Annotated in this window: 30 protein-coding genes and 3 pseudogenes (1 of these 33 only partly in view); 18 read left to right on the plus strand and 15 right to left on the minus strand. The window is 64.9% G+C overall.

Features of this window, described 5'->3' with window-relative positions; genetic code table 11:
* Nucleotides 1–986, plus strand: partial view of an HsdM family class I SAM-dependent methyltransferase gene (locus ACFQI8_RS17960; RefSeq protein ID WP_390247227.1) — the final stretch only. It extends 1552 nt beyond the left edge of the window; 986 of the gene's 2538 nt are visible here — the last part of the coding sequence; the start codon falls outside the window, past its left edge; it ends in the stop codon at nucleotides 984–986.
* A gap of 2 nt (nucleotides 987–988) precedes the next feature.
* Here ACFQI8_RS17960 and ACFQI8_RS17965 read toward each other — a convergent pair whose 3' ends face one another.
* The gene (locus ACFQI8_RS17965; RefSeq protein ID WP_390247229.1) at nucleotides 989–1297 is read right to left on the minus strand and encodes a tyrosyl-DNA phosphodiesterase; all 309 of its coding nucleotides are present in this window, start codon (nucleotides 1295–1297) and stop codon (nucleotides 989–991) included.
* A 143-nt stretch (nucleotides 1298–1440) separates the two neighbouring features.
* Nucleotides 1441–2440: pseudogene (locus tag ACFQI8_RS17970) on the minus strand (IS630 family transposase).
* Nucleotides 2441–3026: 586 nt separating this feature from the next.
* Between ACFQI8_RS17970 and ACFQI8_RS17975 the strand changes: the two are divergent.
* The 5 genes and pseudogenes from ACFQI8_RS17975 to aceB all read left to right on the plus strand — a co-directional run.
* Nucleotides 3027–4733: pseudogene (locus tag ACFQI8_RS17975) on the plus strand (glycoside hydrolase family 2 protein); the annotation flags it as partial.
* Between the two features lie 238 nt (nucleotides 4734–4971).
* Nucleotides 4972–5460 (plus strand): LamG-like jellyroll fold domain-containing protein, encoded by a 489-nt coding sequence (locus tag ACFQI8_RS17980; RefSeq protein WP_390247231.1) that lies wholly within the window; start codon nucleotides 4972–4974, stop codon nucleotides 5458–5460.
* Nucleotides 5457–6821, plus strand: a complete 1365-nt coding sequence (locus ACFQI8_RS17985; protein WP_390247233.1) for a beta-galactosidase domain 4-containing protein — start codon at nucleotides 5457–5459, stop codon at nucleotides 6819–6821. Before ACFQI8_RS17980 ends, ACFQI8_RS17985 begins: the two co-directional genes overlap by 4 nt.
* A gap of 93 nt (nucleotides 6822–6914) precedes the next feature.
* Nucleotides 6915–7652 carry a beta-galactosidase small subunit-related protein gene (locus ACFQI8_RS17990; protein WP_390247236.1) on the plus strand — a complete coding sequence of 246 codons (738 nt, stop codon included), beginning with the start codon at nucleotides 6915–6917 and terminating at the stop codon, nucleotides 7650–7652.
* 458 nt (nucleotides 7653–8110) lie between these two features.
* A complete protein-coding gene (aceB, locus tag ACFQI8_RS17995; protein WP_390247238.1) occupies nucleotides 8111–9421 on the plus strand; it encodes a malate synthase AceB in 1311 nt (436 codons plus the stop codon).
* An 84-nt stretch (nucleotides 9422–9505) separates the two neighbouring features.
* On the opposite strand, the gene ACFQI8_RS18000 is transcribed toward aceB, so the two are convergent.
* Nucleotides 9506–10270 carry an IclR family transcriptional regulator gene (locus tag ACFQI8_RS18000; protein ID WP_390247240.1) on the minus strand — a complete coding sequence of 255 codons (765 nt, stop codon included), beginning with the start codon at nucleotides 10268–10270 and terminating at the stop codon, nucleotides 9506–9508.
* Between the two features lie 253 nt (nucleotides 10271–10523).
* Nucleotides 10524–11405, minus strand: a complete 882-nt coding sequence (locus tag ACFQI8_RS18005; RefSeq protein ID WP_390247288.1) for a GAF domain-containing protein — start codon at nucleotides 11403–11405, stop codon at nucleotides 10524–10526.
* A gap of 154 nt (nucleotides 11406–11559) precedes the next feature.
* Between ACFQI8_RS18005 and ACFQI8_RS18010 the strand changes: the two genes are divergently transcribed.
* Together ACFQI8_RS18010 and ACFQI8_RS18015 are read left to right on the plus strand one after the other, a co-directional pair.
* A complete protein-coding gene (locus ACFQI8_RS18010) occupies nucleotides 11560–14586 on the plus strand; it encodes an FAD-binding and (Fe-S)-binding domain-containing protein (protein ID WP_390247242.1) in 3027 nt (1008 codons plus the stop codon).
* Nucleotides 14587–14779: 193 nt separating this feature from the next.
* Nucleotides 14780–15385 (plus strand): YqaA family protein, encoded by a 606-nt coding sequence (locus ACFQI8_RS18015; RefSeq protein ID WP_390247244.1) that lies wholly within the window; start codon nucleotides 14780–14782, stop codon nucleotides 15383–15385.
* Nucleotides 15386–15396: 11 nt separating this feature from the next.
* Here ACFQI8_RS18015 and ACFQI8_RS18020 read toward each other — a convergent pair whose 3' ends face one another.
* From ACFQI8_RS18020 to ACFQI8_RS18045, 6 genes are all read right to left on the minus strand, one after another.
* Nucleotides 15397–17055 carry a multicopper oxidase family protein gene (locus tag ACFQI8_RS18020; protein ID WP_390247290.1) on the minus strand — a complete coding sequence of 553 codons (1659 nt, stop codon included), beginning with the start codon at nucleotides 17053–17055 and terminating at the stop codon, nucleotides 15397–15399.
* A 246-nt stretch (nucleotides 17056–17301) separates the two neighbouring features.
* Nucleotides 17302–19683, minus strand: coding sequence for a PGF-CTERM sorting domain-containing protein (locus tag ACFQI8_RS18025; protein ID WP_390247246.1), 2382 nt, complete (start codon nucleotides 19681–19683; stop codon nucleotides 17302–17304).
* Between the two features lie 329 nt (nucleotides 19684–20012).
* A complete protein-coding gene (locus ACFQI8_RS18030) occupies nucleotides 20013–20864 on the minus strand; it encodes a sugar phosphate isomerase/epimerase family protein (RefSeq protein ID WP_390247248.1) in 852 nt (283 codons plus the stop codon).
* Nucleotides 20865–20959: 95 nt separating this feature from the next.
* Complete coding sequence (locus tag ACFQI8_RS18035) at nucleotides 20960–21922, minus strand: UbiA family prenyltransferase (protein WP_390247250.1); 963 nt, start codon at nucleotides 21920–21922, stop codon at nucleotides 20960–20962.
* A 45-nt stretch (nucleotides 21923–21967) separates the two neighbouring features.
* Nucleotides 21968–22843 carry a sugar phosphate isomerase/epimerase family protein gene (locus ACFQI8_RS18040; protein WP_390247252.1) on the minus strand — a complete coding sequence of 292 codons (876 nt, stop codon included), beginning with the start codon at nucleotides 22841–22843 and terminating at the stop codon, nucleotides 21968–21970.
* 3 nt (nucleotides 22844–22846) lie between these two features.
* Nucleotides 22847–23626, minus strand: a complete 780-nt coding sequence (locus tag ACFQI8_RS18045; RefSeq protein ID WP_390247292.1) for a TatD family hydrolase — start codon at nucleotides 23624–23626, stop codon at nucleotides 22847–22849.
* 184 nt (nucleotides 23627–23810) lie between these two features.
* Between ACFQI8_RS18045 and ACFQI8_RS18050 the strand changes: the two genes are divergently transcribed.
* The 3 genes from ACFQI8_RS18050 to ACFQI8_RS18060 all read left to right on the plus strand — a co-directional run bounded on the left by ACFQI8_RS18050 (nucleotide 23811) and on the right by ACFQI8_RS18060 (nucleotide 26693).
* Nucleotides 23811–24020, plus strand: a complete 210-nt coding sequence (locus ACFQI8_RS18050) for a hydrogenase expression protein HypA/HybF (RefSeq protein ID WP_390247254.1) — start codon at nucleotides 23811–23813, stop codon at nucleotides 24018–24020.
* A 79-nt stretch (nucleotides 24021–24099) separates the two neighbouring features.
* A complete protein-coding gene (locus ACFQI8_RS18055) occupies nucleotides 24100–25296 on the plus strand; it encodes an inositol-3-phosphate synthase (RefSeq protein WP_390247256.1) in 1197 nt (398 codons plus the stop codon).
* Entirely contained in the window at nucleotides 25293–26693 is a 1401-nt protein-coding gene (locus ACFQI8_RS18060) for an alkaline phosphatase family protein (protein ID WP_390247258.1), read from the plus strand. The genes ACFQI8_RS18055 and ACFQI8_RS18060 overlap by 4 nt, the downstream gene beginning before the upstream one ends.
* Nucleotides 26694–26824: 131 nt before the next feature.
* On the opposite strand, the gene ACFQI8_RS18065 is transcribed toward ACFQI8_RS18060, so the two are convergent.
* Nucleotides 26825–32038 (minus strand): PVC-type heme-binding CxxCH protein, encoded by a 5214-nt coding sequence (locus ACFQI8_RS18065; RefSeq protein ID WP_390247260.1) that lies wholly within the window; start codon nucleotides 32036–32038, stop codon nucleotides 26825–26827.
* 451 nt (nucleotides 32039–32489) lie between these two features.
* Between ACFQI8_RS18065 and ACFQI8_RS18070 the strand changes: the two genes are divergently transcribed.
* From ACFQI8_RS18070 to ACFQI8_RS18100, 7 genes are all read left to right on the plus strand, one after another.
* On the plus strand, nucleotides 32490–33701 hold the full coding sequence (locus tag ACFQI8_RS18070; RefSeq protein WP_390247262.1) for a Tm-1-like ATP-binding domain-containing protein: 1212 nt from the start codon (nucleotides 32490–32492) through the stop codon (nucleotides 33699–33701).
* Nucleotides 33702–33879: 178 nt separating this feature from the next.
* Nucleotides 33880–35301 carry a substrate-binding protein gene (locus ACFQI8_RS18075; protein ID WP_390247264.1) on the plus strand — a complete coding sequence of 474 codons (1422 nt, stop codon included), beginning with the start codon at nucleotides 33880–33882 and terminating at the stop codon, nucleotides 35299–35301.
* A 277-nt stretch (nucleotides 35302–35578) separates the two neighbouring features.
* The gene (locus ACFQI8_RS18080) at nucleotides 35579–36520 is read left to right on the plus strand and encodes a branched-chain amino acid ABC transporter permease (RefSeq protein ID WP_390247266.1); all 942 of its coding nucleotides are present in this window, start codon (nucleotides 35579–35581) and stop codon (nucleotides 36518–36520) included.
* Nucleotides 36517–37671, plus strand: a complete 1155-nt coding sequence (locus ACFQI8_RS18085) for a branched-chain amino acid ABC transporter permease (RefSeq protein WP_390247268.1) — start codon at nucleotides 36517–36519, stop codon at nucleotides 37669–37671. The genes ACFQI8_RS18080 and ACFQI8_RS18085 overlap by 4 nt, the downstream gene beginning before the upstream one ends.
* Nucleotides 37671–38429, plus strand: coding sequence for an ABC transporter ATP-binding protein (locus tag ACFQI8_RS18090; protein ID WP_390247270.1), 759 nt, complete (start codon nucleotides 37671–37673; stop codon nucleotides 38427–38429). The genes ACFQI8_RS18085 and ACFQI8_RS18090 overlap by 1 nt, the downstream gene beginning before the upstream one ends.
* Nucleotides 38426–39169 (plus strand): ABC transporter ATP-binding protein, encoded by a 744-nt coding sequence (locus ACFQI8_RS18095; protein WP_390247272.1) that lies wholly within the window; start codon nucleotides 38426–38428, stop codon nucleotides 39167–39169. The genes ACFQI8_RS18090 and ACFQI8_RS18095 overlap by 4 nt, the downstream gene beginning before the upstream one ends.
* 225 nt (nucleotides 39170–39394) lie before the next feature.
* Nucleotides 39395–40654, plus strand: coding sequence for an outer membrane protein assembly factor BamB family protein (locus ACFQI8_RS18100; RefSeq protein WP_390247274.1), 1260 nt, complete (start codon nucleotides 39395–39397; stop codon nucleotides 40652–40654).
* 61 nt (nucleotides 40655–40715) lie between these two features.
* Here ACFQI8_RS18100 and ACFQI8_RS18105 read toward each other — a convergent pair whose 3' ends face one another.
* From ACFQI8_RS18105 to ACFQI8_RS18120, 4 genes and pseudogenes are all read right to left on the minus strand, one after another.
* Nucleotides 40716–41549: a phosphoenolpyruvate hydrolase family protein gene (locus ACFQI8_RS18105; protein ID WP_390247276.1), complete on the minus strand. Its 834-nt coding sequence runs from the start codon at nucleotides 41547–41549 to the stop codon at nucleotides 40716–40718.
* A 118-nt stretch (nucleotides 41550–41667) separates the two neighbouring features.
* Complete coding sequence (locus ACFQI8_RS18110) at nucleotides 41668–42078, minus strand: cupin domain-containing protein (protein WP_390247278.1); 411 nt, start codon at nucleotides 42076–42078, stop codon at nucleotides 41668–41670.
* Nucleotides 42079–43025: 947 nt separating this feature from the next.
* Nucleotides 43026–43979, minus strand: coding sequence for an AEC family transporter (locus ACFQI8_RS18115; protein ID WP_390247280.1), 954 nt, complete (start codon nucleotides 43977–43979; stop codon nucleotides 43026–43028).
* Between the two features lie 700 nt (nucleotides 43980–44679).
* Nucleotides 44680–44924: pseudogene (locus tag ACFQI8_RS18120) on the minus strand (UDP-glucose 4-epimerase); the annotation flags it as partial.

Below are 44924 nucleotides of genomic sequence, written 5' to 3' on the forward strand. Positions count from 1 at the left end.
GTGTGTTCGAGAATCCAGACCTGGTTATACCTAAGATTTTCGATAACCCGCGTTGTTACAGGGTTGAGATTGAGGATGCGTTGTTTGATACTGCTATGATCGGATTGCAGGCAGAGACCGATGAGATACGGGATTCTCTGGCTCGGCTATTGAATTCGCCGTTGTATAAGGAATTCTTCCAGACGTATGCCGATCCGATAGACTTGGACTGGTACCGGCTCAATTTTGGATCTCTACGAGATATCCCCGTTATCAAGGGTGCCCTGAGCCAGGACCTGTTCAACCGTATGGAGTCGTTCTTCCCTCCCGAGGATGACGGAGACCTGGTCAGTTTGAACCAGCTCTTGATAGAGAGCTGTGAGAGTGATAGTGAGAAGGAATCAATCCGCCGGTACCTTGCGTCCAGAGATGATTTCGCATGGTCCTGGTTTATGACTCCATCTGAGTTTGAAGAGTTTCAACAGTTACTGGAGTCAGATGAGGAAGCAGCCCGTGAGTTCATTGTTGAACGGTTTGAGGAAGAGCTTCTCGACAAGGCTCGGAATACATTCGAGAATATCGGGTTCTTTGAGGATCGGAGTGAGTTGTTGAACGACTTATTGATGGAGTTTGAGCAGGGGCATTACAGAGGTTTTCTTGCTGGTATTGTTCTCCAATTTGAGGGGGTGCTGGGAGATTTAGTGGAAGAAACAGGCGGGGAGATTATCGAGAAGGATCATGAGACGAAATTCAAGATGCCGGGAAGAGGCCGGACCCAGACGAAGAATCTGGGTAGTCTGATATCGCACTTCTTTGATGGCGTATTCAGCACTTTCTTAGATGAGACTGTAAGGCAGAGACGTAACAAGATCGCCCACGGCGACATTATAGAGAACAGCCGCGAGCTCTCGATCTACTTCTTCATATCATTCTATGCACTCTGCAACGCTTCTCTGAACGAATACGTGCGGCTAGCTGAGGAAGATCAAATCGGAGTATCCGCCTGATATCATCCGAGCTGAACTATCCGTGACAGGAGACCCTTGCTTTGGTTGATGTTGAAGGGGAACCAGTTTTGGAGTGTTTCGTCGGCTTTGATTTGGATGTGGTTGCCGTCTTGTGTTGCGCGTGCTTCGCTGGGTAGTGTGCGGGCGTATTTTCTGACGCTGCTGTAGACGCCGAGTGAGTCGTCGAATTTGGCGATGAGGTTGCGGTTCCGTCTTTTGAATTCGTCGAAGCCAGTTTCGTAGATGTCTCTGGTTGCCATCGTTCTCACCGTGTTCAGGGAACTCGCCAGTACAGCGAGCCCCTCACCCATTGAGGGGCAAATAAACGCTATCGAGTACGGAATTCGGTTCAGCTGGATAGGGACTTAGACGATATTTGATGATTCCGACCGGCGGTCAGTATTTTTTGAAGGCAACGCTAATCGGTTAGCAAAAGCGGTCGCTATAGTAGTCGTTAGAAATAGTTACTCACTTTTGGGACCGAAAGTTGCTCGAGAGCAGTGTCAATTGCTGTCGTTAACTCGTCAAGTGAGTCGAAGAACGGTTGCTAAGAGCCGCTTGAAGCTGTCTCCAACACTCTTCGACCGGGTTCAGCTCCGGCGAATACGATGGAAGCGTCACGAAGGCGAGGTCGTCACGGGCCGCCAGGTCCGTGACGGCCGACGCCTGAAAGTACGGCGCTCCGTCCAGCACTACGAGCAAGTCATCTTCAAATTCTTCACATAGTGCTAAAATGAACTGTTTTGCGTGATCGGCAGTAACGTACTCTTCGAATCGCGAGAAGAAGCGATCACCGTCCTCGGTGATCGCGCCTAACAGACACGTCCAATCACGTTGGCCAGAGAGTTCGACAGAGGGCCGCGTGCCGCAGGGAAACCACGCGGAATGCGGCTCAACTTGCACGGATTTCTTGGTTTGATCGATACAGACTACGGTGGCGTCCATCTCCCGCCGCTTTTTTTGAGCTCATCGTGGAACTGTTCTTGCTCGTCTTCGTCGGCTTCGGCGGCTTTCCGGCGTGGTTTCTGATAGCTCAATCCCGCTTCTTTCAGTAACCGCCGACAACTCGGGATTGAATACTCGACGCCGTAGGTTTCTTCGAGAAAGTCTTGGACGAGCGCCGGCGTCCACGCCGGCGCGCCGACCCCGACCTCTTCAGGAGGTTCGTGAACGGTTTCTTCAAATTCTTTTTGCTGTGTTTCTGAGAGTTTTCGTTTTCTTCCGGTTCGCTTATCGTCAGACACGGCCCGCTCAAGCGACTCGTCTGTGTCGAGTCGCTTGAGCCAACTGTAGATTGTCCGCCGCTGAACGCCGTACCACTCGGCTAGCTCGGTCTGTGTCACCCCATTCTGGTACGCGATAGCTGCTAAGAGCCGTTGTGTCGGCTTCTTTCCGTCCACGTTGTCGAGGGCGTCTTGCAATTCCTCGACGGTGATCTCGTCGAGATGCTTCACTATCTCTCACAACAGTCGTTGTGCAAAAAGTTCTAACGGTTACTATAGACAGCGCCGTTTTTGCTGATAGTTACTGGACTCTTCGCTCGCGTCGACAGGCGATGCGCGGACGCGGAATACACAGAAGACGAGTCCCGTCTTCACGCTCGCAGAGCATAGTGTGTACACGAGTTGTAATCTTGGCGAAGGCCGAAAGTGAGCGACGACTATCCGCAAGGATTCAACAGTCGTTCCCGGTATACACTCATGAATACACAGAGAGAAATCCTCTAGCAGACATAAACGTGGGCTGACTCGGCGATTGCGTGGTAAGAAATCAGAAACCTGATACTATCTTGCTCCGACTCTATTAGCTCTATGTAAAGGGCCATTAGGATTAAGTTAATTGTATATAATTACAAATCGGTGACCGTAGTTTCTCAACTGCGCGTCAGGAACGCGGTGGACGACTGCCCTGGACCTCCGACCGCGCACTCGAAGCATTATGACACACTCAAATCGGCGGAAGACACGAACCGAACAGTCACCCGATAGTCGGCTCACACCGACGCGACGGCAGTTCTTGCAGGCGACCGCAATGGCTGCAATGGCCGTGGGAGTCAGTTCACAGTCCGGTGCCGCGGCAGCGACGAATGCGCCAAGCGCCCCGGGTCGAATCTCGAATCTCGCGGCGTATCTCGAAGACCCCGAGAGAGTCGCGGAGAACGTCGAGCCGACTCACGTGACGAGCGCCGTTACCTACGAGTCCGTGCACGCGGCTCGAACGGCGGACGAGCCGTTTACGGAAATCGAATCGCGATTCGCGGAGTCGGAGTACGTTCAGCTACTCAACGGCGAATGGCAGTTCGCGTTTCACGAGAAGCCGAGCGAACTTCCCGACTCGTACGACGGCCTCGCGGGCGACGAGTGGGGCTCGATAGACGTCCCCGGTGTCTGGCAGACGCAGGGGTACGGCGAGCGGATTTACGCGAACAACGCCATCACGTGGGAGGTCTACGAACCGAATCAGGACGGCGATTTGGTTCCCAACGAGGACGGGACCGTCGACGTTCCGGGCGTCGACGACGACGACTTCAACCCCGTCGGCACGTACCGGCGGTCGTTCGCAGTTCCAGAGACGTGGGACGGGCGTGAGACGTTCCTCCACTTCGAAGGCGTCAAACAGGCCTTCTTCGCGTGGGTCGACGGCGAGTACGTCGGCTTCAGGACGGGGTCGATGACGCCCGCCGAGTTCGACGTCAGCGACCACGTCGAGGCCGGCGGAGACCACCAAGTCACAGTGCAGGTGTACCACTGGTCCGACAGCGAGACGCTGGAGACCATCGACATGTTCCGGTACGCCGGCATCTTCCGGAGTGTCTACTTGTTCGCGACGCCGGCGGTACACCTCAGGGACTTCTACGCGCGCACCGACCTCGATGACGACTACGAGGACGGCGAACTTCGTATCGACGCCGAGATAGCGAACTACGGCGATGCTCCGGCCGGCGAGTACGTGGTTCGTGCGCACCTCTACGAGACCGCCCGCACGAAACCGGGCCGCGGACCACCGCGCGGAAACGGTGCGAGCGCGGCAGGCGGAAACGGCGGGAAGGAAAAGGGGAACGAGGCATCGCAGAGCCGCGGCCCGCCGGACAACGCCGGTCCCGACGGCCGGCCGCCCCGCGGGCGTAAGGTCACGACCCTCTCGTCGACCGCGACCGTGGACGAAAACGGTGCGGTGGTCTCGCTCGATGCCGACGTACCGAACCCCGCGAAGTGGTCGGCCGAACAGCCGAACCTCTACCAGCTCGTGTTGGAACTCGTACCCGCGGGCGGCACGCCAACGGAGGCGATGCTGGAGAAGGTCGGTTTCCGGAGCTACGAGACCACTCGCGGACAACAGGGGGCCGAGGTTCTGGTCAACGGTGAGTCGGTCGATATTCAGGGCGTGAACCGCCACGAGACCGACCCGGACTTCGGTCGGACGGTCCCGATAGAGCGCGTTCGGGAGGACATCGAGACGATGCGGCAGTTCAACATCAACGCGGTCCGGACGTCCCACTACCCGAACGACCCGTCGCTGTACCGACTCGCGGACGAGTACGGGCTCTACCTGCAGGACGAAGTCTGCGTCGAGTCCCACTGGTGGCAGGGACTGCTCGCCAACACCGAAGTCTACCACGACCAGGCGGTCGCGCAGTTCCGCCGAATGGTGCTTCGAGACCGCAACCACGCCTCGGTCTTCAGTTGGTCGACCGGCAACGAGGCGGGGACCGGTGCCGAGCACATCGAAATGGCGTCGCTCGCGGCCGACTCTGACGAGTTCATCCCCGGGGATACCGCCGATGTCAGCGGCGTCGAGACCGTCGAGTCGTTCGACGGGGACGTAGAGGGGGTCGCCCCTGACCGCATCCTCTATCACCAGCCGAACGGCGGCGGCTGGAACGTCGAGTACAGCGACATGCTCGGGCCTCGGTACGCCGATATCGGGACCCTGCTGTCGGTCGGTGACGGCTCGTACATCGGCGACGGACTCCGAGAACCCCGGCGTGCTCGTCGGTTCGCCGACTGTCGTCCCCGGGCCGGACGCCGCACCGGGCGGCAACACCGACGGAGCCATCGAACTCGTCGCGGGCGACGCGATCGAGATTCGAGGCGACGCCGAACTCGAACACGCCGGCGAGTTCACGGTCGGCGCGACGATTTCAGTCGACGAGAGAATCGGAATGGACGCCGACGTACCAATCGTCGTCGACGAGGGCAGGTTCGAGCTGGCGCTTTCGGACGGCGAAATCCAGTTCTCGGTCGGCGGCGGTGAGGGAACGGTCTCAGCTCCGGTCCCCGACAGCGGCCTCGACGGCTGGACGACCGTCGTCGGCGTTGCCGGGTCCACCGAGCTCGCAATCTACGTCGACGGCGCGCTCGCGGGCGAGTCGAGTCACTCCGTCTCGGGCCTTCGCGCCGGGGAGGAGCGATTCGAATCGGCGGCGAGGCCGACCTCGCGGTCGACGGTCTCGGCATCTACGACCGCGCCGTGAACTCCGACGAGACGAGCGATGCCGATGGCGAACTGACGGACGGCGCAACCGTCGCGTACGACTTCGCCGACCTGCTGCGAGACAAGAGTCTCGTCGGCGGGTTCATCTGGGACTGGGTCAACCAGGACCTGAACGACACCACGGCGGACGGCGAGGCGTTCCAGTTCTACCATAGCGACGGCCCCGACGGGGCGTTCTGTCTCAACGGACTGGTCTGGTCCGACCGAGACCCACAGCCCGAACTGTGGGAACTCAAACACTGCCACCAGCCGGTCGGTGTCGCCGACGCCGACGTCGCGGCGGGAGAGGTGTACATCTCGAACCGCTACAACTTCACGTCGCTCGACGGCGTCGAGGGGCGGTGGGAACTGACCGCCGACGGCGAACCGCTCCGCTCCGGCGACTTCGGTGTCGACATCAGTCCGGGAGAGACCCGCCGCGTTAGCCTTCCCGTCGAAGCGCCGTCCAGTCCCGGGGCCGGCGTCGAGTACCGACTGACGGTGCGGTTCACGCTGGCGGAAAGCACCACGTACGCCGATGCCGGCCACGAAATCGCGTTCGAGCAGTTAGCGGTCCCCGTCGACGCGCCCGAACCGGAGATCGCGACACTCGATTCGATGGGGCCGCTCTCGGTCGACGAAGGCGGTGATATCACTATCTCCGGTGACGGCTTCGAGTACGTCGTTGCTGAAGACGCGGGGACGCTGTCGTCGATGGCGTACGAGGGAACCGACTTACTCGACCGCGGCCCGCTGTTCAATTCGTGGCGGGCCCCGGTCATGAACGAGATTCAACAGTGGGGGAGCGCCCCCGCGCTCTCATGGTACGAGGCGGGGCTCGACGAACTGACGCACTCCGTCGAGTCGGTCGGCGCCGAGCGCCGCGACGAGTCGCTCGTCGAGGTCGCAGTCGAGGGCTTCGCCGAAGGCGCTGAGCCGGCCCGTCGGCTGGCGACCCCGGACCGCTCCGAACACGACAACGACGGCGTGCTCACGGGTGAGGCCGGAATCGTCACCGGTGCCTCCGGGCAGGCCGTCGAGTTCACCGACGACGGCTCGCTCTCGCTGGGACAGTCCGAAAGCCTCGACGTCACCGACCCGGGACTGACAATCGAGTTCTGGGTCCACCCCGGCGAGCCGCAGGAGGGTGGTGCGGCGCAGGTCTACGTCTCGAAGGGCGGACGACAGTATCTCCTCAAGCGCCGTGAGCGCGGCCGCGACGGGTATCTGGAGTTCGTGTTCAACGCCGACGGCTGGCACGTCGCAGACGGGCCAGTGCCGGACGACTGGACCGAGGGTTGGCACCACGTCGCTGGCGTCTGGGACGGCAGCGAGATTACGCTGTTCGTCGACGGGGAATGACTCGGAACCGGGTCCTACGAGGGGACGCTTCAGCACGTCGACGCGCCGACGCAGGTCGGGTCGAGCGTCGCCGACGGGACCGCGCTGGACGAGGTGCGAATCTACGACCGCGCGCTCGCCGAAGACGAACTCGGTGCGCTCGCCGCGGACACGCCGCTCGACGGCGCTGTGGCGTGGTCGCCGCTCGATGAGTTCAACAGTGTGGGTGATGCGAACGGGCCGGGGTTCGCCACCAGCTACCACTACCGCGTCTACGGGAGCGGCGACGTGGCAATCGACGTCGAGGCCCGCCCCAACGAGGGGCTTCGCGAGACGGTCGACGGCTGGCTCCCAAAAGCTGGCGTCCAGCTCGAACTCCCCGAGCGATTCGACGACTTCGAGTGGTACGGACGCGGCGAACTGGAGACTTACCCCGACCGGAAGTGGGGCGTCCCAATCGGGCGCTACGCTGGCTCCGTCGACGAACAGTACGTCCCGTACCTCTCCCCGACCGACAACGGGAACAAGGCCCAGACACGGTGGGCGACGCTCTCGGGCGGCGACATTTCCCTCCTCGGAATGTTCGGCGAGGGGGACGCCAACGTCAGCCTCGAACAGTGGGCGAATCTCGCGGAGGCAGAACACCAGTACGAACTGGAGGACCGCGGGTCCGTCGAGTTCAACCTCGACCACCGCGTGACCGGCCTCGGCGGAACGCCGACAGAACCGATTGATCGGTATCAGGTTCCGGTCGAATCGACCGCGTTCGGCGTCGTCCTTCGGCCGTTCGGCCCCGACGACGACGATCCGATGGCGCTGGCGAACCGACGGCTCCCCGACCCGCAGGAGTAGCCTTCGAACCGACGTCTCTAATTTTTCATCTGCGAGGCTCCCCCCTTTTTCGCGATTTCCTCTCCCGAGGCCGACCCCGTCTGACGACCGGAACTGTCGCGCGAGCGTCCGTGGTTCCGAGAGCCCCAAACCGAATCTGAGAGGCTAGGGACCCTTTTCATAATCCGAACGACGGTCGTTCTCACGACGGTATCGAGATCTGATTTACAGAACTATGGGTGTAATTATAGTTGGTCGAACTCCCTATATCTGTTTAATGTAAACACATAGCATTGTACGCGTTTACATAATGTAAGATGATGATTGACTGACGTACAGCGCGAACGACAGGCTACTCATCGGTGCAATCGTCGGTCGAGTCGCGGAAGTCAGTTCCCGGCGGAGCGTCGAGTCGCGAGTTCCGATTGGGCGAGTCTAAATGTTTAATATGTTTCGCAAGAGACGTTTCGACTGTCGATATGAGTAGCGACAGAAACTACGAACGAGAGTTCGTACGCACGTTCTTCACCTCGCCGACGGCGGTCGGCGGCGAGAACTCGGCGAAGATGTTGCAGAGCGCGGCACAACTGCGGGGAATGCAGGCCCCCGACACGTGGATTCCGGACAACGAAGACGCCACGGCACCGTCGATGCGCGACGAGGGCGTCCAGAACCTCGTCGAGGTCGTCTCCGAGCACGGCGCGTCGTTCCCCGGCGAGATTCACCCCCGCGTCGTGTGGCACCGCGACGACCCCACGACCCGGTACGAGGGCTTCAAGCAGATGCTCGAAATCACCGACCCCGAAAACGGTGCGGTCGAGCACATCGACGGCTTCGTCATTCCCGAGGTCGGCGACCTCGACGACTGGAAGAAGGCCGACGAGTTCCTCACCATCATCGAGAACGAACACGGTCTCGAAGAGGGACGCCTCTCGATGTCGGTCATCATCGAGAGCGGCGAGGCCGAACTCGCGATGAGCGACCTCCGCGCGGAGAAGGGCAAGCCGTCCAACAACCTCGAACGGCTGTTCCTCCTCGTCGACGGGCAGGTCGACTACACGAAAGACATGCGCGCCATGACGCCGACCGGCGAGCTTCCGGCGTGGCCCGAACTCCGGCACAACACCTCTCGCGGAGCCAGCGCCGCCAACTGCATCGCCGTCGACGGCCCCTACGACGACATCCGCGACGTGGAGGGCTACCGCGAGCGCATGGTCGAGAACCGCGCCATGGGGATGACGGGTATCTGGGCGCTCACGCCCGGACAGGTCGTCACCGCCAACGAGGCACCCCTGCCGCCGAAGACCGGCAGTTGGCTCCTCGAACTCGACGACGACGAAATCGAACTCGACGACGAGGACGGCCGACAGGTGTACGACGGCGACGAACTCTCGCTCGAACAGGTCGGCGACGACAGCTACGTGCTCCGCGTCGACGGCGAGGAACTGGAGTGCGACGGCGAGGAACTCCACGAGGAACTCCTCGACCTGACCACCTACGTCCCGAGCATGGACGACATCGTCGACTCCATGGAGGAGTTCGAGGCGGCCAAGGAGGCCGGCAAGGGCGCGATTGCGATGACGCAGGCGACGACGCTGGTCATCGACGACGTCGAAGTCGACATCGCCAAGGACCGCATGTGGGACGAGGCGACGTATCAAGCCGCGATGACGCCGGTCGCCCTGTTCCAAGACGTGTACGAGCACCGCCCGGACCAACACGACGCGCTCGAAGAGATGTACGGCGCGGACATCGTCGAGCGCGCGATGGCAGTCGGGACAGACGACTAACGCAGCCAGCCAGTCAGCCGACACGTGTAACCAACCCGCGTCTGTCCTTTTGGCGTACGACGCACTCGAAACGACAGCGCCTGGTTACGAGAGCTCCGCTTCTAACGACTCGACCGCGCTCAGCAGTTCGTCGGCGAACTCGCGTTCGAGCCGCGTCATGTCAACCTGATACTTCGGCCCGCCGACGCTGAGGCCGCCGACGATGCGCCCGTCGCCGTCGTGGACCGGCGCGCCGACGGCGATGAGGTTCGGCGCGAACTCCTCGTCGACGACGGCGTACTCCTGGGTGGCGATGTCGTCGAGCGCGTCGAACAGTCGGTCGGGGCTCGTAATCGTCCCCTCGGACTCCCTCGGCAGGCCCCAGTAGTCGATAATCGACTCGACCTCGTCGCGGTCCAGTTCCGCGAGGATGGCCTTCCCCGCGGCCGTGTTGTGCAGGTGATACTCCGACCGGTATCGGATACCGTTCGCGTCCCGTCCCTCGTCGGTCGACGAGCCGTAACACATGAGCAGCCGACCGTGTTCAAAGACGGTGAAGTTCGCCTCTTGACCGGTCGCGCGGGCCAGTTCGTCCACGACGCGTTCGACGACCTCGTCGCTCGGATACCGGTGTCTCGCGCGCTCGCCCAACAGCGCCACCCGGAAGCTGACGTGGTAGACGCCGTCGCGTTTGACCAGATACCGACTCTCCAAGAGCGTGTTGAGGTGGCTGCAGATAGAACTCTTCGAACTGTCGACCATGGAGTCCAGTTCGGCGAGCGTGAGACCGTCGTGTTCGAGAATGAGGCTGAGAATCTCCAACGAGGCCTGGGTCGTCTTGAGCCGTCGCCCGGTCACGTTCTCGATCATACATCGACTATTATCATGATGGTTGATAACTGTTGCCAAAATGTAAATCAACTGAACTGGCCAGCCAGACCTGCTAATTCGGGCATGTTTCTCCACGATTTCTTCGGGAACAAACGGAACACCACGACGAACGCGGACGCCGATAACATTCAGTCGGACAGTCCGGGCGTGAGTAAATCGAGGGGCGGCCCCGTCGTCGCGCTTCAATGATGCGAGCGCGTTCAGTGTCCCGTCGTGACCGCTCGTTCGCGCGTCAAATCGCCCGTGACCGTTTCACCCAACCGATGCGCGTGATGGCCTCCGCGCCGAGCTGTCCGAGGAGGCTCGCGGCTTCGAGGTCGTGTTCCTCGAACGCGTTGACGACCACGTCGCCGGCGCTGAGCACGCCGTGGCTCCCGATGGGGACGTACAGCCCCGATTGGAGCGCGCCTCGACTGTGGTCGTCTTCGGTGTGCTCGTGGTTCGCGTGAATGACCGGTTCGCCCGTCCGGTACGTCTGCGCGGCCGGCGTGTCTTCGCTAACCGAGTAGTTCGGGCGGTCGCCGGCGCGTTCCAGACACTCCTCGGTCGCTTCGATAGTTTGGAGCATGTTCCGGTTCTCGTCGACCAACCGGACGGTCGTGTTGACGAGACCGAGGACGTTCTTCGCCGCGTCGGCGAGTATCTCGGCGACTTCCGCCTTCGAACTCGCGTTTCGTAGCTCCTGGCTCGTCCGCCGGAGAATCTCGATGCGTTGTTCCTGCCGCTTCGTGTCGGTCACGTCCTGCACGACGCCGTGGAGGGTGACCGTCTGACCGTCCTCTACCAGCGGTTCGCACGAAAGCCGTATCGACCGCTCGGTCGTTCGCTCGCTCGCGTACCGCACGTCAATAGAGAAGGACTCGCCGTGTTCGATAGCGTCGGCGAGGCGACCCATCACGCCGTCGCGGTCGGCCTCGGCGTACTGGTCGACGACGTCCGAGACGGTCGGCGTCGCCGACGCGTCGAACCCGTGTATCTGTTTTGCCTCGTCGCTCCACCACAGCTCGTCGCTCGACACGTCGTACGTCCACACGCCGATGCCGGTCAGTCGCTGGAGGCTCGCGAGTAGTTGGTCGACCTCCGTTTCGGACGCTGCCGGGACAGCGCGTGCCACGTCAGTTTGGTTCCAGTTCGGTGACCTGACCATGAATGTGGTTACGTACCAAGGACGTGAACATAAATCCCCACCTCGGTCGTTGCGGGCAGTTTGGGGGACGAGAACGCGTCGCAACACCAGAGGATTTAATCCGTGTGTATGTGTATCATTGATGATGGCAGTTGAAGACGTTCTCGACTCCCCACGGGGAGGAGAGACATCGGCGACGGCACTAGACTTGGACCGGCCGGACGTGGCGGCGTACTCCGCGTTGGCGTCGGAGTTACGGGACCGCGTCGACGGCGACGTGAAGTTCGACGAGTACGCACAGGTGCTGTACGCGACTGACGGCAGTATCTATCAGGCGCGACCCGCGGGAGTCGTCCTGCCGAGGGACGCCGACGACGTGCGCGCCGCCGTCGAGACGGCGACGAATCACGGCGTCCCCGTTCTGCCACGCGGAACGGGCTCCTCGCTGGGCGGCCAGACCGTCGGCCGGGGGTGTGTCGTCATCGATTTCACGAAGTACATGGACGACATCGTGGATATCGACCCGGAGGCGAAGCGCGCGACCGTCCAGCCGGGGTGCGTCCAAGACCACCTCGACGCCGCGCTCGCCGACCACGGACTGAAGTTCGCGCCGGACCCCGCCTCGTCGAACCGCTCGACCGTGGGCGGCGGTATCGGCAACAACTCGACCGGGGCGCATTCGGTCCGCTACGGCATCACCGACGCCTACACCGAGGAACTGGAGGTGATTCTGGCCGACGGGTCGCGGATTCACACCCGCGAGGTCGTCCTCGACGGCGAGGAGTACGAGTCGATTCTCGCCCAGGGCGACTTGGAGGCGGACATCTACCGGACGGTTCGGGACCTCGTCGAGAACCACGAGTCAGAAATAGAGAACAAGTATCCGTCGCTCAAGCGCTCGGTGTCGGGGTACAACCTTCAGAAGGTCATCTACGAGAACGACGACGGCGAGGAGGTCATCAACCTCTCGAAGCTGTTCGTCGGCGCGGAGGGCACTCTCGGCGTCATCGTCGAGGCCACCGTCTCGCTCGTCACCAAACCGGACGAGACGGCGCTCGCGCTGTACTGCTTCGACGACCTCGTGGATGCGATGGAGGCCGTTCCCGAAGCCCTCGAATTCCCCGTCAGCGCCGTCGAACTCATGGACGACGAGGTGTTCCGCCTCGCCCGCGAGTCTGAGGGCTACGCCGAGTACGCCGAACCCATTCCGGAGGGGGCGAAGGCGGCGCTGATGCTGGAGTGGGACGACGAACTCGTCGACGACTTCGAGGCCGCGGTCGCCGACACGAACGCCCACTTCGTCGACTCCGGCGCGGCGTTCGACGTGCTCGAAGCCTACTCCGAGGAGAGCCAAGGCCGACTGTGGAAGCTCCGCAAAGCCGCGATTCCGCTGTTGATGAGCCTCGAAGGCGACCCGAAGCCGTACCCGTTCATCGAGGACGCGACCGTCCCGCCCGAGGAACTCGCGGAGTACGTCCAGAAGTTCGAAGACGTGCTGGAGGACCACGACACGTCGGCCGCGTACTTCGCCCACGCCGGGTCGGGGACGCTCCACATCCGCCCCATTCTGAATCTCAAAGAGAACGAGGGCATCGAGAAGATGCACTCCATCACCGACGACGTGACCGACCTCGTCGTCCAACACCACGGAGCCTTCTCGGGCGAACACGGCGACGGGATGGCCCGGACCGAGTTCAACCCGAAGATGTACGGGCCCGAACTCTGGGGCGCGTTCAAGGAACTGAAGACGGCGTTCGACCCCGACTGGGTGTTCAACCCCGGCAACGTCGTCTACCGTGACGGACCCTCGGACCCCGGACCGGACAGCGACCGCGGCGTCGGCGCGGACATGCGCGAGAACCTCCGGTACGGTCCGGACTACCAGTCCGTCGAGCCCCAGACCGACCTCGACTTCTCCGACGAAGGCGGCTTCTCGCACCTCGTCGAGCTCTGTAACGGCTGTGGCACCTGCCGACAGACCGACTCGAACACCATGTGCCCGACCTACCGCGCGTCGAAGGAGGAAGTCCAGACGACTCGCGGCCGCGCGAACATGCTTCGGGCCGCCATCTCGGGCGAACTCCCCGAGGACGAACTGTACTCCGAGCGCTTCCAGACCGAGGTGCTGGACCTCTGTGTCGGCTGTAAGGGCTGTCAGAGCGACTGCCCGACCGGCGTCGACATGGCGAAGCTGAAATCCGAGGTGAAACACCAGTACCACCAGAAAGAGGGCACCAGCCTCCGCTCGCGGGTGTTCGGCAATATCGACACGCTGTCGGAACTCGGGAGCAAACTGGCCCCGCTTTCGAACGTCGCCGCGGAGCTTCCGGGGAGCCGCCTCCTGATGGAGAAGGTCCTCGGCATCTCAAGCGAGCGCGAACTGCCGACCTTCAGCAGCGAGTCGCTGGAGGAGTGGTTCGAGGCCCGCGGCGGGTCGACCGTGCCGCCCGCCGAGGCCCGGGGGAAGGTGCTTCTGTTCCCCGACACCTACACCAACTACAACTACCCCGAACCCGGCAAGGCCGCCGTCGAGGTGCTCGAAGCCGCGAACGTCCACGTTCGGATTCCGAGCGACCTCGAATCGAGCGGTCGCGCCGCGTTCTCGATGGGGATGCTCGACACGGCCCGCGACCGAGCGCGACACAACGTCGGGCGGCTCCGTCCCTCCGTCGACGACGGCTGGAGCGTCGTCTTCGTCGAGCCCTCGGACGCGGTGATGTTCCAAGACGAGTACCTCGACCTCCTCGACGGGACGGCCGTCGAACTCGTCTCGGGGTCGGCCTACGGCATCATGGAGTACCTCGACGTGGTGCGCGCCGACGACCGCCTCGACTTCGACGCCCCCGCCGAGACGCTGACGTACCACGGCCACTGCAACCAGAAGGCGACGAACAAGGACCACCACGCCGTGGGCGTCCTTCGTCGCTCCGGCTACGCCGTCGACCCGCTCGACTCCAGTTGCTGCGGGATGGCCGGGTCGTTCGGCTACGAGGAAGAGCACTACGAACTCTCGAAGGGTATCGGCGAAATCCTGTTCGGGCAGGTCGACGACAGCCCCGGCGACGTCGTCACGGCACCCGGCGCGTCGTGTCGCTCCCAACTCGGCGACAGACCCGGCGAGTCCCGCCCGCCGCATCCCATCGAGAAGATGGCCGAAGCCCTCGACTGACCACGTCACCGACAGCCGATAGCCTGACGCACTCCCCCGCGAACCACAACGCCCGACGCGACTCACGAACCAGCACCGAACCCGCCGCTTTGCACCCGCGGCGACGTTTCGTGTCGCAGGCTCCCGCCCGCGGAGCCGAAGTTCACGACCGGCGATACTTATTACTGACAGCAGCGGGTGCGTAGAGACGACGATGCTAGACGTACTGGAGACTGTCAAACTATCGACCGCGTTTTTCGCCTCGCTCGGCGCGCCGGGACTGTTGCTCGTTGCGTTCCTCGAATTCTTCTTGCTGCCCGTCCCGCCGGACTTGGTGCTCGTCCCGCTCTCGGCGACGAACCCCGAGTTCGCGCTCCTGTACGCGGTCGTCGCCACCGTCGGGTCGGTGTCGGCGGGGCTGGTCGGATTCCTCATGGGAAAGAAGGGCGGTCGACGCGCGCTGGACTCGCGGTTCGCGGGCGAGCGGATTCACAAGGTGGAGCGCTACTTCGAGCGTTCGGGGTTCGTGACGGTCGCGTTCGGGGCGTTCGCGCCGATTCCGGAGGGGTACGAACTGCTCTCTATCGGGTCGGGCGTGTTCGACCTCGACCTCCGGACGTACCTCGCGGCGTCGGTGCTCGGCCGCGGCGGACGGTACGCGCTCGAAGCGATACTGGCGATCTACCTCGGCGAGGCCGCCCGGTCGCTCTCCGAGGTCGACGTGTACTCGATTATCGGCGTCGCCACCGCGGCCGTCCTCGTCGCGTACGCCGTGCGCAGTCGGTGGTTCTCGGAGCCGTCGGCGGACCCGATGCAGTAACTCGACGGCGCTCAGTCGGCGACCTCGTCGCCGCTCCGCCACTGGTCGATGACTTCGAGGAGGACCTCGGTTTCGAGGTCGTCGTTCCGCCAGTCGCCGACCGCGTCGGTCAGGCCCGTCGCGTCAACGACGTTCTTCTCGTTCGCGTAGGCCGCGATGGGGTTCTCGACGACGAACGGAATCATCATCTTGTTGTCCTCGTGTTCGAGCATGTGGCAGTGCCACGGGAACTGTCCGGTGTACCCCTCGAACGTGGCGATTATCCGCACGCGCTCGTTGGGGTCGACGCGGACGGTGTCCTTCGGCCCCAGTTCGTTCGGGTCCGGGGGTTGGGTCCCGTCGGGCCCGCGGCCAATGACCCGGAACGTGACGAGATGCAGGTGAATCGGGTGCCGTCCGCCCGACTCGTTCTGCAGTTCCCATATCTCGGTTGACCCGAGTTGCGGGTAGACGGGCGCGTCCTCGTCGCCGAAGACGTGCCCGTTCAGCGTGTTCGTGATGAGGCCGTTTCTCACCTCGGACCCGAGCGTCATCTCGCGGGTCACCCGCGCGTCGCTCTCGTCGTACGAGGTCGGCGCGGGCAGCGACAGGCCCGTCGGGTCGGCGCTCGCGTCTTCGGGCGGCGTCGACGGGTCTGAAACGCGGAACTGTACGAGGTCGGTCAGTTCGGGCCCCATGTCCGCGCCGTTGGTGAGCGTGAGCGTCTCGCCCGCGTGGTCGGAGAAGTCCACGACGAGTTCGCCGCGCTCGAAGGGCGTGAGCAGGAGCGAATCGAGGTCGCCGCTCGGCCCGATTGGGACGACGGATTCGAGGAAGCCGTGACCGGGCGCGAACTGATACATCGTCGGGACGCCCGACCCGCTTTCGTTCTCGAACTGGAGGTCGAACGACCGGTGGTTCGCGCCGTTCACGACGCGGAGGCGGTACCGCCGCGGTTCGACCTCGACGTACGGCCACACGGCCCCGTTGACGACGGCCGTGTCGCCGAGGAACGCCGAGACGAACTCCTCGGGGTAGTGCAACGAGCCGTCGTCGTTGAACTCCTTGTCCTGCAGCAAAAGCGGGATGTCGTAGTCGCCCGACGGCAGACCGAGTTGCCGCTCAGCGTCGGTCGTAATCGAGTAGAGGCCGAGGAGTCCGGCGTAGCCGTTGAGCCGGGTGATTCCAAGCGTGTGGTCGTGATACGTCGAGGTCGTTCGCCCCTGTTCCATCGGGAGTTCCTGCCACTCCGAGTCGAACCGCGGCCCCTCGACCCCGCCCGGCGAGGTCCACATGTCGGACTGCCCGTCGCTCGCGGGGGCGACTTCGAGGCCGTGGAAGTGGGTGACGGTCCGAACCTCCGGGACCGGGCCGTCGTAGCCGGTGTGGTTCTCCGTGGTCGTGCCGCCGATTCGCTCGTCGACGTTGAACAGGTGCTCGCCGGGGAGGTCGCTGTTGTCGAAGCGAACGTGGACCGGACTCCCGGCGTCCGCCTCGATGGTCGGTCCGGGATACGACCCGTCGAACCCCCAGACTGTCGTCTCCGGCAGGTCCGGGTGGAGCTGTTGGGTGAACTCGGTGACCGATATCTCGTAGGCGTCCGCGCCGTCTCGCTGTCCGTCGGGCTCTCGAACCGACGGAATCGGGAGCGGTTGCACGAACTTATCCAACGCCGGTGACGCCGCCGACACGTTCGTTGTCGTCTGCGGGAGCGTTCCGGCGATGCCGAGGGCTGCGCCTGTCTGTAGAAACCGCCGCCTAGACCAGTCTGTCATGATGGACCCTGAACTACGACTTGGGAGTTATTATATTAAAACTTCTGAATGTCCGATTCAGGCCCGAGAACGCGAGTCGAGGGACTAACGGCGCGCGCGAGTCGGCGGAGGTTCGAAGGGAGCGAAGAGCGTGCGAGGAGGGCTAACCGTCTCGTCGTCCCGTTAGTTCGCTCGACGCCGTGCGAGGAGGACCGAGCCGAGCACGAGCGCAACGAGCGCGACCGAGACACCGAACCCGGGAACGGGCGTGTCCGTCGTGGTCGTCACGGACGTCTCCGTCTCGGGGGTCGCCGTCTCGGGCGCTCCGTCGCCCGAGTCGTCGTCCGACCCGTCGTCATCGTCGCCCGAGTCGTCGCCCGAGTCGCCGTCCGAGTCGTCGCCATCACCCGAGTCGTCACCGCCGTCGTCACCGTTGTCGTCGTCGGTGTCGTCATCGTCGCCGTCGTCCGGGGAGTCCGTGGACTCGGGCGTGTCGGAGCTCCCGTCATCTGTGTCGTCGTCATCACCACTCTCGTCGTCGTCATCGTCATCTCCACCGCCGCCACCGCCGCCACCGCCAGCGACTCCGTCGGAACCGACAGCGAGCGACTCGACGCCGTCGACGTCCATCTCCGTGCCGTCGGCGTCGAACTGCGCGAACCCGCCGAGTTGGTACGAGGCGTCTTCGTCAACGTCCTCGCCGGCGGTCACGCGGTACTGGAGCGTGACGTTCTCTCGGTCGCCGTAGGTGGCGAACAGCTCGTCGTTGGCGTTCCGCACGCCGGAGAAGTCCGCGCCGTCGTCGTCGACGATTTCGACCGACGCGAAGCCGGGGTTGAACTCCTCGACGAGCGTGAAGTTGGTCGTCTCGTTGCCGGTTATTTCGACCGAGACGACGGTCGATTCACCGGGTTCGAGCGTCGTGTCGTCTGCCGAGCGAGTGAGGTCCCAGTTGTCGTCGGATTCGCTTTGAACGTCGAGTTCGTCGGTGCCGCCGGTCGTCAGCTCCGACCCGTTCACGTCGGTGAAGCCGTCGAACTGGTACGCCGTGCCGGCGTTCGCGTCGTCGCCAGCGGTCACTTCGTAGACGAGGGTGACGTTCTCGCGGTCGCCGTAGGTGGCGAACAGTTCGTCGTTAGCGTCACGGACGCCGGAGAAATCAGCCCCGTCGTCGTCGACGATTTCGACCGACGCGAACGCGGGATTGAACTCCTCGATGACGGTGAAGTTCGTCGCCTCGTCCCGGTCGACCTCGACCCGTACCGTGGCTGATTCGCCGGGCGCGAGGGTTTCGTCATCGACCGACCGAACCGCGCCGGAGTCGTCGTTCGACGCCTGCACGCTGATTTCGCCGGACCCGCTGGTCGCGGACTGCGAGCCGTTCGCGTCCGTGAAGCCGTCGAACTCGTAGACCGTGCCGGCCGTCGAATCGTCAGCCGCGGTCACCTCGTAGACGAGCGTGGCCAACTCCCGCTCACCGTAGGTGGCGAACAGTTCGTCGTTGGCGTCACGGACGCCGGAGAAGTCCGCGCCGTTGGCATCAACTATCTCCACCGAGCCGAAGGCGGGGCTGAACTCCTCGACGAGCGTGAAGTTCGTCGCCCGGTCGCGGTCGACGGCGACCCGAACCGTGGTGGACCCTCCCGGTTCCAGCGTCGCGCGATCGATGGATCGGGCGGCCGAGACATCGCCGTCATCGCTCGACTCCTGTACGTCGATTTCAGTAGTTCCGTCAGTCGCGGACTGCGACCCGTTCACGTCGGCGAAGCCGTCGAACTCGTAGACCGTGCCGGCCGTCGCATCGTCAGCCGCGGTCACCTCGTAGACGAGCGTGACGTTCTCTCGGTCGCCGTAGGTGGCGAACAGCTCGTCGTTGGCATCGCGGACGCCCGAGAAGTCCGCGCCGTCGGCATCGACGATTTCGACCGAGCCGAAGGCGGGGATAAACTCCTCGACGAGCGTGAAGTTCGCCGCCCGGTCCCGTTCGACGGCGACCCAGACAGTCGCCGACTCGCCGGGCGCGAGCGTCGCGTCGTCGACCGACCGAATCACGCTCGACCCGCCATCGGCCGAGACGCTGATCTCCCCGTCGCCGGTGGTCGTGGCTCGGATGTCTTCGAGTCCGAAGTCGCCGTAGCCGGTGAGTTCGTGGGTCGTCGCGTTCGCCGAGTCGGCGGCGGTCACGCGGTACTGGAGCGTGACGTTCTCTCGGTCGCCGTAGGTGGCGAACAGTTCGTCGTTGGCGTCACGGACGCCGGAGAAGTCCGCGCCGTCGTCGTCGACGATTTCGACCGACGCGAAGCCCGGACTCAGTTCCTCGACGACGGTGAAGTTCCCCCGCTCGGAGGCGTTTATCTCCACCGTGACGGTGGTGGACTCGCCGGACGCGAGCGTCGTGTCGTCGACCGTCCGCGTGAGGGTCCCGCCGTGAGCGTCCGCGGCGACCGGCGCGATAGCCGCGCCCAGTCCGAGCGAACCGACCACCAAGAGAACCGTCACCACGACGACCGGAAGCGCGTGCCGGAGCTCCGTCGACCGCCCCGGCCGTGAAATGTCCGGTCTCATGATGCGCGAGCGGACCCGGATTGTGACGGCCGCTTCGGCTCGTCTCGGCGGGGCGCGGTCGCCGGCGGTGTCGGTTCGACTCGTCGGTCGGGAGACTGGCGTCTCGGGCGCGCGCTACCTCTGGATGCGGATAGCTCGCTCTCGCTGGAAAGCATGCAGTCAGCGTGTGAATCGAAAGCGCCATGCAAATAGTTAACGATTATCCCGGAACGGCTGCGGGTCGGGGCGGACCGCGACGCCACTCACGGGACGCCGCTCGTGGGAGTCCGAACCCGCTCGGGTCGCTGTCCGGTTTCTCGAACCGCGAATTCGCGCCGGTGGTCCGCTCGTCAGCGGACGTATTCGACCAGTTCGTCTCGCGCGCGTCGGGCCGCCTCGTCGGGTTCGTCGGGGTAGGTGTACAGTTCGAACGTCGCGAAGCCGTCGTACCCGATGTCGTCGAGCGCGCCGAAGACGGGTTCGAAGTCGAGGTCGCCCTCACCGGGGATGAGATGGTAGTGCTTCCCGCCCCGACCGCCCTCGATGTCTTCGAGGTGGATGCCGGTGATGTGACCGGCGCACTGTCGGATGCTCTCGGCGGGGTCCTCGCCGCAGACGGCGGCGTGGCCGACGTCGAGGTTGACGCCGAGCGCGTCGCTCTCCACGTCGTCGATGAGCGTCAGCACCTCCTCGGTGCACTCGACGAGCAGTTCCGGTTCGAACTCGATACCGAGGTCGACGCCGACGTTTTCGGCGTAGTCGGTGAGTTCATCGAGCGATTCGAGCAGGTAGTCGTAGGCCTCGCTCGGCGGCGTTCCGGGGAGCACCGACCCGCTTGCGACGCACGCCGCGGGCGCGTCGAGCAGCGCGGCGAAGTCGAGCGCGGCCTTCGTGTACTCGATTCGCCACCGGCGGTCCTCCTCGTCGGCCGAGATGATGGCCGGGTCGAAGAACGCCGACGGCGGCGCGTCGTCGTAGTAACCGCACGCCGTGTTCGCGTTGATGTTCGACACGGAGAGTCCGGTCTCGTCCAGCGCGGTCACGACGCGCTCGCGATCTGTCTCGTCGAAGTCGGCGAGGAACGCGTGCGGCTCGTCCGCCAGTATCTCGACGCCGTCGTAGCCGTGGTCGGCGATTCGTCGGATTGCCTCCGGCAGGTCGAAACGCGAGTACCCGTTCGTAGAGAAGGCTAACTGTACCATACGTCGTGGTACAGTCACACATGAATAATTGTTTTGGTACTGTCAACGGTCGAGACGGAGCGCGATGCCCCGCGTCGCCGACGCGCCGGGTCAGTTCACGACACGTCGAACGCCGTCGACAGGCCGACCGCCGGGACGACGAACACCGCCGCGACGACACCCCACGCGGGACTCAGCAGTCCGGCGACCGCCGCGTTCAGCACGACGAGTCCGAGGACGCACGTGCCGACCGCGGGGCCGATAGTGCCCGGTCGGGGGTCGGCGTAGGCGGTCAGGAGGTCGCGGCCGGTCCACGCCGCGAACCAGACGAGTAGCCCCCCAGCCACGGCGAGCGTCGCGGTGTCGCGCGGCTCAATGCCGACTGCCGCGGCGGCCGCGACCACCGACCCGACCGCGAGTCCGACACCGGCCATTCCGACCAGCACCGCCCGCGAATCGCCCGTCGCGGTCTCCCGCTCGGCCATGTAGGTGACGCCGGCGATGTAGAGCGCGACGACGACCGGCACGAGGTACACCCACGCTGGGACCGTCAGGGCCGTCGGAGCGGCGGGCGACCCCGCGGCGACAGCCATGCCGAGAGCGACGTTCGCTCCCCGACAGCCACCCATCGCCGCGAAGCCGAGCGGCGTGCCCTTGAGCGCGCCGTCGTAGAGCGCGACGAGCGTACCGAGGGCGGCGGCGACGACGCCGGCGGCCGGTCCTCCGGCCACCGCGGCGACGACGACGCCGACACAGAGGAGCGCGACGCCGAGGTTTCTCGCTCGCGTGCGCGACACGCCCCCCGACGGAATCGGTCGCTCCGGGCGGAGCCGAGCGTCCTCGTCGGCGTCGGCGTAGTCGTTGAGCGTCGTGCCCGCCGCGTACAGCAGGACCGAGGCGAGCGCGACGCCGGCGAGCGACGAGAGCTGGACCGACGGGCGACCGCCGCTGACCAGCACCGCCCCGAGGATGACGTCGGGCGGCGCGGTGAACAGGTTCGGGGCGCGGACGAGTCTGGCGAGGGTCGCAAGTGAGCGTCGAAGCCCGCCGGTCGAGGGGGTCGCGTTCGTTCGGTTCATCGTGGGTCAGTCGCTCGGACGGGGATTCGTGTCCGACTCGGGCGGTCAGGCCCAGCCATGGGCTTCGAGGTACTCCATCGCGGTTTGGGCCGTCTCCGCCGCGGTCTCCTGATAGGGGTACAGTTCGACCGTGACGTAGCCGTCGTAGCCGGTCGCTTCGACCGCTTCGAGGAAGCCGTCGATGTCCATCGCCCCCTCACCGAGTTGGGTGTGTTCGTGGGTGCGGTCCCCCGGGATGTCTTCGAGGTGGTAGTGTGGCGTGTGGGGCGCGAGCGTCTCCACCAGTTCGACCGGGTCCTCGCCGACCGAGTAGAAGTGTCCCGCGTCGAAGTTACAGCCGATGCGGGGCGAATCGACCCGGTCGACGAGGTCGAGGAAGTCCTCGGAGGTCTCGGTGAGCAGGTGCGGTTCGGGCTCGACCAGCACGTCGACACCGAGTTTCTCCGCGGCGTCGGTGACCTCGCGGAGGCCCCGCACGAGCGCGTCGAGCGCATCGGCCCGCGACATGCGCTCCGGGACCGGTCCGCCCGGCGGAACCGAGATGCTCTCCGAGCCGAGCGCGGCGGCGGTGGCGAGCGCGTTCTTCGTGTGCTCGACCCGCGCCTGTCGGTCCTCGGGGTCGAGTTCGACGAACGAGGGGTGGTGAAACGCCTCGGTGTCGCGGTTGAACGTCGCCGCCCGACTCTCGGCGGAGGGCTCGATGGCGCTGAGCATGAAGGCGTTGCAGTTGCTGACGTCGATACCGCAGTCGTCGAGGAGCGTCCGAGCGCGTTCGAGGTCGTCGCCGTCGGCCGTCCCCGGGAACAGGTGCGGGTCGTCGAGCAGGATTTCGACGCCGTCGTAGCCGGCGTCGGCGATTGCCTCGACCCCCTCGCTGAGGGTTCGCTGCCGGAACGCGTTCATCGAGAAGCCGAACTCCATCGGTCACACCTCGTAGTGGAAGTTCGGCGACTGGCCGAAGAACTCCCGCGGGTTGTCGTAGACGACCTTTCGGACCTCGTCTCGGTCCCAGCCGCGGTCGAGCATCTTGTCTCGGGCTTTCGGGACTGCGAGCGGGTCGGAGGGGTCCCAGTCGGCGGCGCTGTTGAGCAGCATCTTGTCGGTGCCGTACTCTTCGAGGACGTCGATGGTCGTCTCGGCGTCTATCTTTCCGGGGTAGAGCGTGAAGCCGAGCCAGCAGTCGGTCCCCAGCGAGATATCGACCGTGTTCTCGGTGTTGTGGTCGATGACGATTCGCTCTTCGGTCACGTCTTCCTCCCGAATCATCTCGACGAGTCGCTCGGTCCCCTCGGGCTTCTGGGTGTGCGGGGTGTGGATGATGACCGGCAGTTCGCGCTCCTCCGCCATCCTGAGCTGGCGTCTGAACGCGTACTCCTCGGCTTCGGTCCCCTGATCGAGTCCGATTTCGCCGAGGCCGACGACGTGCTCTCGGTCGAGGTAGTCGGGGAGGCCGTCCATCACGGCCTCCGCCATCTCGGGGTAGTTCGCCTCCTTCGGTTCGAGGCCGACGGTGACGTAGTGGTCGATGCCCGCCGCCCGCTCCGCCCGGTCGGTCTCGAACTCGATTATCTGCTCGAAGTAGTCGAAGAACGACGCCGCGTGTTGCTTGTCCGTCCCGCTCCAGAACGCCGGTTCGACGCAGCATTCCACGCCCGCGAGCCGTGCGCGCTCGTAATCGCTCGTCGAGCGAGACACCATGTGCATGTGCGGGTCGATAATTGGTATCGACATGTGACCTACCTCTCTGATGGTAGTTAATTATTGTTTCGGTGGATTCGGTGACGACCGGGGGACGGGGGCGCAACGACCGGGCGAAGCGACCGGGCGAAGCAACTGCGAGCGACGGCGGAGACAGCTATTTACTCGTCCGCGCCGACGCCGTAATCGAATGCCGGAACACTGTCCGTTCTGTGGTGAACCGATAGAATCGAACCGCGTCACCCCCGACGATGGCCGCCCCTACGAGGAGTGGCGCTGCGTCGACTGCGACGAGACGTGGCGACACCCCGAGGAGACGGTCCTCGACCGGGATCTCGACTTCAGCAAGCACGGCGACCAACTCGACAGGCGGGACGCCGACACCGACCTCGACTGGTGAGGGGTCGCGCCCGGCACCGGCAGAGAAACAACATGATTGACGGACAAGGTTATGTATCGCCCACCGCAATCGTGAGTCGATGACAGTCGGAGTGTGGATTATCGGAGCCAGAGGTAACGTCGCGAGCGTCTCGATGACCGGCGCGCGCGCAATCGCCCGCGGAGTCGCGGACACGACCGGGATGGTGACGGCCCGCGACCCCGTGGCCGCGCTGGACCTTCCCGCCGTCGACGGCCTCGTGTTCGGGGGCCACGACATCCGGTCCCAGCGCATCGAGGAGACCACCAAGGAGATGGCGGGTCACGGCGGCGTCGTGGCACCCGACACCCTCGACGCGGTCCGCGAGGACCTCCGCGAAATCGACGAGCGCGTCGAACTCGGGACTGCGCGCCGGTGCGGCGAGGCGGTCGAGGGGATGTCCTCGGAGACGCCGGGCGACGACGTGTCGGTCGCCGACATCGTCGAGGAGATACGGGCCGACTACGCCGCCTTCGCGGACTCGCAGGAGGTCGACCGGCTGGTCGTCGTGAACGCCGCGTCGACCGAGCCGCCGATTCCGACGCCCGGCGACTACGAGACGTTGGCGGCGTTCGAGGCGGCGGTCGAGCGCGACGACCCGAACCTCCCCGCGAGTTCCCTGTACGCGTACGCGGCGCTCCTCGACGGCCACCCGTACGTCAACTTCACCCCCAGTACCGGTTCCTCGCTCGGCGGCCTCCGCGAACTCGCGGAGCGAAACGGAGTGCCGCACATGGGCCGCGACGGGAAGACCGGCGAGACGCTGATGAAATCAGCCCTCGGGCCGATGTTCGCGGGGCGGAACCTGCGCGTCCTCTCGTGGGAGGGCCACAACATCCTCGGCAACAGCGACGGTCTGGTCCTCGAAGACGACGCGAACAAGGCGGGGAAGATAGAGAGCAAAGGGAGCTTGCTGGACGACATCCTCGGCTACGAGACCCACAACGCCGTCCGAATCGACTACACGCCGTCGCTCGGCGACTGGAAGACCGCGTGGGACCACGTCCACTTCCGAGGGTTCCTCGGGACGGAGATGAAGATGCAGTTCACGTGGGAGGGCGCCGACTCGGCGCTCGCCGCCCCGCTCGTTCTCGACTTGGTCCGACTGGCCGCCTTCGCCGACGAGCGCGGCGAGGGCGGGACGATGCCGCATCTCGCGTCCTTCTTCAAGTCGCCCGAGGGCGTCGACAGCCACGAACTGTCCGAGCAGTTCCGCCTCCTCTACGACTACGCGGAGCGCCACGCGGAGGGACTGTGACGACTCACAGCCCCTCGAACGCGAACGCGTCCGGTGCCGGTCGCGTCGTCGTCCTCGATATCGTCGGTCTCCAGCAGGAACACCTCGACGAGGGACTGGCACCGAACGTCGCCGACCTCTTGGCCGGCAAACCGTCGGGGCCGCTCGAACCCTCGTTTCCGAGCGTCACCGTCCCCGCGCAGACGACGCTCTCGACCGGGCAGTCGCCCGCGGCCCACGGCGACGTGTCCAGCGGCGAGTTCGACCGCGAGCGACAGGTCGCCGAGTTCTGGGAGCGCGACCGGGGGACGCGAACCCGGCTGTGGGAGGCCGCGAGCGACGAGGCCGGACTCACGACCGGCGCGCTGTTCTTCCAACACCTCATCGGGACGAGCGCCGACGTGGCCGTCACGCCGTCGCCCATCGAGGACGAGGACAACACCCTCGTCGAGATGGACTGCTGGACGAACCCCAACGGCTTCTACGACGACCTCCGCGAGGAGTACGGCCACTTCCCGCTACACAACTACTGGGGGCCGGTCGCCGACGAGCGGAGCAGCGAGTGGATTCTCGCGGCCGCGCGGGAGTCGATAGCGCGGTGCGACCCGGACCTGCTGTGGGTGTACGTACCGCACCTCGACTACGACGCCCAGCGACACGGCCCCGACTCGCCGGAACTCCGGGAGGCGGTGGGCGTCGTCGACGATCTCGTCGGCGAGTTCCTCGACTGGCTCGCAGCGACGCCCCGCTGGTCCAAGACGGCGGTGGGCGTCGTCAACGAGTACGGCTTCAACGCGGTCGACACCCCGGTGTTCCCGAACCGGGCGCTCCGCGAGGCGGGCCTGCTCTCCGTGCGCGACGACGGCGAGGGCGGCGGCGAGGTCGATATCACCGGGTCGTCGGCGTTCGCCATGGTCGACCACCAAATCGCGCACGTGTACACCGACCGGCCGGCGGCCGCCCGAGAGGTGCTCGAAGCGCTCCCCGGCGTCGACGCGGTGCTCGAAGGCGAGGCGCGGGGCGACGCGGACCACCCGAACGCCGGTGACCTCGTCGTCGTCGCCGACGCGGACGCGTGGTTCCAGTACTACTGGTGGACCGACGACGCCGACGCGCCGTCGTACGCGACGGAGATGGACATCCACGCCAAGCCCGGGTTCGACCCATGCGAACTGTTCCTCGGCGACGAGGGACTCGTGACGCTCGACCCGTCGACGGTGTCGGGGTCACACGGACGCATCGACCCCGAGACGCGCGGCTTCTACGGCTTCGGCGGGCCGGCGGCACCCGACGGCTCGCCCGGCGAGGTCGTCGACGCTCGACGGTTCGCCCCGACGGTCGCGGACCTCCTCGGCATCGCAGAGGACGTGTCGCTCGCGTTCGAGCGCCCGTCGCTGTTCGCCGGGGCACAGGTGTAGGATACGACGGGGCCGGCGACGGTCCAGCCGCGACGCTCTCGGTTACTGTTTTTCCGCACGGCTCGATGGTTCGGTGGATACGACGCGAAAGAAAGACGCCGCAAACCGCAGTCGGAACGCGGTTCGCCCGCTCAGTTGCCTCCCGAACTCGCGATTTCGATGGTGCCGCGCATCCGGAAGTTGTGGGCACGACAGACGTACTCCGCCATCGCGTCGGTGACGGTGAACGTGACGCTCTGTGACTCGCCCTGCGTCGAGAGGTACGACGTGGAGATGTCGTTCACGACGGAGTCGTCGCCGTTGACGATTTCGAAGTTGTGGGGCGCGCCGTTTCGGTTCGTCCACGTGACCGTGTACTCGCCGCCGGCTTCGAGGGTGAGCGTCGGGTTCGTCGCGTCCGCGATGCCGGACGGCGCGACGCCGGTCCACGCCTCGTTGCTCTCGGCTTCGAGTTCGATGGTCGACCCGGACGGGATGACGTCGCTGCCGCCATCGTCGCTCCCACCGTCGTCGCCGCCGCCGGTCGCCTCGACGTGCTCGGTGACGCGGTCGTAGACGAGTTCCAGCCCGTTGCCGGAGCCGCCGACGCGCTTCAGTTCGGTGTCGTCGAACCACGCGGTGCCGGTGGCGTTGCCCCAGCCGCCGAACAGCAGGTTGAACTGGAACTCGCCGGGCGACGCGCCGGTCGAGAAGGTCGTTTCGAGCAGTTGCCAGTCGTCGACGGGCTCCGTGTAGTAGTCGGTGACAGAGCCCTGCCCGAGTGAGTGGACGTTGATGGTGACGCCGTAGGAACTGCCGATTTCGCCGGAGCCGTCCTCGGAGTTACTGAAGTCGTCCGAGGTCCGGACCCACGCGCGGAAGCGGTACTCGGAGTTCGGTTCGAGGCCGTCGAGGTACTGGGTCCACGACGCGTCCGCGCCCTCGGTCGAGTCGACGCGGACGCTGTAGTCGCCCGTCCGCGCCACGTCCGAGGTGTAGGTGAACTCGGCCGTGCCGCCGTAGGTGATACCCTCCCAGTTCGCCGGGCTCTCGGGGTCCGACGAGGAGTCGGTTCCCGCTCCCTCCTCGAACGAGGCGTTCGGCAGGAGGTTGTTCCCGTCGGGGTCGGTCAGCGAGACGTTGTCGAACCACGCCGTCCCGGTGGCCGTGCCGTAGCCGCCGAACAGGCAGTTGAGTTGGACCGTCGTGGTGTCGGCACCCGTCGTGAACGTGGTGGTCACCTCCGTCCAGTCGTTCGTCCCGGTCAGCGGCTCCGTCTCGAAGTCCGTGCTGTGGACGTTGAACAGCGCGCCGCGGGCAGAGTCGCTGGCCTGCACGTTCTCGGTCCGTATCCAGCCGCTGAGGGTGTACTCCGTCTCGGGCTGGACCGAGATGCCGTCGGCGAGCCAGACCGCGTCCGCGCCCTCGGTGGACGAGATTTGGACGCTCTGACTTCCGTCTTGGCCCGCGTCCGCGTAGGTGTACTCGGCGGTGCCCGCGAACGTGTTCGTCGACCAGTCGGCGGGCATCGTGGGGTCGCTGCCGCCGGTGCTCTCCTCGAACGAACCGTTCGAGAGCACGTCGTTGCCGTCCGGGTCGGTCAACGAGATGCTGTCGAACCACGCCGTCCCCGTCGCCTCGCCGTAGCCGCCGAACAGGCAGTTAATCTGGAGTTCTTCGAGGTCACCGCTGTTGACGGTGGTGCTCAGTTCCGTCCAGTCGTTGGTGCCGGTCAGTCCGGACGGGATGGTGTCCCACTGCGTGCCCGAGTCCGTGTTCGCTATCTGCTCGACGCTGATGGTCGCGCCGAGCGGGCCCTCGCCGATTGCGGTGCCGTCCACGAGTTGGAGGCCGTCGGTCCTGACGTAGGCGGAGAGGGTGTACTCGGTGTTCGGGTCGACCGCGACCGTCGCGTTCCACGAGGCGTCGGCTCCCTCGGTGGACGAGACTTGGACGCTCCGGTCGCCCTCGTAGCCGGTCTCGGCGTAGGTGAACTCGGGCGAGCCGGAGTAGCCCGTGGTCGACCAGCCGACGGGCATCGCGTCGGAGTCGCCGGTCTCGCCGCCGGCGGGCGTCTCGAACGAGGGGTTCTCGATGAGGTTCGGGAGGGAGTCAACGTCGTCCCCGCCGTCGCTCGTGTCCTCGTTGGCCTCGTACGCCGGGATGAAGCCGTCGGCGTGGGTCGCGCCGGCGAGCGACGCCGCGTCGACGAGGACCGTGTCCCGGTAGTTCGACTCGTCGCTAATCATCTGGTAGACCGCCTCGCCGGAGGCGTCGTCGGCCGGCGTCTGCGCGAGCGCGACGAGCGCCCACATGGCGACCCGACCGTCCTCGTCGTTGAGGAGGTCGTTGTCGAGAATCGCCCCCCGCGTGTCCGTCGTCGAGGGGAGGACGCGGAGCGCGGTGAGCCTGACGCCCGGCGAGGAGTGCGTCAGCGCGCCGAGCGCGGCCTGAATCGCGGTGCTGTTCCCGGTGTCGGCGTCGAGCGCCCCGAGTCCGTGCATCGTCCACAGCGCGTGAATCGCCGCCGGGTCGAGGCCGGTTTCGTCGAGCGTCTCCGTCGTGACGAGGTCGACGAGCGAGGAGAGCGCGCCCGTCTCGTTCCGTTCGACCAACAGCCGCTGGGCCGTCCGCCGCCAGAACATGTTCGAACTCGACAGCGCGTCGACGAGCTCCGAGACGCTCGCGTCCGCGAGGTCGGTCGGCTCGTAGCCGTCATCGTCGCCGTAGACGACGCGGAAGAGTCGGGCGGTGGCGTGGTCGCGCACCTCGGTCATGTACGCGTTCCCGGGCCCGTTCTCGAAGCCGCCGGGCGTCGGGTTGTGCTGGTAGATGTAATTGTACCAGTCGATGAACCAGAGCATTCCGTCCGGACCGACCGAGGAGTACGACGGCGCGAACCACGCGTCGGTCCCGCCCGCGATGTTGTGGGCGTAGTGGGTGTTGTAGCCCGCCCCGTCCTGCGAGAGGAAGAACGACCCGAGGACGTGACCCGTGCCGTCGCCGACGAAGCCGGTGTTGTTCCAGTACTTCTGGGGGTACTCGCGCGCCGTGTAGATGGTGTGGCCGGTCGCCGCGGTGTACCCGCCGTGGAGGTCGACCTGCCGGACGCGGTCGGTGACGGGCAGGAACCGGTTCGAGTCGGAGGCCGCGCCGAAGTCGTTCGGCCCGGTCCCCTCGATGAGGTCGTAGTACTGATGCGGGATGGCGAAGTAGTTGCTCGGTCGCCCGGAGGTCGCCGCCGAACCGAAGGCGAGGCCCTCCTCGGTGAAGCCGAGGCCGGCCTGATTCCCCGGGAGCGCCCCGACGATTTCGAAGTCGGTGACCGAGCCGCCTTCGAGCTTGAAGCGGTAGACCGAGGAGCTGAAGTCCCGCTGTTCGCCGGCGATGGTGCCGCTGAATCCGGAGTAGCCGACCTGACCCCAAATCCAGTTGTCGATGCCGTGGACCAGTTCGTTGGGACCGGCGTGGGTGTCGCCGTTACCGTACCCGGAGAACAGGACGGTTCGCTCGTCGGCCTGTCCGTCGCCGTCCGTGTCGGCGAGGTGGACCAACTTCCCGCTCTCGCCGGGGTCATCGAGGTCGGTGACGACGACGCCGTCGTCGACGACCACCATGCTCGGCGGAATCGAGGGCCCGTCCGCGAAGACGGTGAACTCGTCGGCCTGCCCGTCGCCGTCGGTGTCCTCGCAGACGACGATTTTGTCGCGGTTCTGCCCCAGTTCGTTGGGGTAGTCGCGGGTGACCGACAGCCAGACGCGACCCTGCTCGTCGAACTTCGCGTCAAGGATGTTCCCCTTCGCGTCGTCCGGCAGGTCGGCCTCGGTGACGAACGGCTTGAGGTCGAAGCCTTCCGGCGTAATCGTCCGCCGGACCGTCTCGCTGGGATTCAGCGCCCGCTGCATCTTGCTCCAACTCGTTCCGCTTCCGACCTCCTCGGGGACCTCCGGCGTCAGGAGGCTCCCCTCCGGCGGCGGATAGTACGGGATGTCGGCGTCGATGAACTCCAGGTCGTTGAGGACCTTGGTGTCGTCGGCGATGGTGTCTTCGTTCTTCGTGACCCAGCGAATCGCGTTCTCGATGAGCGCCTTGAAGCCGTCCGTGGCCCACGGCGCTCTGCCGTGGCCCCACGCGGTGTAGAAGACGCGGCCGTCGCCCTGCGTTCGGGTCCACGACCACGGCTCGCCCTGTTCGCGGCCCTCGTCGTACTCGGGGATGCTGTCGCCGTCGGGGAACTGCCCGTGGGCGAGCACGTTGATGTCGTCGTTGAGATTCGTGTGGCGGTACGTCTCGTCCTCGACCGTGATGGGGTCGAGGTTCGACAGAATCGGGTGGTTCGGCTGGGCGAAACTCGTCGTCATCTCGCCGTAGTTGTGGTCGGCGAACTCGCCGCCGACGAGGTTCATGTAGGCGTCCGAGCCGGTGAAACAGGCCGAGGCGCTGTGAATCGGGATGAAGCCGCCGCCGTTCTCGACGAACTCGACGATTGACTGCTCCTGTTCCGCGGTCAGCTCTTGGCCGTAGTTCGCGCCGCGGTTGTCCATCATGATCCACGCGTCGTAGCGGTGGAGCACGTCGGGTTCGAGGTCGGCGAGGCGGTCGGTGTACTGGACCTCAATGCCGCGGTTCAGCATGTACTCGGTGAGCTGGACCTGCCGGGCGGGACCATTGTGACTGCCGCCCTGTGGGCCGCCCATCATGAGGACGCTGATGTTGTCCTCGGCCGGCGGCGGCGTTATCTCGACGCTCCCCCGCATCTGCTCGGGGTGTTCCTCGGCGTAGTACATCGCCATCGACGACTCGGCGGTGAAGCTGACCGTCTCCGAGTCGCCCGACCCCTGCATCGTGGAGAACGACTGCATTTCCTCGCCGGTCGGGTCGGCGAGGACGAACGTGATGTCCTCGTCCATGGCGTTCGAGAGCTCTATCTCGTACTCCTCGCCCTCGTGCATGACGAGCGTCGGGTTGGCCGTGTCCGCCATCTCGTCGGGCGCGGTCGCGACCCACGAAAACGAGTCCGCCGCGGTTTCGATTTCCGTCCCGTTGCGCCAGCTGTTGATTCCCTCCAACAGGGAGTTCGTCGTCAGGCCGCCCTGACGCCAGTCGGATATCGCGTCGGCGAGGCCGGACCCCTCGATGACCGACTCCTCGTTCGTGTACGCCGCGAGGACGTCGCCCTCCGTCGCGACGAGCCGAATCGTGTCGTCGGTGGTGAGCTGTTTCGCCTGCGCGACGCCGCTGGCTCCGAGGAAGTTCGCCGCCCCGGCGCCGCTCACTTTCATGAAGTCGCGCCTGTTGATGTTCAGTCGCTCGCTGTCGCCGTCGTCGGCGTTCGCTTCCCGTGTCGTGTCGTCGTCGTGTGTCATGTGTGTTGCGTCGGTCGCTGTCGTCGTTGGTTACCGTGCGATTACAGGCTGCGCCGCTCTCGCGACCGCAGTCCAGCCGCGTACCCCGTCAATGGACCGACGGACGGACGGCTCCCTCCCGCCTGCTCGCCCGACCTGGCGGCCGGGGTGTAACAGGAGTATAGCCATTACTCCCGTCGGCTCACTGTGTTGGGCTACCAAATTTCATGAACTAATATTACTTGAATGTACTGTCCGATGGTAAGCAGAGGCCGCGAGGTTCTCCACCGCAGCAGTCGGTGAACGTTGGACCAACCCAAATGTTAATGATAGTCTGTCGTGTTGCCACGGTTGCAAGTATGAACCGCGCATACACACAGTCTGTCGTACCGACGGCGACGCCGCGGGGTGTCGGGGTTTCGAACTACGGGGACGGACCGGCCCGACGCGAGCGGTCCGCCGCGGGTGAGCGATGAGCGTCGTCATCGTCGGCACGCTCGACACCAAGGGCGAGGAGATCGGGTTCGCCCGCGACGTGCTCGAAGGGCAGGGACTCGAAGTACACCTCGTCGACGTGGGCGTGATGGGAGAACCCGAACTCGACCCGGACACCGACGCCGCGGCCGTGGCCGAAGCGGGCGGAAGCACGCTCGAAGCGCTTCGGGAGGCCGGCGACCGCGGCAAAGCCATCGAAATCATGGGCGACGGCGCGGCCGTCGTCGCGTCTCGACTCCACGACGAGGGGCGACTCGACGGTATCCTCGGGCTGGGCGGCGGGGGGAACACCTCGGTCGCGACGGCCGCGATGCGCGCGCTCCCGATGGGCGTCCCCAAACTGATGCTGTCGACGATGGCGTCGGGCGACACGGAGCCGTACATCGGCTACCACGACATCGCGATGATGTACTCCGTCGCCGACATCGAGGGACTCAACCAGCTCTCGCGGACCGTTATCTCCAACGCGGCGCTCGCGATGGTCGGCATGGTGTCGAACGAACCGGACGCCGAGACCGAGGAGAAGCCGACCATCGGAATCACGATGTTCGGCGTCACGACGCCGTGCGTTCAGACGGCGCGCGACTGGCTCGAAGCGCGCGGCTACGAGACCATCGTCTTCCACGCGACCGGGACCGGCGGCCGAGCGATGGAGTCGCTCATCGAGGAGGGCGTCATCGACGGTGTGCTCGACGTCACGACGACCGAGTGGGCCGACGAACTGGTCGGCGGCGTCCTCGCGGCGGGCCCGGACCGGCTCGACGCCGCGGCCGAGCGCGGCATCCCGCAGGTGGTCTCGACCGGCGCGCTCGACATGGTCAACTTCGGGCCGAAAGACTCCATCTCCGACGAGTTCGACGGCCGGCGGTTCCACGTCCACAACCCGCAGGTGACGTTGATGCGGACGACGCCCGAGGAGAACGCCGAACTCGGCCGCATCATCGCGGAGAAGCTCAACGCCGCGACCGGACCGACCGCGCTCGCGCTCCCGCTCGGCGGCGTCTCGATGCTCGACGCGGAGGGCGAGGAGTTCCACGACCCCGAGGCCGACGACGCGCTGTTCGACGCGCTCCGCGACCATCTCGACGACGACGTGGAGGTCATCGAATCGCCGGCGAACATCAACGACGACGAGTTCGCGCGCACGCTCGCGAAGGCCATCGACAGCCGGATGCGAGCCTCGGCGTAAGACGCCCGACATCAACCGCGGCGACGAGCGTCGCGTTTCGCTCCGCGCACCGACGCCCGGAGCGTCAGCGCACGGGATTTCGCGCCCGACATCGCCCGTACGACCTGTTTTCTACCCGGATAATCACAAAGTTTAACTATACCATGACACCATGTGACTACCAGCGTTCCGAAGAAACATGACTAATCAACCAGCGCTAACTGACGAATCCAGGCGACGCTATCTGAAAGCAATCGGGACGGCCGGACTCACGGCCGGGCTTGCGGGCTGTTCCGGTGGGGGTGGTTCCGAAGACGAGAACAACAGCGGCGGCGGGGGCGGCGACGACTCATCTGGCGGGGACACGTCCGGCGGCGACGACAGCGGCGAGGAGTACGAGGCCATCGGAAACTTCCCGCCCGAGGGGAACTCCGTGAGCATCGGATTCAACGGGCCGACCTCCGGCGCGTTGGGTCCCGACGGCCAAGACCAGGAGAAGGGCTTCGACCTCGCGGTGAAGCACCTGAACGAGGGCGGCGGCCTCGTCGACTACTGGGACCGACTGAGCGGCGACGGCATCATGGGCTATCAGGTCGAGCCGACGAAGGCCGACACCGCCGGGAGCGCCGACACGGCACAGGACAACATCGACCGGATGATTCAGCGGGACAACATCCAGTTCTGGACGGGCGGTATGTCCAGCACGGTGACGATGGCGATGCAGAACGTCGCCCAGCGGGAGAGGGTCCCGTTCATGGGCGGCAACTCCACGTCCGCCGGCATCTCCGGCGAGAACTGCTCGCGGTACTACTTCCACCCGACGTTCCACGCGGAGATTATCGGGATGGCGATGGGCGAGGCCGCGCCCTCGGCCCTCGGCGAGGACCGGTCGCTGTTCCACATCTACATGGACTACTCCTACGGGCAGTCGAACCGCGACGCCGCCCGCAAGTACCTCACCGAACAGGGACCGTGGGAGGACGCCGGCGGTGCCGCCATCGCGGAGGGCGAGACCGACCACAGCTCCCAGATTCAGGCGCTCGAAGACTCCGGGGCCGACACGCTGTACTTCTCCAGCTTCGGGAACTTCGCGGCCAGCGGCCTCGCGCAGTTGCGAGACGCCGGCCTGACCGACGACATCGAGGTCATCATCCCGCACGTCAGCGCGTTCACTCTCGACCCGCTCGGCGGGGACGCCGAAGACGTTCTCGGCATGGAGCCGTGGAACCCGAACGCCGACAACGAACCGAGTCAGGTGTTCGTCGAGTCCTACCAAGAGGAGTACGGCGAGACGCCCAACCAGAGTTCGCTGCACACCTACGAGTCGATGATGGTGTACGCGGCCGCCGTCGAGGACGCCGGGACCTTCCACCCGCCGACCGTGGTCCGAACGCTCGAAGAGTTCGAGTGGAGCCTCGCGTGGGGCGACTCCGCGTTCCGGACGTGCGACCACCAGGTCGAACGGCCGTGGTACATGGTGCAGGGCGTCGGCGACGACCGCGCCGAGGAACTCGGCATCCGGACGGAAATCGTCGAGACGACCGACCCGCTCGTCTACGAGTGCAGCGAGTTCCCGGCGTCCAACTGCGCCATGGGCGACAACGAGTACGGAGACGAGTGACGACCTGACCGCGCCCGATACGACGTACCAGACTCCCTTTTTCGGCAGTCGAGACTCCCGACGCGGGCATCCCACCCGCGTTCGACTGCTCGAACGCCGCTTTTTCTCGGTCACACGGGCCTCGCGTCGACGCCCGGAGACGACCGCCACCGCAACCGAAGTGCGGGCCGTTGGCGTGTCAGAAGCCAGCGAAGCACAAGATTAACATACTGAAGAATGCATGAATAATCGTGCACACCATGAAGTGGTTACTCGCATCTGTACCGAGGTGGAAGCGATGAACATCGACGGGGTCGTCGGATTCCTCTTTATCGCACTGAGCGTCGCGTCGCTGTATCTGCTCGTCGCGGTCGGGCTTTCCATCGTGTTCGGGTCGCTCAAATACGTGAACATGGCTCACGGCGTCCTCTACTTGAGCGGCGCGTACATCGGGCTCCTCATCGCGTCGAGCGAACAGTACGGCGGACTGTTGAGCGACTTCGGACAAGTCGGACTCGATTGGGGGTTCGTCCCCGCGCTCGTGTTGACGCCGGTGGTCATCTTCGTCGTCGGCGTCGCGATGGAACGCTGGATTGCGAAACCCTTCTACGAACGAGAACTCCTCGACCAACTCCTTGTCACATTCGGAATCCTCATCGCCGCCCAAGAACTGGTCGCCATCCTCTTCGGCCGGACGGGAACCATCTACCCCCGGCCTGAGTGGCTCACGGGCGCGATATCCCTCCCGGTCGTCGGCACGCCGCCGGGGATGAGCGCGGCCTCGACGATACGCGTCCTCGTCGTCGCGCTCACGCTGTTGCTCGTCGCCGGTATCTTCGCGTTCTTCAAGTACACCGACTACGGGTTGGCCGTTCGGGCGGGAACCGAAGACTCCGAGATGACGCAGATGCTCGGTATCCGAATCGGGCGACCGTTCCTGTTGATATTCGCCGTCGGGGCCGCGTACGCGGGGCTCGCGGGCGTCCTCGGTGGGTCGCTTTTCAACGTGACCTCCGAAATCGGCATGGAGATAATCATCCCGTCGCTGGTCATCGTCATCATGGGCGGCGTCGGCAGTCTGCGCGGGACCGTCGTCGGCGCGCTCCTCGCCGGACTCACCTTCGCGGTGGCGACGGAGCTCGAACCGAGCATGACGCAGGCAAGCATCTACCTACTGGCCATCGTGGTGCTGACGATTAGGCCGAGCGGTATCTTCCCCTCGGCGGAGGTCAGACAATGAGCACGGACAACATCCACAAGACCGTAGACGAAGAATCGTCGTTGATTAGCTGGGACACCTGGGACGGAATCAAACACACCGAGTCGTTCGTCCTCCTGTCGTCGGTGCTGTTCGTCCTGTTGTTCTCGTACGCGTTCGGTCGCGCACCGGTCGTCTCGGACGTCTTCCAGGGCTATCACGGGCTGGCGATTACCATCCTCATCTGGTCGATATTCGCGCTCGGGTTCAACCTCCTGTTGGGCCAGACCGGTCTCCTCTCGTTCGGTCACGCCATGTTCTTCGGGACCGCGAGCTACGCCGCGGCGCTGTTCGCGATTCACGTGTACAACGACCCGCTGGCGGTCATCGTCGTCGGGACGCTGGCGGCGGTCGCCCTCGGGGCGGTCGCGGCGCTGATTCTCCTGCGCCTCCACACGGTGTACTTCTCCATCGTGGCGCTGGCCATCGGGCAGTTCCTCTACTTCCTCGCCCGAGAGCCGCTCGTGGAAATCACGAAGGGGATAAACGGCCTCGAAGTACCGCGCTCGCCCGTTCTCGGGCTCTTCGAACTGGAACACCAGTACGGTGGACTCCTCGGCGAACTCGTCGTGAACAACCTCTATCTCTTCGTCGGCGTCTTCTTCGTCGCCGTCGTCGCCTCCATCACGCGCATCCGCAAGTCCCCCTACGGGCTCATCTTCAAGGCGATTCGCGAGAACGAGACGCGGACGGCGTTCGTCGGTCTCGACGTCTGGCGCTACAAGTTCGCGGCGTTCCTCCTGTCGGCGTCCATCGTCGGCCTCGCCGGCGGGCTGATGGCCGTCAACACCCAGTTCGCGGGCGTCGAGCGACTCTACTGGTCCGTCAGCGGCGACGTCGTCGTGATGACCGTCCTCGGCGGCCTCGGGACGCTCGCCGGGCCGGTCATCGGGACGTTCGTGTTCTTCTACTTCAAGGGCATCGTCAACGGCTTCCCGACGCTCGGCAACTACTGGCTCCTCCTGCTGTCGCTTTCCTTCACGACGGTCGTGTGGGTCTACCGCGACGGCATCTGGGGGATGACGACCGCCTTCACCGGCGCGCTCCGCGAGCCGCGGAAACTGCTGGACACCGTCACGGCCCGCCTCACGGGCCGCGACTCGACCGGCGACTCCCACGGAGGTGAGAACTGATGGCGCTCCTCGAAACCCACGGACTCACCAAGGAGTTCGGCGGGCTCACGGCGCTCGACGGCGTCGACATCGAAGTCGAGGAGGGAGAACTCGTCTCCCTCATCGGCCCCAACGGCGCCGGCAAGTCCACGCTCATCAACACGATAACCGGTCGCCTGCGCCCGACCGAGGGCGAGGTGTTCTACGCCGGGAACGAGCTCGTCGGGATGAAACCGTTCGAAATCGCACAGCTCGGCGTCGGTCGGTCGTTCCAGACCGCGTCGATTCTCCCCGAACTCACGGTGCGGGAGAACGTACAGGTCGCGTCGTTCGCGGCCGAACACGGCTCGTTCCGGGTCAACTTCTTCCGCCGGCGGGACTCGTTCGACGAGGTCCAAGCGCGGACGAGCGACATCCTGGAGACCATCGGCCTCGACTCGAAGGCCCAGATGGAATCCGGTTCGCTCCCGTACGGTGACAAGCGGCGCTTAGAGGTCGCCATCGGACTCGCGACCGACCCGGACCTGCTGTTCATGGACGAGCCGACCGCCGGCATGTCGCCGACAGAGACCGAGATAACGGTCGACCTCATCCACGACCTGCTGGCCGACTGGGGGATGACCATCTTCCTCGTCGAACACGACATGGACATCGTCTTCGACGTGTCGGACCGCATCTTCACGCTCCATCAGGGGCGACTCATCGCGCAGGGAACCCCCGGAGAGATTCGGGCGAATCCCGCCGTCCGCGAGGCCTACCTCGGAGGTGAGGAGCAGTGAGCCTGCTCGAACTCGACGGCGTCCACGCCTATTACGGGCCGAGCCACATCCTCCGCGGCGTCTCGCTCGGCATCGACGAGGGCGAGGTCGTCACGCTCCTCGGCCGCAACGGCGCGGGGAAGACCACGACGGTCCGCAGCATCGCCGGGACCGAACCGCCCGCCATCCGGTCGGGGTCCATTCGGTTCGACGGCGACGACATCACGGACTGGCCGGCCGACAACATCGCCATGGGCGGCATCGGCGTCGTCCCCGAGGGGCGACGGCTGTTCACCGAGCTGACGGTCGAGGAGAACCTCGAAATGTCGAAAATCACCCGCGGTTGGTGGAACACCATCCGCCGGGGCGGTCTCGGCGGCGGCGAGAGCACGATGTCGATTGACGAGCTGTACGACCTGTTCCCGCGGCTCGACGAGCGGCGGACCCAACAGGCCGGGACGCTCTCTGGCGGCGAACAGCAGATGCTCTCCATCGCGCGGACCCTCAGGCTCCCGAACCTCAAACTGCTGTTGCTGGACGAGCCGACCGAGGGGCTGGCCCCGCAAATCGTCAAGACCGTCGGTGACTCCGTCGCGGAAATCGCCGACCAGGGGCTGACGGTGCTCCTCATCGAGCAGAACGTCCGCGAGGCGCTCCGCATCGCGGACCGCGGCTACGTGCTCGACCAGGGCGATATCGTCTACAGAGGCACCGTGGACGAACTCGAATCCGAAGACCTCGACGAGTACCTCGTCGTCTGACCGCACCGGCCTCGCATCCCGCGACGCGACCGATTGCGCTCCATTCACCCCCTCCTCGCTTCCGGTTCGGTTCGTTCTCGTTTCGACTCTCTCCTCGGCTCTCGTTCGACTCTCGTTCCGGTTCCTGCCCCGGCGCTCAGTCTCGCATTTCGAGGTGGATTCGTCGCTCCCAAACGCCGTCAGTCAGTCGACAATATTATTTCGTGACACTCGAACACACGGAACATGAAACGGACCAACCGACGACGGTTTCTCGCCGCGTTCTCTTCGTCCGCGCTCACGTTCGCTGCGGGGTGTCAGCGACCGGTCGCGTCAGCGTCACAGAACCACCCCGTGTCCGAGCCGGTCACCTCGTGGCCGACGTTCCGGGGCGGCCGGTACAACACCGGCTACATCGGCGACGTGTCCCCGCTCGACTCGGAGCCAACCGTCGAGTGGACGTTCGAGGCGGGCGACGCGTTCTGGGGGAGCCCAATCGTCGCCGACGACACCGTCTACATCGGCAGTGCGGATAGCTCGCTGTACGCGCTCGACGCCGAAACCGGCGAGAAACGCTGGTCCTTCGAGGCGGAACACCGAATCGAGGGAACGCCGGCGTACGCGGACGGCGTCGTCTACGTCGGGTCGTACGACAAACATCTGTACGCCATCGACGCCGAGACCGGCGAGGAGCGCTGGTCCCGTGGGTTCGGCGGCCTGATTCGGGGGAGCCCGACGGTCTGGGACGGCACGGTCTACACCGGCGTCGGGTGTCACAACCTCGCGTGCGCGTGGTACGCCGAGGAAGCCAACGTCTCCGAGACCGGGTGGGTGTACGCCCTCGACGCCGAGACGGGGGAGACGGAGTGGCAGTACGAGGTCGGCGACGAAGTCGTCAGCAGTCCGGCGGTCACGGACGACCGCGTGTACGTCGGCTCCTCGGACGAGGCGCTGTACGCGCTGTCGCGGTCGACCGGCGAAGTCGAGTGGCGGTACGAGACGCGCGACATGATATGGTCGAGCCCGGCGGTCGCCTACGGCTCCGTCTACTTCACCGACTGGAACGGGAACGTCCACGCCGCCGACGCGGTGACGGGCGAGCGAGAGTGGCTGGCCGACACAGCGGGCCGGTACATCTCGGGGTCAGTCGCCGTCGGTGAGGAGGCCGTCTACGTCGGTCACACGCCGTACAACACGCTCGATGACCCGACGACGAACCACGCGAAGGTGTTCCGCTTCGACCGCGAGAGCGGCGCTGAGAACTGGAGTTTCGAGACGCCGGCGCTGGAGGTCGGGAGCAGCCCCGTTCTGACGGAGGACGTGCTCTACGTCGGAACGCACCGGCAGTCGGACGGCGACGGCGTCGGCGTCCACGCCATCACGACGGACGGACAGGAAGAGTGGTTCATGGAAATCGACGGGCGGGGCGTCGGGTCGAGTCCGGCGCTCGTCGACGGGCGGCTGTACTTCGGCGGGACAGACGCGAAGGTGTACGCGGTCGAGTAATTCGACTGTGCGCGAGACGGCCTTCGCGACGGTCCACGTTCGGTAGCTCCTTTCGGCGCTCTCAGAAGTCGATGTCCTTGAACTTGCGCGCTTGGTTCTCGATGGCCTCCTCGGTGGCGAGGCGCTCGATGCTCGACGCACCGAAGAAGCCGACGACGCCCTCGGTGTTGTTGAGGACGTACGCCGCGTCGTCGGGCCACGCGATGGGACCGCCGTGGCAGATGACGTGTACGTCGTCGCGGACTTCCTTGGCGGCGTCGTGGTGCGCCTGCACGCGCTCGGCCGCGTCGTCGAGGTCGAGCGCCGTCTCCGCGCCGATGTCGCCGGAGGTCGTCAGGCCCATGTGGGAGACGATGACGTCGGCGCCGGCCTCGGTCATCGCTTTGGCCTGCTCTTCGGTGAAGACGTACGGGCACGTCAGCATACCCTGCTCGCTCGCCTCGCGAATCATCTCGACTTCCTTGTCGTAGCCCATCCCGGTCTCTTCGAGGTTCTTCCGGTAGCTACTGTCCTCGTCGATGAGTCCGACCGTCGGGAAGTTCTGGACGCCCGAGAAGCCGCGACGACGCAGGTCTTCGATGAACACGCTCATCTCGCGGAAGGGGTCAGTCCCGTTGACGCCGGCGAGCACGGGCGTGTCCTCAACGACCGGAATGACCTCGTGGCCCATCTCGACGACGATTTCGTTGGCATCGCCGTACGGCAGGAGACCGGCGAGCGAGCCACGACCGTTCATCCGGTAGCGTCCCGAGTTGTAGATGATGAGCAGGTCGACGCCGCCGCGTTCGGCGAACTTCGCGGAGATGCCGGTACCGGCACCGGCACCGATGACCGGGTCACCGGATTCGATCGTGGATTCGATACGGTCGAGTGATTCAGCACGAGTATACTTCATCCGAGTTGACAGGCCATCGCATACGACTTTAATATTTCGGAAGCAACGACCGGCGACCGGGCGTCGGAGAGCGACGCGGTCGGGGCGGCGTCGGGGAGAAACCGCTCGCCCGCGCGAGTCAGTTGCCCGGGAACTTGCCGGGCGGGAAAATCGTCGCATCGTCGTCGTCGCGAATCTCGGCTTCCGGGCCGGGCGGACAGTAGACCGCGAGGAACCGAAGCGGCTCCCACGACGTGTTGATGGTGCTGTGCTCAACGCCGCTGGGGATGTGAACCATGTCGCCCGCGCCGACCGTGCGCGTCTCGTCTTCGATGGTCTGTTCGCCCTCGCCGCCGAGGAAGTACAGTATCTCCTCGCTGTCGGGGTGAGTGTGTCGCTCGTGACCCTTCCCGGGTTCGAGCAACACGACGCCGGCGCTGAACCCCTCAGAGCCGGTGACTTCGGGAGTGTTCATCCACTTGAGCGTGCCCCAGTCCAACCCAATCGTCTCTACGTCGTCCGCTTGGACGAACCGCTTTTCGGATACCATGGCGTGTGGAGTCAAACAGTATCAATTATTAAATATTTTGGTGGTTGGAACGCGGTCAGAAGTTCGTCGAGCGCTCGCGAGCGACTCGCACCGTTTTCGAGAGGAAAATGGAGGCACAGAGCCGAGGCCGACGGACAACGCGACTGGACTGGTGTTAGGGAGCCTCACACGGTGATTCGTCGCTATGCGAGTCGGCAACGGTCACGCGGACGCCCCGGTCCGTTCGCGTGTTGTGAATCATTAATAAGGAGATATAATCGCGGGGCGAACCGTGACGGAATCTGTCGGCGACTGAACGACGTACTCCGCGGGGACGAGCGGAATCGGAGCCACGTACGGGAGATTGTCCGCTCGTCGAACCCGGGCGACCGTCCTACTCACGCGAGCGGTTCGGGGTTCGGCCGGCAACGACGGCCGCCGTTCGCGCGTCGAACGAGAGTGATGTGGTGACGAGCCGGACGGCTCTCGAACATCCATTTTCATATCGAAAGCGCGGTGTAGAGTCACGAGAGCGGAAGATATCTGCGTCGGTACTCGACCCGTATTTTCGACCATCATTACATCCGTATAGTCGTAATACTTGTATTACAAGCATACGACTGTAATAACACTCGCCAGCGCTCGCAGTTTACGAGACGAGGAGGAGACTGCGCGGGCTTAACCACTCAGTGCTGTACGGTGCGTTCCGCAGAGGCGCTAAAAGCCATCGTGGGGCTGGCGCCCCCACGGGACCCGAGCCAGAAGCGACCGTCGCGCGGACCCGGACTGTTTACGAGACCACTACCGAACGGTTCCGCGACGGGCGACGGGACGCTCGTTCGAGGGCACAGGCGAGACGCAAGTAGAGGTCCCCGGAACGGGACTTCCGAAATGTAAAGTTCGGCATATCGTCGGCAAGAGTGCCGAACACCGCCGTCACCGGAGTCGTTCGGTCGTCCTCGGAGCGCTCAGTACAGAGCGCCCGCCTGTAAGACAGCCACGAGAACGGTCAGGACGGCGACGCTGGCAACGGTGGTCGTGAAGATGGTCGTGCTGAGATACTCGGGCGCTGTGATGCCGTCGACAGTCGTGTTGTCGGCGTACTCGATGGTGAGCGCCAGCGGGATGACCGCGGCGGGGGTCGCACATTCGAGGACGAACACCCTCGCGACGGTCGGGTCGCCGAACCCCAACGCGAGCGCGAGGCCGAACCCGACGAGCGGCGCGACGACGAGCTTCAGCGCCGTCGGCGCGAGCGACCGCGATATCACGGACACGTTGGTCTCGGCCAACTGGATGCCGAGGATGAGCAGCATGACCGGAATCGACGCGTCGCCGACGAGCCCGACGGTCTCCATGAGCGCCGAGTCGGCCGGCGGGACGAGCCCGAGCGCACGGGCGAGAACGCCGGCGACGATGGCGTACAGCAGGGGGAGCCGAAATATCTCGGTGGCGGCGTCAAGCACCCCACTATCGGAGCCGTTCGACGCGATGTAGACGCCGAGGGTGTACACCACGAGGTTCTGGATGGTGAGGTAGATGACGGCGGTCGTTCGCCCGACTTCGCCGAAGGCGAACCCGGACAGCGGGATACCGACGAACCCCGAGTTCGGGAACGCCGCCGCCAACATGAGCGCGCCGAGGAGCGGTCCCGACTCGCCGGCGAGTCGGCCGACGCCCCACGCGATGGCGATCATGAGAAGCGCGTAGCCGACGACGCCGACGCCGAGTTTGAGAACTTCCCCACCCTCGAGGGTCGTCGTGGCGATGCTGTGGAACGCCAACGCCGGGATGAGTACGTACAGCCCGAGCGTGTTTATCGGCCCGACCTCGATGTCCGTCGTTCGCGCGAGGAGATACCCGACGACCGCGACGCCGAGAATCGGGAGAATCGCGTTCGTGAACGCCCCCGTCAACGACATGGTTCGCACCTCGAAGTGGGTCGATTCGGCGGGCGGGCGTGCTCAACTAACACTTTGCGCTGTCGCTGTCGGCTCATGTCAGTCCCATTGCGCTTCCCGTATAAATAGTATCGGTGATCGCCGCGTGCGGGTCGGCGCTACTTACCGCCGGTGGCCGTGTGAGTGTGCAGATGTGTGAGCAAGTAGTTCCGAAGAGAGCGTTTAAAACCAATCAGAACTGGTCGGTAGAAGAGAGAGAAAGGGTTGTGCAAATATTATGAACTACAATCGGGCGCTCGAACGACTCCTGCCCATAGATTATGAACGCGGTCGGCTCGAAGTTTGAGAATGCGACAGAGATAGCTCATGGGATTCCGCTTAAGATAGCCAAGCCGGCCACCCAACCTAATCAATAGACTGGGGCCGATATTCGAGGACACCAACAAGTGGTACAGTATCGCAATGGTCGCGGGTTATCCGAGAAACGGTGGAGAACGCAGTCATCGGACCGGTACCAGATTAGCCTATGATTCTATATCAAGGTCCAACATTGCACGACCCATATTGTGTGGTATGAGCATCACTACTTGCCACTGGTTCCAGTAGCGGTCGGTGGGACCGCTGTCAGCGAGCCGACGTGCCCAGTGCCGGACATCGGTGAGAGCGTAGAACCTGCCAAGCCCCTCGAAATGTACTATCGACCCCCTCAGTGTCGGTGGGTTCACACCGTGGATGGGCTTGCTCCATAGGAGGTGAGTAACCGCTCGATACCATCATCAAGTGCGACTTGGGGAGCATACCCCAGACTACTCACCGCACGGGAGATGTCCGCACACGAGCCCTGGATATCTCCTTGTCGTGGGTCGCCATGGACGATTGAGGAATTACTGGCCGTTGCGTTCTTGATGATTTCCGCGAGTTCGTGAATCGCTGTCTCAGACCCCGTGCCGATATTGTATGCAACAC

The sequence above is a fragment of the Haloferax chudinovii genome, from assembly GCF_042663345.1.
GTDB lineage: Archaea > Halobacteriota > Halobacteria > Halobacteriales > Haloferacaceae > Haloferax > Haloferax chudinovii.

Coding starts and splice junctions, on each gene's coding strand:
- ACFQI8_RS17965 (WP_390247229.1), bottom strand. CDS start 1,297: ATGGGTGAGGGGCTCGCTGTACTGGCGAGTTCCCTGAACACGGTGAGA.
- aceB (WP_390247238.1), top strand. CDS start 8,111: ATGAGTAGCGACAGAAACTACGAACGAGAGTTCGTACGCACGTTCTTC.
- ACFQI8_RS18000 (WP_390247240.1), bottom strand. CDS start 10,270: ATGATCGAGAACGTGACCGGGCGACGGCTCAAGACGACCCAGGCCTCG.
- ACFQI8_RS18010 (WP_390247242.1), top strand. CDS start 11,560: ATGATGGCAGTTGAAGACGTTCTCGACTCCCCACGGGGAGGAGAGACA.
- ACFQI8_RS18015 (WP_390247244.1), top strand. CDS start 14,780: ATGCTAGACGTACTGGAGACTGTCAAACTATCGACCGCGTTTTTCGCC.
- ACFQI8_RS18025 (WP_390247246.1), bottom strand. CDS start 19,683: ATGAGACCGGACATTTCACGGCCGGGGCGGTCGACGGAGCTCCGGCAC.
- ACFQI8_RS18030 (WP_390247248.1), bottom strand. CDS start 20,864: ATGGTACAGTTAGCCTTCTCTACGAACGGGTACTCGCGTTTCGACCTG.
- ACFQI8_RS18035 (WP_390247250.1), bottom strand. CDS start 21,922: ATGAACCGAACGAACGCGACCCCCTCGACCGGCGGGCTTCGACGCTCA.
- ACFQI8_RS18040 (WP_390247252.1), bottom strand. CDS start 22,843: ATGGAGTTCGGCTTCTCGATGAACGCGTTCCGGCAGCGAACCCTCAGC.
- ACFQI8_RS18045 (WP_390247292.1), bottom strand. CDS start 23,626: ATGCACATGGTGTCTCGCTCGACGAGCGATTACGAGCGCGCACGGCTC.
- ACFQI8_RS18050 (WP_390247254.1), top strand. CDS start 23,811: ATGCCGGAACACTGTCCGTTCTGTGGTGAACCGATAGAATCGAACCGC.
- ACFQI8_RS18055 (WP_390247256.1), top strand. CDS start 24,100: ATGACAGTCGGAGTGTGGATTATCGGAGCCAGAGGTAACGTCGCGAGC.
- ACFQI8_RS18065 (WP_390247260.1), bottom strand. CDS start 32,038: ATGACACACGACGACGACACGACACGGGAAGCGAACGCCGACGACGGC.
- ACFQI8_RS18070 (WP_390247262.1), top strand. CDS start 32,490: ATGAGCGTCGTCATCGTCGGCACGCTCGACACCAAGGGCGAGGAGATC.
- ACFQI8_RS18075 (WP_390247264.1), top strand. CDS start 33,880: ATGACTAATCAACCAGCGCTAACTGACGAATCCAGGCGACGCTATCTG.
- ACFQI8_RS18080 (WP_390247266.1), top strand. CDS start 35,579: ATGAACATCGACGGGGTCGTCGGATTCCTCTTTATCGCACTGAGCGTC.
- ACFQI8_RS18085 (WP_390247268.1), top strand. CDS start 36,517: ATGAGCACGGACAACATCCACAAGACCGTAGACGAAGAATCGTCGTTG.
- ACFQI8_RS18090 (WP_390247270.1), top strand. CDS start 37,671: ATGGCGCTCCTCGAAACCCACGGACTCACCAAGGAGTTCGGCGGGCTC.
- ACFQI8_RS18100 (WP_390247274.1), top strand. CDS start 39,395: ATGAAACGGACCAACCGACGACGGTTTCTCGCCGCGTTCTCTTCGTCC.
- ACFQI8_RS18105 (WP_390247276.1), bottom strand. CDS start 41,549: ATGAAGTATACTCGTGCTGAATCACTCGACCGTATCGAATCCACGATC.
- ACFQI8_RS18110 (WP_390247278.1), bottom strand. CDS start 42,078: ATGGTATCCGAAAAGCGGTTCGTCCAAGCGGACGACGTAGAGACGATT.
- ACFQI8_RS18115 (WP_390247280.1), bottom strand. CDS start 43,979: ATGTCGTTGACGGGGGCGTTCACGAACGCGATTCTCCCGATTCTCGGC.